General features: G+C 66.5%; 55 protein-coding genes, 1 tRNA gene and 1 pseudogene (1 of these 57 running past the window's edge). 33 read left to right on the plus strand and 24 right to left on the minus strand.

All coding sequences use genetic code 11. The annotated features are described in order from the left end of the window. Positions 1-524, minus strand: a pseudogene (locus tag ACR65J_RS17370) (HNH endonuclease signature motif containing protein); the annotation flags it as partial. Positions 525-837: 313 nt separating this feature from the next. On the opposite strand from ACR65J_RS17370, the gene ACR65J_RS17375 reads away from it, so the two are divergent. Both ACR65J_RS17375 and ACR65J_RS17380 read left to right on the plus strand, forming a co-directional pair. Beyond that, on the plus strand, positions 838-1404 hold the full coding sequence (locus ACR65J_RS17375) for a type 1 glutamine amidotransferase domain-containing protein (RefSeq protein ID WP_440171406.1): 567 nt from the start codon (positions 838-840) through the stop codon (positions 1402-1404). 130 nt (positions 1405-1534) lie between these two features. Further along, positions 1535-3037, plus strand: a complete 1503-nt coding sequence (locus tag ACR65J_RS17380) for a DHA2 family efflux MFS transporter permease subunit (protein WP_440171408.1) — start codon at positions 1535-1537, stop codon at positions 3035-3037. A 79-nt stretch (positions 3038-3116) separates the two neighbouring features. Here the strand turns inward: ACR65J_RS17380 and ACR65J_RS17385 are convergent, their stop codons facing one another. Further along, the gene (locus tag ACR65J_RS17385) at positions 3117-3953 is read right to left on the minus strand and encodes an alpha/beta fold hydrolase (protein ID WP_440171410.1); all 837 of its coding nucleotides are present in this window, start codon (positions 3951-3953) and stop codon (positions 3117-3119) included. 61 nt (positions 3954-4014) lie between these two features. Further along, positions 4015-4929 (minus strand): alpha/beta fold hydrolase, encoded by a 915-nt coding sequence (locus ACR65J_RS17390; protein ID WP_440171412.1) that lies wholly within the window; start codon positions 4927-4929, stop codon positions 4015-4017. Between the two features lie 68 nt (positions 4930-4997). Here ACR65J_RS17390 and lysS point away from each other — a divergent pair, with 68 nt between their 5' ends. From lysS to ACR65J_RS17440, 10 genes are all read left to right on the plus strand, one after another. After that, positions 4998-6536: a lysine--tRNA ligase gene (gene lysS, locus ACR65J_RS17395; protein WP_440171414.1), complete on the plus strand. Its 1539-nt coding sequence runs from the start codon at positions 4998-5000 to the stop codon at positions 6534-6536. Positions 6537-6538: 2 nt separating this feature from the next. Next, on the plus strand, positions 6539-6715 hold the full coding sequence (locus ACR65J_RS17400; RefSeq protein ID WP_307492758.1) for a hypothetical protein: 177 nt from the start codon (positions 6539-6541) through the stop codon (positions 6713-6715). A 140-nt stretch (positions 6716-6855) separates the two neighbouring features. Further along, positions 6856-7185 carry a histone-like nucleoid-structuring protein Lsr2 gene (locus ACR65J_RS17405; RefSeq protein WP_440171416.1) on the plus strand — a complete coding sequence of 110 codons (330 nt, stop codon included), beginning with the start codon at positions 6856-6858 and terminating at the stop codon, positions 7183-7185. A gap of 344 nt (positions 7186-7529) precedes the next feature. Further along, positions 7530-10022 carry an ATP-dependent Clp protease ATP-binding subunit gene (locus tag ACR65J_RS17410; protein ID WP_440171418.1) on the plus strand — a complete coding sequence of 831 codons (2493 nt, stop codon included), beginning with the start codon at positions 7530-7532 and terminating at the stop codon, positions 10020-10022. 387 nt (positions 10023-10409) lie between these two features. After that, the gene (locus tag ACR65J_RS17415) at positions 10410-12530 is read left to right on the plus strand and encodes a S9 family peptidase (RefSeq protein WP_440171420.1); all 2121 of its coding nucleotides are present in this window, start codon (positions 10410-10412) and stop codon (positions 12528-12530) included. A 159-nt stretch (positions 12531-12689) separates the two neighbouring features. Then, positions 12690-13199, plus strand: a complete 510-nt coding sequence (locus ACR65J_RS17420; protein WP_440171422.1) for an amino-acid N-acetyltransferase — start codon at positions 12690-12692, stop codon at positions 13197-13199. Positions 13200-13449: 250 nt separating this feature from the next. Then, positions 13450-14451, plus strand: a complete 1002-nt coding sequence (gene dhaK, locus ACR65J_RS17425; RefSeq protein ID WP_440171424.1) for a dihydroxyacetone kinase subunit DhaK — start codon at positions 13450-13452, stop codon at positions 14449-14451. 2 nt (positions 14452-14453) lie between these two features. Beyond that, on the plus strand, positions 14454-15086 hold the full coding sequence (dhaL, locus tag ACR65J_RS17430; protein WP_440171426.1) for a dihydroxyacetone kinase subunit DhaL: 633 nt from the start codon (positions 14454-14456) through the stop codon (positions 15084-15086). Beyond that, positions 15083-15835: a PTS sugar transporter subunit IIA domain-containing protein gene (locus ACR65J_RS17435; protein ID WP_440171428.1), complete on the plus strand. Its 753-nt coding sequence runs from the start codon at positions 15083-15085 to the stop codon at positions 15833-15835. Before dhaL ends, ACR65J_RS17435 begins: the two co-directional genes overlap by 4 nt. Before the next feature lie 35 nt (positions 15836-15870). Continuing rightward, positions 15871-16044 (plus strand): hypothetical protein, encoded by a 174-nt coding sequence (locus ACR65J_RS17440; protein ID WP_440171429.1) that lies wholly within the window; start codon positions 15871-15873, stop codon positions 16042-16044. On the opposite strand, the gene ACR65J_RS17445 is transcribed toward ACR65J_RS17440, so the two are convergent. The 3 genes from ACR65J_RS17445 to ACR65J_RS17455 are packed head-to-tail and all read right to left on the minus strand — an operon-like array spanning position 16041 to position 17987. Then, a complete protein-coding gene (locus tag ACR65J_RS17445; RefSeq protein ID WP_440171431.1) occupies positions 16041-16547 on the minus strand; it encodes a hypothetical protein in 507 nt (168 codons plus the stop codon). The genes ACR65J_RS17440 and ACR65J_RS17445 overlap by 4 nt on opposite strands. Before the next feature lie 28 nt (positions 16548-16575). Continuing rightward, positions 16576-17007, minus strand: a complete 432-nt coding sequence (locus tag ACR65J_RS17450; protein WP_440171433.1) for a DUF3592 domain-containing protein — start codon at positions 17005-17007, stop codon at positions 16576-16578. A gap of 59 nt (positions 17008-17066) precedes the next feature. Continuing rightward, the gene (locus ACR65J_RS17455; RefSeq protein WP_440171592.1) at positions 17067-17987 is read right to left on the minus strand and encodes an iron-sulfur binding domain-containing protein; all 921 of its coding nucleotides are present in this window, start codon (positions 17985-17987) and stop codon (positions 17067-17069) included. A gap of 173 nt (positions 17988-18160) precedes the next feature. Here ACR65J_RS17455 and ACR65J_RS17460 point away from each other — a divergent pair, with 173 nt between their 5' ends. Further along, positions 18161-18868: a hypothetical protein gene (locus tag ACR65J_RS17460; RefSeq protein ID WP_440171434.1), complete on the plus strand. Its 708-nt coding sequence runs from the start codon at positions 18161-18163 to the stop codon at positions 18866-18868. Between the two features lie 90 nt (positions 18869-18958). Here the strand turns inward: ACR65J_RS17460 and disA are convergent, their stop codons facing one another. Both disA and ACR65J_RS17470 read right to left on the minus strand, forming a co-directional pair. Continuing rightward, on the minus strand, positions 18959-20035 hold the full coding sequence (disA, locus tag ACR65J_RS17465) for a DNA integrity scanning diadenylate cyclase DisA (RefSeq protein WP_440171435.1): 1077 nt from the start codon (positions 20033-20035) through the stop codon (positions 18959-18961). Positions 20036-20249: 214 nt separating this feature from the next. Further along, positions 20250-20783: a 2'-5' RNA ligase family protein gene (locus ACR65J_RS17470; RefSeq protein ID WP_440171436.1), complete on the minus strand. Its 534-nt coding sequence runs from the start codon at positions 20781-20783 to the stop codon at positions 20250-20252. Positions 20784-21315: 532 nt separating this feature from the next. On the opposite strand from ACR65J_RS17470, the gene ACR65J_RS17475 reads away from it, so the two are divergent. Continuing rightward, entirely contained in the window at positions 21316-22929 is a 1614-nt protein-coding gene (locus tag ACR65J_RS17475; RefSeq protein ID WP_440171438.1) for a peptide chain release factor 3, read from the plus strand. Between the two features lie 8 nt (positions 22930-22937). Continuing rightward, positions 22938-24167, plus strand: coding sequence for a beta-ketoacyl-[acyl-carrier-protein] synthase family protein (locus ACR65J_RS17480; protein ID WP_440171440.1), 1230 nt, complete (start codon positions 22938-22940; stop codon positions 24165-24167). 103 nt (positions 24168-24270) lie between these two features. On the opposite strand, the gene ACR65J_RS17485 is transcribed toward ACR65J_RS17480, so the two are convergent. The 5 genes from ACR65J_RS17485 to ACR65J_RS17505 all read right to left on the minus strand — a co-directional run bounded on the left by ACR65J_RS17485 (position 24271) and on the right by ACR65J_RS17505 (position 30625). Then, a complete protein-coding gene (locus ACR65J_RS17485) occupies positions 24271-25623 on the minus strand; it encodes an MFS transporter (protein WP_440171442.1) in 1353 nt (450 codons plus the stop codon). Positions 25624-25718: 95 nt separating this feature from the next. Continuing rightward, positions 25719-27047, minus strand: a complete 1329-nt coding sequence (locus tag ACR65J_RS17490) for an enolase C-terminal domain-like protein (protein ID WP_440171444.1) — start codon at positions 27045-27047, stop codon at positions 25719-25721. Then, positions 27044-28657 carry an aldehyde dehydrogenase (NADP(+)) gene (locus ACR65J_RS17495; RefSeq protein WP_440171446.1) on the minus strand — a complete coding sequence of 538 codons (1614 nt, stop codon included), beginning with the start codon at positions 28655-28657 and terminating at the stop codon, positions 27044-27046. Before ACR65J_RS17495 ends, ACR65J_RS17490 begins: the two co-directional genes overlap by 4 nt. A gap of 27 nt (positions 28658-28684) precedes the next feature. Further along, positions 28685-29599: a 5-dehydro-4-deoxyglucarate dehydratase gene (gene kdgD, locus ACR65J_RS17500; RefSeq protein WP_440171448.1), complete on the minus strand. Its 915-nt coding sequence runs from the start codon at positions 29597-29599 to the stop codon at positions 28685-28687. A 141-nt stretch (positions 29600-29740) separates the two neighbouring features. Next, positions 29741-30625 carry a LysR family transcriptional regulator gene (locus ACR65J_RS17505; protein WP_440171594.1) on the minus strand — a complete coding sequence of 295 codons (885 nt, stop codon included), beginning with the start codon at positions 30623-30625 and terminating at the stop codon, positions 29741-29743. A 149-nt stretch (positions 30626-30774) separates the two neighbouring features. Between ACR65J_RS17505 and ACR65J_RS17510 the strand changes: the two genes are divergently transcribed. From ACR65J_RS17510 to ACR65J_RS17525, 4 genes are read left to right on the plus strand one after another with little or no spacing between them, the layout of a single operon-like run. Next, positions 30775-31785, plus strand: coding sequence for a Bug family tripartite tricarboxylate transporter substrate binding protein (locus ACR65J_RS17510; protein ID WP_440171449.1), 1011 nt, complete (start codon positions 30775-30777; stop codon positions 31783-31785). A 5-nt stretch (positions 31786-31790) separates the two neighbouring features. Then, positions 31791-32366, plus strand: a complete 576-nt coding sequence (locus tag ACR65J_RS17515) for a tripartite tricarboxylate transporter TctB family protein (protein WP_440171451.1) — start codon at positions 31791-31793, stop codon at positions 32364-32366. 9 nt (positions 32367-32375) lie between these two features. Further along, positions 32376-33923 (plus strand): tripartite tricarboxylate transporter permease, encoded by a 1548-nt coding sequence (locus tag ACR65J_RS17520; protein ID WP_440171453.1) that lies wholly within the window; start codon positions 32376-32378, stop codon positions 33921-33923. Continuing rightward, positions 33920-34324: a universal stress protein gene (locus tag ACR65J_RS17525; RefSeq protein WP_440171455.1), complete on the plus strand. Its 405-nt coding sequence runs from the start codon at positions 33920-33922 to the stop codon at positions 34322-34324. Before ACR65J_RS17520 ends, ACR65J_RS17525 begins: the two co-directional genes overlap by 4 nt. 118 nt (positions 34325-34442) lie before the next feature. Here the strand turns inward: ACR65J_RS17525 and ACR65J_RS17530 are convergent, their stop codons facing one another. Next, positions 34443-34931, minus strand: coding sequence for an NUDIX hydrolase (locus ACR65J_RS17530; protein WP_440171457.1), 489 nt, complete (start codon positions 34929-34931; stop codon positions 34443-34445). Positions 34932-35050: 119 nt separating this feature from the next. On the opposite strand from ACR65J_RS17530, the gene ACR65J_RS17535 reads away from it, so the two are divergent. Continuing rightward, complete coding sequence (locus ACR65J_RS17535; RefSeq protein WP_440171459.1) at positions 35051-35290, plus strand: hypothetical protein; 240 nt, start codon at positions 35051-35053, stop codon at positions 35288-35290. A 109-nt stretch (positions 35291-35399) separates the two neighbouring features. Here the strand turns inward: ACR65J_RS17535 and radA are convergent, their stop codons facing one another. Beyond that, the gene (gene radA / locus ACR65J_RS17540; RefSeq protein WP_440171461.1) at positions 35400-36773 is read right to left on the minus strand and encodes a DNA repair protein RadA; all 1374 of its coding nucleotides are present in this window, start codon (positions 36771-36773) and stop codon (positions 35400-35402) included. Between the two features lie 49 nt (positions 36774-36822). Beyond that, on the minus strand, positions 36823-37950 hold the full coding sequence (locus ACR65J_RS17545; RefSeq protein WP_440171463.1) for an FUSC family protein: 1128 nt from the start codon (positions 37948-37950) through the stop codon (positions 36823-36825). 251 nt (positions 37951-38201) lie between these two features. Here ACR65J_RS17545 and pstS point away from each other — a divergent pair, with 251 nt between their 5' ends. From pstS to ACR65J_RS17570, 5 genes are all read left to right on the plus strand, one after another. Continuing rightward, positions 38202-39323, plus strand: coding sequence for a phosphate ABC transporter substrate-binding protein PstS (gene pstS, locus ACR65J_RS17550; RefSeq protein ID WP_440171465.1), 1122 nt, complete (start codon positions 38202-38204; stop codon positions 39321-39323). A gap of 103 nt (positions 39324-39426) precedes the next feature. Then, on the plus strand, positions 39427-40359 hold the full coding sequence (gene pstC / locus ACR65J_RS17555) for a phosphate ABC transporter permease subunit PstC (RefSeq protein ID WP_440171467.1): 933 nt from the start codon (positions 39427-39429) through the stop codon (positions 40357-40359). Then, entirely contained in the window at positions 40360-41472 is a 1113-nt protein-coding gene (gene pstA, locus ACR65J_RS17560) for a phosphate ABC transporter permease PstA (RefSeq protein ID WP_440171469.1), read from the plus strand. It abuts the gene before it with no gap. Positions 41473-41548: 76 nt separating this feature from the next. Further along, the gene (pstB, locus tag ACR65J_RS17565; RefSeq protein ID WP_018763202.1) at positions 41549-42328 is read left to right on the plus strand and encodes a phosphate ABC transporter ATP-binding protein PstB; all 780 of its coding nucleotides are present in this window, start codon (positions 41549-41551) and stop codon (positions 42326-42328) included. A gap of 85 nt (positions 42329-42413) precedes the next feature. Beyond that, positions 42414-42842: a hypothetical protein gene (locus ACR65J_RS17570; RefSeq protein ID WP_440171471.1), complete on the plus strand. Its 429-nt coding sequence runs from the start codon at positions 42414-42416 to the stop codon at positions 42840-42842. A 30-nt stretch (positions 42843-42872) separates the two neighbouring features. On the opposite strand, the gene ACR65J_RS17575 is transcribed toward ACR65J_RS17570, so the two are convergent. From ACR65J_RS17575 to ACR65J_RS17590, 4 genes are all read right to left on the minus strand, one after another. Next, on the minus strand, positions 42873-43280 hold the full coding sequence (locus tag ACR65J_RS17575) for a hypothetical protein (RefSeq protein ID WP_440171473.1): 408 nt from the start codon (positions 43278-43280) through the stop codon (positions 42873-42875). A gap of 168 nt (positions 43281-43448) precedes the next feature. Continuing rightward, complete coding sequence (locus tag ACR65J_RS17580; protein ID WP_440171475.1) at positions 43449-44459, minus strand: inorganic phosphate transporter; 1011 nt, start codon at positions 44457-44459, stop codon at positions 43449-43451. Position 44460: 1 nt separating this feature from the next. After that, positions 44461-45078 (minus strand): DUF47 domain-containing protein, encoded by a 618-nt coding sequence (locus ACR65J_RS17585; RefSeq protein WP_159634237.1) that lies wholly within the window; start codon positions 45076-45078, stop codon positions 44461-44463. A gap of 314 nt (positions 45079-45392) precedes the next feature. Beyond that, complete coding sequence (locus tag ACR65J_RS17590; protein WP_440171476.1) at positions 45393-46052, minus strand: hypothetical protein; 660 nt, start codon at positions 46050-46052, stop codon at positions 45393-45395. A gap of 211 nt (positions 46053-46263) precedes the next feature. On the opposite strand from ACR65J_RS17590, the gene ACR65J_RS17595 reads away from it, so the two are divergent. Continuing rightward, positions 46264-46336 (plus strand) — tRNA-Lys (locus ACR65J_RS17595). Positions 46337-46434: 98 nt separating this feature from the next. Here the strand turns inward: ACR65J_RS17595 and ACR65J_RS17600 are convergent. Next, complete coding sequence (locus ACR65J_RS17600) at positions 46435-47052, minus strand: M23 family metallopeptidase (protein WP_440171478.1); 618 nt, start codon at positions 47050-47052, stop codon at positions 46435-46437. A gap of 3 nt (positions 47053-47055) precedes the next feature. Next, positions 47056-47184: a hypothetical protein gene (locus tag ACR65J_RS17605; RefSeq protein ID WP_440171480.1), complete on the minus strand. Its 129-nt coding sequence runs from the start codon at positions 47182-47184 to the stop codon at positions 47056-47058. A 135-nt stretch (positions 47185-47319) separates the two neighbouring features. Here ACR65J_RS17605 and ACR65J_RS17610 point away from each other — a divergent pair, with 135 nt between their 5' ends. The 5 genes from ACR65J_RS17610 (at position 47320) to ACR65J_RS17630 (ending at position 51672) form a co-directional block, all read left to right on the plus strand. After that, positions 47320-48339, plus strand: coding sequence for a LacI family DNA-binding transcriptional regulator (locus ACR65J_RS17610; RefSeq protein ID WP_440171482.1), 1020 nt, complete (start codon positions 47320-47322; stop codon positions 48337-48339). A 153-nt stretch (positions 48340-48492) separates the two neighbouring features. Then, positions 48493-49329 carry a DUF4397 domain-containing protein gene (locus ACR65J_RS17615; protein ID WP_440171484.1) on the plus strand — a complete coding sequence of 279 codons (837 nt, stop codon included), beginning with the start codon at positions 48493-48495 and terminating at the stop codon, positions 49327-49329. Between the two features lie 113 nt (positions 49330-49442). Further along, complete coding sequence (locus tag ACR65J_RS17620; RefSeq protein ID WP_440171486.1) at positions 49443-50186, plus strand: class F sortase; 744 nt, start codon at positions 49443-49445, stop codon at positions 50184-50186. A gap of 45 nt (positions 50187-50231) precedes the next feature. After that, a complete protein-coding gene (locus ACR65J_RS17625; RefSeq protein WP_440171596.1) occupies positions 50232-50846 on the plus strand; it encodes an RNA polymerase sigma factor in 615 nt (204 codons plus the stop codon). Then, positions 50833-51672, plus strand: coding sequence for an anti-sigma factor (locus ACR65J_RS17630; RefSeq protein WP_440171487.1), 840 nt, complete (start codon positions 50833-50835; stop codon positions 51670-51672). Before ACR65J_RS17625 ends, ACR65J_RS17630 begins: the two co-directional genes overlap by 14 nt. 4 nt (positions 51673-51676) lie before the next feature. Here ACR65J_RS17630 and ACR65J_RS17635 read toward each other — a convergent pair whose 3' ends face one another. After that, positions 51677-52144 (minus strand): hypothetical protein, encoded by a 468-nt coding sequence (locus ACR65J_RS17635; RefSeq protein WP_440171489.1) that lies wholly within the window; start codon positions 52142-52144, stop codon positions 51677-51679. Positions 52145-52227: 83 nt separating this feature from the next. Further along, entirely contained in the window at positions 52228-53178 is a 951-nt protein-coding gene (locus tag ACR65J_RS17640; protein ID WP_440171491.1) for an ANTAR domain-containing response regulator, read from the minus strand. Between the two features lie 305 nt (positions 53179-53483). On the opposite strand from ACR65J_RS17640, the gene arfA reads away from it, so the two are divergent. Further along, a complete protein-coding gene (arfA, locus tag ACR65J_RS17645; RefSeq protein ID WP_440171493.1) occupies positions 53484-55010 on the plus strand; it encodes an arabinosylfuranosidase ArfA in 1527 nt (508 codons plus the stop codon). 55 nt (positions 55011-55065) lie between these two features. Continuing rightward, positions 55066-55244 carry the start of an HhH-GPD-type base excision DNA repair protein gene (locus tag ACR65J_RS17650; RefSeq protein ID WP_440171495.1) on the plus strand. Its footprint extends 409 nt past the window's final position, so only the first 179 of its 588 coding nucleotides appear in the window; its start codon is at positions 55066-55068; the stop codon falls past the right edge of the window.

Below are 55244 nucleotides of genomic sequence, written 5' to 3' on the forward strand. Positions count from 1 at the left end.
GCGTCGGGGTCGAAGAAGTGCGCCACCAACCCGGCGGCACCGGCGGCACCGGCGGCATCGAGGCCTTCGGTTTCGTCTGCGATGATCTTCGCGTGCTGCCAGGACACCGCGCCCGCGGACAGGGCCTCAAACACGGGCGGCAGGGAGCAGATCCGGCGGGACTGGTCCACCAACGCGCCTGCTGCGGCGGAACTGATGGTCAGGATCCCCGCGATCTCCTCGACAACGGACACTCCGGCGTAGGTGCGGTCCTGGACCGAGACGCCCGGCGGGGTCATGGCCTTCTGGAACTCAACGGCATCGGCGGCGTCCTGGGCTTTGACCGCGGCAAGCTGCGCCTCCAGTCCGGACACGACCTCCAGCCGTTCCAGCCGGATCTCGTACCGCCGCTGCAACACATCCATGTCGGTGTGAACAGCGGCACCGTAGACCAGGCCGGCATCTTCCAGGAGCAGCGAATTGAGGGCAGCAACAGAGGCACGAACACCCTCTAACGCTGCTACCGTCCCGCTGCTGTTTCCCATACCGACATCATCCAACGACCCACTGACATTCAAACCGGAGCCATTGGCCGCCAAGGCCAACCGCAACCAACGGTGACCCAAACTCAAAAAGGCGCGTGCCGCCGTCGTACGCCTTCCCGCTGCGCAAATTCCTTCCCGCGGCGCCGAAAACGGCGCGCACGGGCTGGCCCCCGAATACAGCGCCACCAAAAACAGATAGTCAGCTTGCTTATTACTTTGCTCTTTCCTAGGCTGGAATGCGTCAGGCAATCAACTCTCGAGCGGGACCCCGCGCGCCTGAACGCCGCGTGGCCCCCTCCAGCGAGGAGGAACAATGTCAGAGCACAGCATCGCAGGCAAGAAGGTGGCATTCCTGCTGACTGACGGCGTGGAACAGGTAGAGCTCACCAGTCCCTGGCAGGCAGTGAAGGACGCCGGCGGCGAGCCCACCTTGGTGGCGCCGAAGAACGGCAAGCTGCAGGGATACAACGGCACGGAGAAGGGCGACACCTTCGACGTCGACCTCACCGTCGCTGAAGCAAACGCCTCCGACTTCGACGCGCTGGTACTTCCGGGTGGTGTGGTGAACGCTGACCACCTCCGCGTCGACAAGGACGCCCAGGCCTTCACCCGCAGCTTCTTCGAGCAGCACAAGCCGGTAGCGTCCATCTGCCATGGACCGTGGCTGCTCATCGAGGCCGGAGTCATCCGGGGCAGGAACGTCACGTCCTACTTCACGCTCGAAACCGACCTGAAGAACGCGGGCGCCAACTGGACGGACCAGGAAGTGGTGGTTGACCAGGGCCTGGTGACCAGCCGGAACCCTGATGACCTCCCGGCGTTCAACAGCAAGCTCGTGGAGGAAATCTCCGAAGGCCAGCATGCAGGGCAGACCGCCTAAAGCAAACCCCCAATGTTCCCTCAGGGGTAAAAAGAACCCATGCGGAGGAATTACTCCAACGGGTAGAGTGTTGCAATCTGCAGCGGCGCCGACCGCGCACCACTCTTAAACCACCCCTGAGGGAACACCCATGTCTACCGAAGTCTCTCCCAACGCCAGCGGACAGCCCGCTCCTGACCAAGGAATCGGCGAAGGAATCCGCCGAGGAACCCTGCCCGCCGCACCGGAGAAGATGTCCAGGGAGTCCGTAACCATCATCAGCACGCTGCTGGTGGCGACGTTTGTGGTGATCCTCAACGAGACCATCATGAATGTCGCATTGCAGCGGCTGATGGTGGACCTCCGGGTGGACGCACCCACCGTCCAGTGGCTGTCCACTGGATTCATGCTCACCATGGCCGTGGTCATCCCCACCACTGGATTCATCCTCCAGCGCCTCTCCACGAGGGCCGTTTTCATGCTTGCCATGGGCCTGTTCGCAGGTGGAACAACGCTTGCCGCGGTGGCCCCCGGGTTCGAGGTCCTGCTCCTGGCGCGCATCGTCCAGGCCGGCGGCACCGCGATTATGCTGCCGCTGCTGATGACCACCATCCTCACCCTGGTGCCGCTGGCCAAGCGCGGCGCCGTCATGGGAAACGTGAGTATTGCCATCTCGGTGGCGCCCGCCATGGGTCCCACCGTCTCCGGGCTGATCCTTGAGCATTTCACCTGGCGCTTCATGTTCGTCTTCGTCCTGCCCGTGGCCCTCGCCGCGCTGGCCATCGGCGCCAAGTACCTCACCAACGTGGGCGAGGTGGAGAAGGGCAAGCTCGACTTCCTGTCAGTGGTCCTTACCGTCCCCGCCTTCGGCGGCCTGGTGTACGGGCTGAGCCAGGTCGGCGGCGGGCACGGGGGCGAGTCAGGTCCCAACGCCGGCGCCATCGGAGCCCTGGTCGTCGGCGTCGCCGCCCTGGCGGTATTCGTCCTGCGTCAGGTCCGGCTGCAGAAGGCCGCCGCGCCGCTGCTGGATCTTCGGGCCTTCAACTTCCGGATGTTCACCGTCTCGGTCCTGCTGATGGTGGTGGCCATGATGGCGCTGTTCGGCGGGGTCATCCTGCTGCCGCTCTACCTGCAGGAAGTCCGTGGCCTTGGGTCGCTTGAGACCGGCCTTGCACTGCTCCCCGGCGGCCTGGCCATGGGCCTGCTGGGTCCTGTCATCGGCCGCGCCTTCGACAAAGTGGGCCCGTTCCCGCTCACCGTCACCGGTTCCATCCTGATGGTCGTGGCCCTTTGGCAATTTTCAATGCTCGACGCCGGCACTGCGGTTTGGTGGATCATCACCCTGCACGTGGGGCTGAGTTTCGGCCTGGCATTGCTGTTCACCCCCGCCTTTACCACCGGGCTGAACCCCCTGCCGCCGCACCTCTACTCCCATGGCTCGGCGATCATGAGCACCACGCAACAGGTGGCCGGCGCGGCCGGCACCGCACTGCTGGTCTCCATTTTCGCGGTGGTGAGCGCGGCGTCGGGACTCGTCGCCGGGATGAGCGCCGCCTTCATGACGGCAACCGTCATAGCCCTTGCCGCCGTCGTGCTTTCCGCGATGATGCGCAAGACCGAAGGTGCCGGCTCAGGACACGGCCCGGCCCACTGACCCCTGGCACCAGCCCAACTGACTCGCAGCAGTTGTCGTTTTGACGGCTCAAAACGACAACTACTGCCAGCTACATGGGTCAGCCGGCGAAGAAGTCGCTGAGTTCCTTGATCAGCTTGTCCGGGGCCTTGATGGCGCCGTCGTGGCCGAACCCGGGCAGGATGGTGTAGCTGGAGCCGGAGAGCACGTCGTGGATTTGCCCGCAGGCGATGCCGAAGTAGGCCGGGCTCTTTTCGCCGACCACGATCAGCGTCTCCAGCGGGAGTGCCTGGAACGGCTCGGCCGGCATGTCCGCGGCAATAATGGCCTTGATCTCGCGGACGCCGGTGCGCATCAGCTCGCGCTGTTGCTTTCCTTCGGTGGTGCCGGCCGTCAGCTTGTTGGCCAGCGTCAGCATGGAGAGCGGCATGCGGGAGGAGAAGGAGCCACCGGCTTCCAGGCCGCGCTGGATGACGGCGAGGGCGCGGTCATGGTCGCCGGCGGCGATGGCCCGCTCGTACTCCACGATCCAGTTGGCGGTGACGCTGCCATTCACGGAGACTGCGGGGTCGTAGACGGCCAGCCGCTCCACCGGCAGGGTCCGCGCGGCGTGCAGGGCAACCGCTCCGCCGAAGCTGTGGCCAAAGACGTCCGTGCTGGAGGTGTGCTTCATGACCGTGTCCAGGTCCCGGATGTCCACATCCAGCGTGTAATCCTCCGGCTGGGGCGACGACGAGCCGCGGCCGCGCCGGTTGAAGGTGTGCACGGGGCGGCCCAGGGCGGCGCTGAGCTTCTGGGCAAATTTGGTGTAGTCCGCGGCCGTCACCATCGAAGGCGGAACCACCACCACGCCCGAACCAGCTGAAGCCAGTTCCGCACCGGTGGAGAAGAGCTCCACAGTGCCGCCGTCGGGGGTCCTGATGTTCTCTCGCGTCATGTTCCGAGCCTAGCCGAGCAACTGGTTGCAGGCATCCCGGAACCTGTCTGGGGCCAGCCGGTCAGCCGCGGCGAACGGGGATAGCGTCAGGAGTGTCCGGGCGGGGCTTCCCGTCCGGACCTTCGTCCTTGAAGTACGCCGAGATGTCCGTCACCAGTTCCTTCACGGCCGCTGGAACGGAGCCGTGGAAGCACTTGGGGGAGAGCTGGTAGGTGCTGCGCGGCACTGCGGCGTGGAGGCGCTCCGCCGTCACCTTGTAATAGCGGGGGCTCTTCCCGCCAGCCATGAAGAGCGTACCGGCAGGCAGCACGCTGAAGTCCCGGGCGTGGTCCTTCTCGTCGTACGCCGCCCTCAGCTCTCCCACGCCGCTGGGCATGACCTGCCGGAACATCCTGTTGACCTTGGTCCGGGACAACACCGCCATCAAGCCGGCCAGGACCGGTTCCGGGATCCTGGCCATGGCCGAGCCCGGGCTGGTGGCCTTCTTCATGTGCGCCAGCGCGTGGCCCACCCTGCCGTTGTTCACGGCGTCCTCGAATCCGTCCAGCCATGCGGTGTCGATGCTGCCGTCAATGTTCACCGCCGCGTCGTACACGGCGAGCCTGTCAGGGACGAACCCGGTCCCGGTGAACTCCTGCACAGTGTTGAGGGCCACCGAACCGCCCAGGCTGTGGCCCAGGATATTCCGGGCGCCGGTGGCTTTGAGTACCGTCCGGACATCTTCGATCTCCGTGGCCATGGAGTAGTCCGCGGGCTGTTCAGAGGATTTGCCCCGGCCCCTGCGGTCGTAAACGTCCACCGCCCAGCCGTCGCCGAGGCCCTTCGCCAGCGCAATGGAGAACGGCCGGTAGATCAGGGCCGTGAGGAACGCGCCACCGATCAGCAGCACCCGCTTGTCGCCGGGCGCATCCTCGGCGCCATAGCTGTACAAAGCCAGCCTGCCGCCGTCGTGCGTTGGAAGTACCCGTTCTTTCACCCGCCCATCCTAGGGCGCAAGCCTGCGGGGAAGCTGAAAGTCCGGGCAGCCAATGCCCGGTAAACTTGATGATTGTGACTTCCCAAAACACCCCCGCGCCCAAGAATGCCCAAGAGCCCGTCGACGCCAGCGAGCAGATGCGGATCCGCATGGAAAAGCGCGCCAAACTTCTTGAGCGCGGCACGGAGGCGTACCCCGTGGGTGTGGAGCGCACGCACTCCCTCGCTGAAATCCGGGAAAAGTACGCCCATCTCGAGGCGGATGAAACCACCGGCGACATCGTGGGCGTCACCGGCCGCGTGGTCTTTGTCCGCAACACCGGAAAGCTCTGCTTCGCCACCCTGCAGGAAGGCGGCACCGACGGCAAGGGAACGCGCCTGCAGGCCATGCTGAGCCTGGCCAACGTGGGCGAGGAAGCGCTCGCCGACTGGAAGGCCCTGGTTGACCTGGGCGACCACGTCTTCATCAAGGGCGAGGTCATCTCCTCCCGCCGCGGCGAACTGTCCATCATGGCCGAGTCCTGGTCCATGGCCTCCAAGGCGCTGCGCCCGCTGCCCGTCCTGCACGCGGAACTGAACGAGGAAACCCGCGTCCGCCAGCGCTACGTTGACCTGATGGTCCGGGACGAGGCCCGCGAGATGGTCTACACCCGCGCCGCCATCACCCGCTCCATCCGCGAAACGCTGTTCCGGCACCGCTACGTGGAAGTGGAAACGCCCATCCTGAACCTGGTCCACGGCGGCGCCCTGGCGCGTCCGTTCGAGACCCACATGAACGCCTTCGACCAGAAGATGACCCTCCGCATCGCCACCGAGCTGTACCTCAAGCGCGCCGTGGTGGGCGGAATCGACCGCGTCTACGACATGGGCCGCGTGTTCCGCAACGAAGGCGTGGACTCCACCCACAGCCCCGAATTCACCACCCTTGAGTGCTACGAGGCCTGGGCGGACCAGTTCGTCATGGCCGAGCGGATCAAGGAAATCATCCTCGACGCCGCGGACGCCGTGGGTGCCGGACGCGTCCTGCAGACCGAGGCGGGGGAGATCAACCTCGACGGCGAGTGGACCTGGCTGGCCGTCTACCCCGGACTGTCCGACGCCGTTGGGCAGGAAATCACGCCGGACACGTCCGCTGAGGTGCTTAGGGAGCTTGCAGCCAAGCATGACGTCAAGGTGGACCCCAAGTGGGACGCCGAGAAGCTGGCAGTGGAGCTCTTCGGTGAAATCGTGGAGCCCACCCTCCTGAACCCCACCTTCGTCTACGACTACCCGCCCTCCGCGCAGCCGCTGGCCCGCCCGCACCGCGAGGACGGCCGCCTCATCGAAGCCTGGGACCTCATCATCGGCGGCATGGAGCGCGGCACCGCCTTCTCCGAACTGATCGACCCCGTCATCCAGCGCGAACGGCTCACCGAACAGTCCCTGCACGCCGCTGCCGGCGACGTCGAGGCCATGCAGCTTGACGAGGACTTCCTGCGCGCCCTCGAATACGGCGCTCCTCCCATGGGCGGCATCGGCCTGGGCATCGACCGGCTGGTGATGCTCTTCACCGGAGCCGGCATCCGCGAAACCATCCTGTTCCCACTGCTGAAGCCCGAAGGGCACTGACCATGGAATACGTAGCAGTCATTCTTCCCTCCCTCGTGGTGGGCCTGCTTTTCTGGTTCGCCATGAAAGCAATCTTCAACGCGGACAAGGCAGAGCGGCAGGCGGAAGCCCGCGCCCAGGCCGAAGCGGATTCCCTCCCGGTGCAGCCCACGGAGCAACCGGGTTCGGAATCCAAATAGATAAACCCCCCTGCTTTCCGGTTTTATCCCCAAGGAACCATTAGGCGCTTTGACGCGTTGCCAAGATAAGAGTCATACTTTTTTATGGGAAACATCCTGCTTTTCTGAAAACCGAACTTTCCAGCAAGAGGAAGACCTAAATGGCACAGAAAGTAAACATCATCCTCGTTGATGATCTGGATGGGGGATCCGCAGACGAGAATGTTAAGTTTGGCCTCGACGGGGTCAACTATGAGATTGACCTGTCGGCAGCCAATGCCGCTGAACTCCGGTCTTCATTGGAGAGGTTCACCACTGCCGCGCGCAAGGCATCCGGAGGCCGCGTACAGCGGACCAAGACGCCAACCGGGGGCCGCAGCCACGATTCAGCGCAAATCCGGCAATGGGCTCGGGATAACGGGTACACCGTTAACAGCCGCGGCCGAATTCAGGCCGAAATCCAGGAAGCCTACCAAAAGGCAAATTCCTAGGACTGCCTTTGGCTCCACCGAAACCCCGCTCCCGCCGCAAGGCGGGGCGGGGTTTTTCAATTCGCGGATATTGCTGCTATGGGGCGACGGGAGCTGTTGTCCATTTGACTCATTTGGGACGCTGCCGTGGCCTCTTGGCGCCCGGCAGTATTCGACGGGTTGCGGTGCCTTTGCCGGTGCCCGGGGCGGCTGCCGGTTCGCCTTGCTGGTCCCGTGTGCCGCGCTGCAACTGCCCGCGGCGGTTATTCCCGCAAGGGGCACGGTTTCCCCTGTGGCGAACACGCTCCACAACTCAGGGGCGGCCACGTAGCATCAAAGTACGTCGTAGCTAGGAGTGTGGCGAAATGTTTGAGCGATTTACGGACCGTGCCCGTCGCGTAGTTGTGCTTGCCCAAGAAGAGGCACGCATGCTGAACCACAATTACATCGGTACCGAACACATCCTCTTGGGTCTGATCCATGAGGGTGAGGGCGTTGCCGCCAAAGCTCTTGAGTCCTTGAGCATTTCGCTCGACGGCGTTCGCGAGCAGGTGCAGGAGATCATCGGGCAGGGCCAGCAGGCTCCCTCCGGTCACATCCCCTTCACCCCCCGTGCCAAGAAGGTACTGGAGCTCTCGCTGCGCGAAGCCCTCCAGCTGGGCCACAACTACATCGGCACGGAGCACATCCTGCTCGGGCTGATCCGCGAAGGTGAAGGTGTCGCTGCCCAGGTTCTGGTCAAGCTCGGCGCCGACCTCAACCGGGTCCGCCAGCAGGTCATCCAGCTCCTCTCCGGGTACCAGGGCAAGGAAACCACCGGCGCGGGCGTCGGCGGCGGGCAGCCCGAGGGCGCACCTGCCGGTTCCGTTGTCCTGGACCAGTTCGGCCGCAACCTGACCCAGGCTGCGCGCGAGAACAAGCTGGACCCGGTCATCGGCCGCGAGCAGGAAATGGAACGCGTCATGCAGGTCCTTTCCCGCCGCACCAAGAACAACCCGGTCCTCATCGGCGAGCCCGGCGTCGGCAAGACCGCCGTCGTCGAAGGCCTGGCCCAGGCGATCGTGCGGGGCGATGTCCCGGAAACCATCCGCGACAAGCAGCTGTACACCCTGGACCTCGGTTCCCTGGTGGCAGGCTCCCGCTACCGCGGTGACTTCGAGGAGCGCCTGAAGAAGGTCCTCAAGGAGATCCGCACCCGCGGCGACATCATCCTGTTCATCGACGAGATCCACACCTTGGTAGGTGCGGGTGCCGCCGAAGGCGCCATCGACGCAGCCTCGATCCTGAAGCCCATGCTGGCCCGCGGCGAGCTGCAGACCATCGGCGCCACCACCCTGGATGAGTACCGCAAGCACATCGAGAAGGACGCCGCCCTTGAGCGCCGCTTCCAGCCGATCCAGGTCAAGGAACCCTCCGTGGCGCACGCCATCGAAATCCTCAAGGGCCTGCGGGACCGGTACGAGGCACACCACCGCGTTACCATCACCGACGGCGCCCTGGCCTCCGCTGCCAGCCTGGCCGAACGCTACATCTCGGACCGCTTCCTGCCGGACAAGGCGATCGACCTGATCGACGAAGCCGGCGCCCGGCTGCGCATCCGCCGCATGACCGCTCCGCCGGAGCTCAAGGCCATGGACGAGCGCATCGCAAAGCTGAAGATGGAGAAGGAATCCGCCATCGACGCGCAGGACTTCGAAGGCGCCGCAGCGCTCCGCGACAAGGAGCAGAAGATGATCTCCGAGCGGTCGGAGAAGGAGCGGCACTGGAAGTCCGGTGGCATGGACGACATTTCCGAGGTGGATGAGGATCTCATCGCCGAGGTGCTGGCCAACTCCACCGGCATCCCCGTCTTCAAGCTGACCGAGGAAGAGTCCTCGCGCCTGCTCAAGATGGAAGACGAACTGCACAAGCGCGTGGTGGGCCAGAACGAGGCCATCAAGGCACTGTCGCAGGCCATCCGCCGCACCCGTGCCGGGCTCAAGGACCCCAAGCGTCCCGGTGGCTCGTTCATCTTCGCCGGCCCCACCGGCGTCGGCAAGACCGAACTCGCCAAGGCACTCGCGGAGTTCCTGTTCGGTGAAGAGGACGCCCTCATCACGCTGGACATGTCCGAGTACTCCGAGAAGCACACCGTTTCGCGGCTCTTCGGTGCCCCTCCGGGCTACGTGGGCTACGAAGAAGGTGGCCAGCTGACCGAGAAGGTCCGGCGCCGTCCGTTCTCCGTGGTCCTGTTCGACGAAGTGGAGAAGGCCCACGCGGACCTCTTCAACTCGCTGCTGCAGATCCTGGAAGACGGCCGCCTGACCGACTCCCAGGGCCGCGTGGTGGACTTCAAGAACACCGTGATCATCATGACCACCAACCTGGGTACCCGGGACATCTCCAAGAGCGTTGCCACCGGCTTCCAGTCCGGCACCGACACGCAGACCGGCTACAACCGCATGCGTGCCCGCGTCACGGAGGAACTCAAGCAGCACTTCCGCCCCGAGTTCCTGAACCGTGTTGACGACGTCGTGGTATTCCCGCAGCTCACCCAGGACGAGATCATCGAGATCGTGGACCTGTTCGTGACCCGCCTGGAGAAGCGCCTCAAGGACAAGGACATGGGCATCGAGCTGACCAAGGCCGCCAAGGTGCTCCTGGCAACCCGCGGCTACGATCCCGCCATGGGTGCCCGGCCGCTGCGCCGCACCATCCAGCGCGAGATCGAGGACCAGCTGTCCGAGAAGATCCTGTTCGGCGAGATCCACACCGGCGACATCGTCGTGGTGGATGTCGAAGGCGAAGGCGACGACGCGAAGTTCACCTTCGCCGGCAACGCCAAGCCCCGCATCCCGGAGATCGCCCCGAGCGTCTAAGCTCCACACCAGAAAGCCCTGCCACTCCGCAAAGGAGCGGCGGGGCTTTTTGCGTTCATCCACCTGCCCGCTTCTTCCGTGGTTGGGTCCGCTCCGGCACCAGCGCCATTTGCCGCTTGCTGCTCCTTCGTCGCTTTGACGCAAGCTACACAAATGACCCCGGCCCCTCCGCTTCACGCGAAGGCGCACCTCACGCGGGTGGCGGCGGTCAGGCATTTGTGTAGGCGCCGTCAAAGCGAGGAACGAGCAGGCGCCGGCAAATGGCTCGGCCGACGGCGCCAACCCGGCCCCGCACCCTCGACCCACGAAGCGACGGATGTGCCGTCGTCGTTCCGCCGGTAGTGAAGTGGTTGTGATGGGCGACACACCTCGGGTTGAATCAGGAGCATGGCTAACGAGAATCCGGCGATCCCGGACGAGCAACCAAGGACCCCTTTCCACGACCTCGACCACTACCTGTCCATCCCGCGGGTAAGCGGCCTGGCCCTCAGCCCGGACGGTGCCAGGCTGGTCACCACCGTCGCCACCCTGAACGGCAAGGGCACCGAGTTTGCCACCGCGTTGTGGGAGTTGGACCCGGCCGGGCAGAAACACGCCCGGCGCATCACCCGCAGCGCCAAGGGCGAGGCCGGGGCTGCTTTCGCCGCCAACGGCGACGTCTATTTCACCTCCGCGCGTCCCGACCCCGACAGCCCCGATGAAGAGCCGGTCAATGCGCTGTGGCTGCTGCCGGCCGACGGCGGGGAAGCCCGCGTTGTCCTGAGCCGGGCCGGAGGCATCAGCAGGGTGATGACGGCGAGGGGCGCCGATGCAGCATTCGTCACGGCGGAGGTCCTGGCAGGGTCCGCCGACGAGGAGGACGACGCGGAACGGCGCAAGTCCCGCAAGGACAGGAAGGTCTCCGCCATCCTGCACAGCGAATACCCGGTCCGCTACTGGGACGCCGACCTGGGCCCCGGCCAGCCGCGGATCTTCGCCGTGGAAGCCGGGGCGGACAAGGGGCCCGGCAAGCCCACAACCGTTGACGCCACTGTTCCCCTGGCACTGCGCAACCTGACGCCCGACGCCGGCCCGCGGCTCAGGGAGGCGGAGACAGTGGTCAGCCCGGACGGGAAGACCCTCTACAGCGGCTACACCAAACCCCTTGCCAAGGCGGACAGCCGCTCCATCCTGGTGGCGGTGGATGTGGCGTCCGGCAGCCTCAAGGTGCTGCTGGACCAGGAGGGAATGAGCTACTTCCCGGGTCCCGTCAGCCCGGATGGCCGCACGCTTGTGGTGGTCAGCGAGAGCGACTCCACCCCGCAACAGGCTCCAGAGATCAGGATGCACCTCCTGGACGTCTCCGGCGAGGCTGCCGGGGACACCGGACTGCAGCCCCTGGCCCACGACTGGGACCGCTGGCCCAAACCCGCGGCGTGGCTTCCGGACGGCTCCGGCATCCTGGTCACAGCGGACGACGACGGTGCATCGCCGGTTTTCCGGGTCAGCGTTCCGGCGGCTGCCGCTGAACTGGGCGTTACCCGGGTGACGCAGGACGCGGCGGCCTACACCGACGTCGTGATCTCGCCGGAGGGACGGTACGCCTATGCCCTGCGCAGCTCCTATGAATTCCCGGCGGAAGCCGTGCGGATCGACGTGGCCACGGGTGAAACCACCCGCCTGCCTGCGCCCGCCGAACGTCCGTCCTGCCCGGGCCGGCTGGAGCGGATCGCCGCCACGGCTCCGGATGGCTCCCGGGTGCCTGCCTACCTGGCCCTCCCCGACGGCGCCTCCGCGGACAAACCAGCGCCGCTGCTCCTCTGGATCCACGGCGGCCCCCTGGGGTCCTGGAATGCCTGGACCTGGCGCTGGAACCCGTGGCTCCTGACGGCAAAGGGCTACGCGGTGCTGCTGCCCGACCCGGCGCTGTCCACGGGTTACGGCCAGGCCTACATCCAGCGCGGCTGGGGCTCCTGGGGCAAGGCGCCGTTTACCGACCTCATGGCCATCACGGACGCGGCAGTGGAACGGCCCGACATCGATGGGACCCGGACCGCTGCGATGGGTGGCTCCTTCGGCGGGTACATGGCCAACTGGGTCGCGGGCAACACGGACCGGTTCAAGGCGGTGGTCACCCACGCCAGCCTTTGGGCGCTGGATCAGTTCGGACCCACCACGGATGCCTCGCAGTATTGGCTCAAGGAAATGACCGAAGAGATGGCGCTGGAGAATTCACCGCACCTGCATGCGGAGAAGATCAGTTCGCCCATGCTCGTGATCCATGGCGACAAGGACTACAGGGTGCCCATCGGCGAGGGCCTGCGGCTTTGGTACGAGCTGCTGTCCAAATCGCGGCTGGCGGCGGACCAGGACGGGCAAACCCCGCACAGGTTCCTGTACTTCCCCGACGAAAACCACTGGGTCCTCCAGCCGCAGCATGCAAAGGTCTGGTACCAGGTGGTGGAGTGGTTCCTGGCAAAGAACGTCCTGGGCCAGGACACCGAGTTGCCGACAGAACTGGGCCTGTAATTTCCCGCCAACAGGCGCAAGGCGTCGATCGCCGGGGAAGATTGCGAGGCGAAGGGGGCTGGGGCATTTACGTAGCGTGCGTCTAAGCGAGGGACGAGCGAGCACGCGGTAAATGCCGCAGTCCCCGAGCCGGAAGCCTTCGCCTCGTAGGATGGCTTTGTGACCGACTCCTTCCACATCCGCCCAGCCCGCACCAGCGACGTCCCCGCCATCAAGAAGCTGGTGGCGCCCCTGGCCGAGGAGCGCATCCTCATGGCGAAGGAGACGGTGGCGTACTACGAGAGCCTCCAGGAGTTCCGCATTGCCGAGTCCAGCGACGGCGAAATGATCGGCTGCGGTGCCCTGCACGTCATGTGGGAAGACCTCGCCGAAATCCGCACCCTCGCAGCCTCGGGGCAATGGCGCGGCAAGGGCGTGGGCCATGTCCTGGTGGAAAGTCTGCTGGAGGAGGCCCGGGCGCTCGGCGTGTCCCGGGTCTTCTGCCTTACCTTCGAGGTGGACTTCTTCAAGCGCCACGGCTTCGAGGTCATGGCGGACCAGTCGGCAGTGGATCCGGATGTGTATTCGGAGCTTCTGCGCTCGCACGACGAAGGTGTGGCCGAATTCCTGGACCTCGCGCGCGTCAAGCCGAACACCCTTGGGAACACCCGCATGATCCGCACCCTTTAGGGGCTCAGTCCGGAAGGGGATGGCACGCCCCTGTTGGCTTTATTCGAATTGATGGATAAACTTCTTGAGGCCGGGATGTGGGGGGCCTCAGGAAAGGGACAGTCATTGGGGGCTGTCCCTTTGCTGCGTCCGGGATCAGACGCAGTGGGAAGCGGCCGGAAAACCCGGGCCCCAGGAACCTACCGCCAGCTGCGATCCCGGTAGTAGGGTCGGAAACACATCCTTCAGGAGCACAGCCAGGAGCACCGCCATGAAGAAACTCATCAACGATCCCAAATCCGTTGTCCAGGAAGCTGTCCAGGGTTTTGGCCTGGCCCACGCCGGCCTGGTCACCGTCAGCGAAGACCCTATCTACGTCACGCGCAAGGACGCGCCGGTGGCCGGCAAGGTGGGGCTGGTTTCAGGCGGCGGCAGTGGCCACGAACCGCTGCACGCCGGCTACGTGGGGCGGGGCATGCTCGACGCTGCCGTGCCCGGGGCGGTGTTCACCTCACCTACGCCGGACCAGATCCTTCCCGCCACCCTCGCAGTCAACTCAGGTGCCGGCGTCGTGCATATCGTTAAGAACTACACCGGCGACGTCCTGAACTTCGAGACCGCCGCCGAGTTGGCCGAGGCGGAGGGCGTGAGCGTCCGCACCGTGCTGGTCAACGACGACGTTGCCGTGGAGGACTCGCTGTACACCGCCGGCCGCCGGGGGGTGGGCGGCACAGTGCTCGTGGAGAAAATCGCCGGCGCCGCTGCCGAGCGCGGAGATGACCTCGATACCGTGGCCGCCATCGGCGAACGGGTCAACGCCAATGTCAGGACCATGGGCGTTGCGCTTTCGGCCTGCACGGTGCCGCACGCAGGCACGCCAAGTTTCGACCTTGCCGAGGACGAGATCGAGATCGGCATCGGCATCCACGGCGAACCCGGCAGGCACCGGATCCCCATGGAAAACGCGGACAACATCACCAACCGCCTGCTGGAACCCGTCCTCGCCGATCTGAAGGTCGCGTCCGGTGACAAAGTGCTGCTGTTCGTCAACGGCATGGGCGGCACCCCGCTAAGCGAGCTCTACATCGTGTACCGGCGGGCGGTGCAGGTGCTGGCCGACGCAGGCGCCACGGTGGAACGCTCGCTGGTGGGCAACTACATCACCGCGCTGGAGATGCAGGGCTGTTCCATCTCGGTCCTCCGGCTCGATGACGAGCTCACGGAACTGTGGGACGCCCCCGTGCACACCCCCGCCCTGCGCTGGGGCGTGTAGCCGTGGTGCTGGATGCCAACTGGGCCGTCAAGTGGCTGACCCTGTGCGCGCAGGCCATGGCTGAACACCGCGTTGAACTCATCGAACTTGACCGCGCCATCGGCGACTCGGACCACGGCGAGAACATGGACCGCGGCTTCCAGGCGGTCCTTGCCAAGCTCGGCGAATCCACGCCCGAAACACCGGGGGCGGCGCTGAAGATGACCGCCATGACCCTGATGTCCAAGGTGGGCGGCGCTGCCGGCCCCCTTTACGGAACAGCGTTCCTTCGCGCCGCCACCGCGCTGGGTGATTCCGCCGAGATCGATCCCACCGCCTGGGCCAACGCCCTGGAGGCGGCCCGGGACGGCATCGTGGCGCGGGGCAAAGCGGAGTCCGGGGACAAGACCATGGTGGATGCATGGACGCCGGCAGTTGATGCTGCCCGGGCGGCAGCCGACGGCAGCGGCACGGACGTCCTCAGCGTCCTGGTGGCCGCCGCCGAGGCCGCCGAGGCGGGGGCTGTGTCCACCGACCCCATGGTGGCGCGGAAAGGCCGAGCCAGCTACCTTGGCGAACGCAGTGCAGGCCACCGGGACCCGGGAGCAGTGTCCAGCGCGCTGATCCTGCGCGCCGCCGTCGGGGCGGCTGCGTGACCGTCAGCATCGTTGTGGTGTCCCATAGCGAAAAAATTGCCGACGGCGCCGTGGAGCTTGCCGCCCAGATGGCACCTGACGTGATGATCCTGCCGGCAGGCGGCACCGACGACGGCAGGATCGGTACCAGCCTGGAAAAGGTGCTCGCCGCACTGGAAAAGGCGGGCGAACACGCCGGGGAACAGGCTGGCGGAGAATCTTCAGGGCAGGCCGGCGGGGATGGCACCGGGGTAACTGGCACGGTGATCCTCACGGACCTGGGATCAGCCGTGATGACCGCGGAATCGGCGCTCGAGTTCCTGGAAAGTCCGGCAGGCGTCCTGCTCGCAGACGCCCCGCTGGTGGAAGGCCTGGTGGCCGCGGCCGTCGCCGCGCAGGGGGGAGCGGACGTGCGCGCGGTCCTTAAGGCGGCCGAAGGCGTGCGGGGTCCGGCGCACGAACCGGAGCCGGGCGGGGCGGAAGCCGGACAAGAGCCTGTCAGCAGCGCCCCACCGGACTCCACTGGCGACTTCGAGTTGGTGAACCAGGCCGGCATGCATGCCCGGCCTGCTGCCAAAGTTGCAGGTGGCCTGGCCTCACTTGATGCTGAAGTCACCATCAACGGCGTGGATGGCGCGTCCATGACCGGGTTGATGACCCTGGGTGCCGGCAAGGGCACTGTGCTGCATGTGGAAGCGTGGGGCGTGGACGCGGAACGGGCGGTGGAGTACGTTGGCGGCCTGGTGGAGGCCGGCTTCGGCGAGCCCTGAGCTCCCTGGCCGTTCCTGGGAATAAGCTCGATGGCATGGAACGGCCGCTTGCAGACAACACCCAGGAGATCGAAGTGCTGGACGGCCAACTCTCCGTGGAGGAACTGCTGGCTGAACTGGGCTTCAACTGGAGCGCTGGACCGGTGGGCAGCGGCCCCGCGGCTGGAGCTTCCGAGGACGGAACCTTCACCCAGCCCGCGCTTTTCTAGCCCCGCGCCTTTTGGGACGCCGGCTGCTGGTGCAGCCCCTCGGCATCCAGGGTGAGTGATGCCGACAGGAACTTCCCGCACTGCTCACCGAACGGATACAGCGCCTGCGGGCGGAACTCCAGGGTGCGGGCAGGAAGCGCTGTGCCGTCAGGAACCGTCCCGGAAGCGGTCACCGTCATGGGTGATTCCGTCAGGGTCTCCAGCATCAGCGTCGCCACCTTGGTGCCGTCGGGAGAAGACGTAGCCGAACAGGCGCCCTCTTGCGTGCATCCTTGGTCAACGGAGGAGCTGCCGGGCCGCAGTTCGACGTCGGCCTCTTTGCAGGTGCCGTCCTGGCAGGCCCGCAGGTGGAGCGTACGCACATGCGAGGAATAGTCAGCGGTGACTGTCACTGTGACAGCGGTGGCTTGGGCAATTGCCGGGCAGGCGCTGCCGACGGGGCCGCAGGCGGAAATGAGCGTTGTGGCCACCACCAGTGCCACCACGAGTCCGGCCTTGTGCATGCCTTCAGGCTACGCGCCACCGTGACGGTCAGCCCATTGGGAAAATGCCGATGAACCAGAACGAAGCGACGGCGAAGACAGCGAAAAACGCGATCAGAAAGCCCATGGCCGTACGCGGCTCCGAGGACACCTGGAGCGATTCATTGGGGTTCACCGGGTTGTAGGCCACTTCGATCAGCGAACCCGGCACGGGCTGCTCCACGTCGGAGATTTCGGACTTGCCCATGAAGAGGGTGCCTCGCGGATCGGTGAACTGGTACGTGGGGAAGTAGCGCAGGTTCCGGCTGGAACCGCCCACGCCGCTGGTCCAGCCGGTTGCACTGCCGGTCACGGTTGCCTCCGCCTTGGGCCAGGACGCCATCTGTTGTTCCTGCCGCTTGGTCCGGCGCGACGCATGGAGCAGCGAAAATATCGCCGCGGCAACAAACAGCGCCCAGACGATGTACAGGATGGTCTTCATGGCTTCCCCCGGTTCCGGTCACCAAGAAGTATGCCATCCCGGGCCCGCCCGGCCGGTGGTCAGGCTGGGAGCCGGTAGCCGCCGTCGTGCATCTCTGCCAGCCCGTCCGCCAGCAGCCCCGCCAGCGCCCGCTCCAGCTGTTCCGGGGCGGAATCGAGCCGGTGCAGCGCGGCCAGCGGCACGCCGATTCCTTCCGGGGCAAAGCCAAGGTCAGCGGGTTCACGGTGGAACATGTCCGGCGGCACGGGCGATTCCGCCAGCCGGAGAACGGCCAGCACGGCGCCGCGGACCTGGCGGTCAGTGCCGTGCCACGCCTGTCCCTTGGGAACGTACGACGGCGGGGGCTCACCCGCCGCCAGCCACGCACAGGAGTCTTTGACCGGGCAGGCGGCGCACTTCGGCGCCCGGGCCGTGCACACCAAAGCCCCAAGCTCCATGACTGCAGCGTTCCAGCGCACGGAGGTTTCGTCGTCGTCCGGCAACAGGGCAGTGGCCAGGCGCATCTCCGCCGCGGTCAGCGCCGGGGCGGGAAGCGCGACGCCGGAAACCAGCCGGGCGTGCACCCTGCGGATGTTGGTGTCCACCACCGTTTCCCGGCGGCCGTACGCGAACGCTGCCACGGCGGCGGCGGTGTAGCTGCCCACCCCGGGAAGGGCCAGCAGCTCGGCGTAGGTGTCCGGGACCTTGCCGCCGTGGTCCTGCACGATCGCCGTTGCTGCGGCATGCAGCCGGAGGGCACGGCGGGGGTAGCCCAGCCGGCCCCACGAGCGGACGGCTTCCCCTGCCGGTTCGCCCGCGAGCCCGGCGGGGGTGGGCCAGCGCTTGAGCCACTCGTGCCAGACGGGGAGCACCCGGACCACCGGAGTTTGCTGCAGCATGATCTCGCTGACCAGTACGCCCCAAGGGGAGCAGGCGGGCTCGCGCCAGGGCAGGTCGCGGGCGATGCCGGCGAACCAGCCGTTGATGCGGTGGTGGAGCAGCTCGAGGCCGGAGGGGTCCGCCGGGGCGTGCTTTGCGGGGGAGGTTTGAGTGTCGATGCCAACACTGTAATGGATGGGTTCGGGCGGGCCGCAAACCGGGTTGTGACCAGAGCGATGCGGGCACGGCGGCGTGGTGGCAGGGCAGAAGCGGCGGCGTTCCATAGCCTAGGAGGATGGGCAGGCAAGGCGATTCACCAGCACGCGGCACGGCATCGGGTTCCAGCAGCGTCCGGAAACCGAGCGCCGCCGTGTACCGCCGCCGCCGGCTGGTTGCCGGCGGCGCGCTCCTGCTGGTGATCGTGCTGGTGGTCAGCGGTTTCGCGCTCGCCGGCGCCTTCCGGGGCGGTTCGCAGCAGGCATCCTCCACTGCAACTTCTTCCGATACTCCGTCGCCCGGCGCCGCAGCCACCCCGTCTGCCGCGGCCACCCCCTCTGCTTCCGCGTCGGCAACCCCGTCCGCCACGCCGTCGCCCAGTGCCCCGGCGACGCCCACCTGCAACCAGAACCTGGTGACCGTCTCGGCTGCCACGGACAAGCCCGCCTACGGCCCGGGGGAAAACCCGCTGCTCACGCTGAAGGTGACCAACGGCGGCACCGTCCCCTGTGAAGTCAACATTGGAACGTCGCAGATGGAGTTCCTGGTGACCAGCGGCTCCGACCGGATCTTCTCTTCGAAGGACTGCCAGGCGTCGAGCGAGGACCTGTTGAAGGTGATCGCGCCCGGTGCCAGCGAAACCGCCAACTTCCCGTGGAGCCGGAACCGCAGCGCCGATGGCTGCAAGGCCGTGGCTGCGGCCCCGGGCGGCGGCGGGGCGTACTACATCTTCACTGCAAAGCTGGGTTCCCGGGCCAGCCCCAAGGCCGTCTTCCAGCTGAACTGAGCTGCTGCTTCATCGATTGCTGTCTAACTGTCGTTTTCAGGCTCCGTAACGACAACTACGGAGCAATCGATGGGTGTTATCCCGGGGAGTCTAGAGGAAGCGGTCCAGGAGGCTTGCCTCGGCCATCCGGCTGAGGCCCTCGCGGACGGTGCGGGCGCGCTGGTCGCCGATGCCGTCAACGGTCATGAGGTCATCAATGGTGGCGGCCATCAGGAACTGCAGGCCCCCGAAATGGTCCACCAGGCGGTCTGCCACGGCCTTGGGGACTGCCTTGAGGCCGGACAGCAGCCGGTAGCCGCGGGGCTGGACCACTGCGTCGAGATTGGCTTCGCCGCCCGCAAACCCCACAATCGCGGAGATCTTGCCAAGGTCGATCAGTTCCGTGGGGCCCAGGCTGACCAGTTCATGGACGGCCTTGTCGATGTCGTCCGCGGACGCGTTGGGGCTGGCGTAGTCGCGGATGATCACGTCGCTGCCGGGGCCCCTGCCCACGGTGAGCTCGTCGAGCTGCAGGGAGAGGAGCCGTCCGTCCTCGCCCAGTTCCAGCACATACTGGGAGATTTCCTCGGAAATGCGGCGGACCATTTCCTGCCGCTGGAGGGTCACGGCGACGTCCCGCACCGTCACCATCGCCTCGATTTCCAGGGCCGACAGCGAACTGGTGACCTGGTCCAGCCGTGCACGGTACCGCTCCAGGGTGGCGAGCGCCTGGTTGGCGCGGGCGAGGACGTTTTCGGAACCCTCCAGGACATGCCGGAGACCATTGACGTAAAGGGCGATGATTTGCATGGACTGGCTCACGGAAATGACCGGCACCCCGGTCTGTTTGGCCACCCGTTCCGCCGTGCGGTGGCGCGTACCTGACTCCTGGGTTTCGATGCTTGAGTCCGGGACCAGCTGGACGGCCGCGCGCAGGATGTTGCCCGCATCCTTGTCGCAGATGATGGCGCCGTCCATCTTGGCCAGTTCCCGCAGCCGGGTGGGCGAGAACTCGATGCCGATATCGAATCCGCCGGAGCAGATGGAATCGATGGTGCGGTCGGAGCCCAGGACGATCAGTGCGCCGGTGCGCCCCCGGAGGATCCGTTCGAGGCCGTCGCGAAGTGGAGTTCCGGGTGCAACCCTGCCCAGAGTGGCCCTCAGCGATTCTTCGGGGCTCCGCGCCATAGGTTTTTCCCTTCAAAGGTGCGGACCGCCGCCCGCAGGAATGCCGGCATCTGCAGGTGGCCGGCAGGATCAAGAAAGTGCTCTGATTCCCGCAAGCTCAATGATAGGGGCAAGAAGCCCAAGTTCCGCACGGGCAAGCCCCAAAGTGCCCCATTAGGGGGTGTCCGGACAGGCCGGAAAAATACACCTCGGGCATCATGCGGGGGAGGCACTTTCACTCATTGTGGCGCCGGTCCGGGGTGGCCGCTGAGGAAGTGCCGCCCAGGGGCGTGACCTTTTTGGTGCTGCTGTCCCACAGCCGTGCTGCCGTACAGCGGCCCTCGATACGCAGGTCCAGCAGGTCCATGGCCGTCCCGAGCTGATGGCCGGGGATGCGGCGGGAGATCGTCACGTGCGGCGTCCAGGCTCCCGGCAGCGTCACCGGCAAGGCGCCCACGAGGCCTTGGTGCAGGTGCCGGTGCAGGTCCAGCAGGGGAATGGTCAACAGGACCGACCGGGCCAGCACATACTTGCCGGCGCCTGCGGGAAATATGATGGCGCCGGAAAACGCGACATCCATCGGCAGTTGCTGCCAAGGCCCTTCCTGTCCGGCCTGCAGGTCCACGCCTGCGGCAAGCGTGATGTGCGGGCTGTTGCTCGGGGAAGCATGCGCTGCCAGGCTCGGGAGGCCGGCGGCCTCGAGCCGCACCCAGTCGGCCCTGATGAGGGCGTAGGTGAGATGGTCAAAGACCAGTTCGATGCTGCGCATGAACACATCATGCCGTTACCCACGGCGCCTACCGCCAAGGGCTATGGTGCGCGCCGGGAAAGCTGGGCCGCGGCGCCGGAGTCCTCAGCACCTGCGCTCCCTGAGCATCCGTTCCAGATCCCTGCTGACTTTCGAAAGGGACGCGGCCCGGAGCGCCCTGTGCTCTGCCGCTGTCTGAATCCCACGCTTCCGGGATGTTCCGGAAGGAAAGGGCGGCGTCGGTGCCTGGGTTGGCTTGCCAAGGCCCGCTTCCGCGTTCGTGAGCACGTTCGCTGCCAAGTTGGTAGCCAGCGGATCAAAGAAAAGGTTGCCGGAGAAAGTGGCGCCATGCATCATGCGCCCAAGCTAACCGTCCGGCATTTCGCGGCTTTGAACGTTCGGTTTCGCCCGCGTTAAGCACGGCCCGTGCCGGTTTGCTGCCCTGCGATAAACTTGTATTTTGGCCGTTTGCCAATCACATTCCCCGCCCTCGAGTCGCAGCGCAGTACCCGAAAGGCCCCTGGGCAGCCACAACCGCAGCGAAGGTAACACCGTGTCCCAAGATGTCCTGACCCCCGCCCGGATCTCCGGTATCCACAAAGAGGCCGGCCGCCGCAGGACCTTTGCAGTCATCTCACACCCGGACGCCGGCAAGTCCACGCTCACCGAGGCCCTGGCCCTGCATGCCAAGGTCATTGGCACCGCCGGCGCTTCCAGCGGCAAGGCGAACCGCAAGGAAACCGTCTCCGACTGGATGCAGATGGAAAAAGACCGCGGCATCTCCATCAGCTCGGCGGCGCTTCAGTTCTCCTACCGGGACACGGTCATCAACCTCCTGGACACCCCCGGCCACGCCGACTTCTCCGAGGACACCTACCGGGTGCTCGCCGCCGTCGACTGCGCCGTAATGCTGGTGGATGCCGCCAAGGGCCTGGAAACCCAGACCATGAAGCTCTTCGAGGTCTGCAAGCAGCGCAACCTGCCCATCATCACCGTCATCAACAAGTGGGACCGGCCCGGCCTGGACGCCCTGGCGCTGATGGACGAGATCACCGAACGAACCGGTCTGCAGCCCATGCCGCTGACCTGGGCCGTGGGCATCTCGGGCGACTTCCGCGGCGTCTGGGACCTCCGCAACGACCGCTTCGCCAGGTTCCAGCGCAACAACGCGGGCGCCCAGATCGCCATCACCGAGTACTTCACCCCTGAGGAAGCCGCGGAAAGCCAGGGCAGCAACTGGTCCGACGCCGTGGACGAGGCCGGACTGGTGATCGAGTCCAACCTGGAGTTCGACGTCGACGCCTTCCATGCCGGAAAGGCCACCCCCATCCTGTTCAGCTCCGCCGCCCTGAACTTCGGCGTCAAGGAAATCCTGGACGCCCTGGTGGATTTCGCGCCGCCGGCATCCCCGCGCCCTGACGTGGACGGCACCCCACGCCCGGTCGAGTCGCCGTTCTCCGGCTTCGTGTTCAAGGTGCAGGCCGGCATGAACAAGGCCCACCGCGACCACGTGGCCTTCATCCGCGTCTGCTCAGGGGTCTTCGAGCGCGGCATGGTGGTCACCCAGACCCGGACCGGCAAGTCCTTCGCCACCAAGTACGCCCAGCAGGTGTTCGGCCGGGAACGCGAAGTCATCGACGAGGCGTATCCCGGTGACGTGGTGGGCCTGGTGAACGCCTCGTCCCTGCGCGTGGGCGACAGCCTCTTCCTCGAGGACGCCGTGGAATACCCGGCCATCCCGCTGTTTGCCCCCGAGCACTTCCAGGTGGCCCGGTCCAAGGACCCCAGCAAGTTCAAGCAGTTCCGCCGAGGCATCGAGCAGCTCGAACACGAGGGCGTCATCCAGGTGCTCCGCTCCGACGTCCGCGGCGACCAGGCGCCGGTGCTTGCCGCCGTCGGGCCCATGCAGTTCGAAGTGGTGGAGGACCGCATGGCCCACGATTTCAGCGCCCCCATGCGCCTGGAACGCCTGCCCTACTCGCTGGCGAGGATTTCGACGGCGGATGCCATGCCCGCGCTGGCCAACGTGCCGGGCGCGGAGGTGCTTTTGCGGTCCGACGGCGAGTACCTCGCCTTGTTCAACGACGTCTGGGCGCTGCGACGGATCGAAAAGAACCACCCGGACCTGACCCTCGTGCCCATCGGCACGCACAACCCGGCTAAGTAAGGCAATCCGTGAACACTCCTGCACCCCGCGCCGTCGTCACCGGTGCCGGCACCATTAACCCGCTCGGCACTACGGTCAAGGAAACCTGGGAGGCCCTGCTTGAAGGGCGCTCCGGGATCACGGCGCTGGACCAGGACTGGGCCGGGCAGCTGCCGGTCAAAATCGCCGGGCAAATCACTGCCGACCTTTCGGAGCACCTCAGTACCCGCGAAATGAAGCGGATGGACCGTTGCGGCCAGCTGGCGCTGGTGGCGGCCCGGGAGGCATGGGTCCAGGCCGGCAGCCCCGAGGTTGATCCCGAGCGGTTCGCGGTGGTTATTGGTTCCGCTTACGGCGGCCTGGGCTCCACCATTGAGCAGGACCGCACGCTGAACCAGTCAGGCCCGCGCAAGGTGTCGCCCCACACGCTCACCCGGCTGATGGTTAACGGCCCCGCCGCTTGGGTCTCCATCGACCTGGGTGCCCGCGGCGGCGCCCGGACCCCTGTCAGCGCCTGTGCCTCCGGGGCTGAGGCGATTGTCCAGGCAGCCGAGCTGATCCGCTCCGGCGCTGCCGACGTCGTGATCGCCGGCGGCGTGGACGCCTCCGTCAACGACCTGGTGATCAGCGGCTTTTCCCAGATCCGCGCGCTGTCCACGCGCCCGGGCGATCCACAGGCAGCCTCGCGCCCGTTCGACGGCGGCCGGGACGGCTTTGTGCTCGCGGAAGGCGCCGCAGTGGTGGTGCTGGAGAGCGAAGAGCATGCGCGTGCCCGCGGTGCTGCCGTCCTCGGGGCCGTGGCCGGGGGAGCGGTGACCTCCGATGCGAACGACATCGTGGCCGCAGATCCCGTGATGCAGCGCCGCGTCATGCAGAAGGCACTGGAATCGGCCGGGATGGAGCCTGCGGAGATCGGGTTCGTACACGCCCACGCCACCTCCACTCCCGTGGGCGACCGCCTGGAAGGCCAGGCGATCAGCGCCGTCTTCGGCGCGGACGTTCCCGTCACCTCCACCAAGGGCCACACCGGCCACCTGCTGGGCGGCGCCGGAGCGCTGGCCGCCGTCGTTGTCCTCGAAGCCCTGCGCACCGGCCAACTGCCCGGCACGCTGAACGTCGAGGCGCTGGACCCTGAAGTGCACCTTAACGTCGTGACGGAAACCTCCCGGGGCCTGCCTGCCGGATCCCTGCGTGCAGGGCTGGTGAATGCCTTCGGCTTCGGTGGACACAGCGTCGCCCTGGTGATCGCGGGAAGCTAGCCAAAACGCCGGAAACGCCGGAACGGTGGGATCGCCGTACCTGATCGGCGTTCCCGGACCGTTCCGGCGGTCCCGGATGCAGCGGTTTTTGATGAGGAGAGGGTCAGGCGCGGGCTGGGACTGCCGCCTCGACGTCCTGATCCTGGGATTCCACCTCCGCCGGGCCGCCCGGGCGGCGTTCCTTCAGGAAGTAGACGAGCCCGGCGGCCACCGCGGAAGCGGCGGCCAGGGCGAAGAGCCCGGGAATGACGCTGCCGGTCTGTTCCTTGATGATGCCGAATCCGAACGGCGCCACGAATCCGCCCAGGTTGCCCAGCGAGTTGATGATGGCGATGGCCGGGGCCAGGACCAGCGGGTGCAGGCCGGACTGCGGAATGGTCCAGAACAGGGGAGACGCGCTCTTGAAGCCCATCGCGGCGACGGCCAGGAACACCAGCGCCAGGACAGGCGACGCCACAGCCGCTGCGTACGTGCCGGCGGCGGCCACCAGGAGCGCAACCACCAACAGCGGCTTCCTTGACCTGGCCTTGTCCTGCCACTTCGCAGCGAAGTACATGGCGAACACGGCGCAGATCCAGGGGATGGAGGACAGGAATCCGGCTGAAAGATCGGTGGTCCCGGGGATCCGTTTGACGATGCTGGGCAGCCAGAAGGTGTTGGCGTAAATGGACAGCTGGATGGCGAAGTAGATGCCGCACAGGAGCAGGATCTGCGGGTTCAGGAGCATCTTCCAGCGGTTGACCTTCCCGGTGTCTGCCTTCGTGTGCGCTTCATCTTCTGCCCTGATGGCCCGCGACAGCGCATCCTTCTCGGCGGAATCGAGCCACTTGGCATCCTCGATCTTTGCGTCGAGCAGGAAGAACACCACGATGCCCACCAGCACCGACAGAACACCTTCGAAGCCGAAGAGCCACTGCCAGCCGTGCATCCCCAGGGCGCCGTTCAGGTTCAGCAACATGCCTGCGATGGGACCCGAGATGGCAGCTGCAACGGAAGACCCGGCGATGAAGACGGCTGTCGCCTTCCCGCGCTGGCCTGCCGGGACCCAGCGGGCAAAGTAGAAGATGACGGCCGGAAAGAAGCCGGCTTCAGCGGCGCCCAGCAGGAACCGCAGGACGTAGAACATGGTTTCGTTTTGTACGAAGGCCATGAGGAATGACACGATGCCCCAGCTGACCATGATCCTGGTCAGCCAGACCCTGGCACCGTATTTTTCCATCATCACGTTGCTGGGGAGCTCGAAAATCGCGTATGCGATGAAGAACAGGCCGGCACCGAAACCATACGCGGCGGCGCCGATGCCCACGTCGGCCTGAAGGTGGTCCTGGGCGTAGCCGATGTTGGAGCGGTTCAGCTGGTTGCAGACAAGCATGACCAGCATGATGGGGAGTACGCGCTTGAAGAACTTCCTGGTGGCGGATGCCAGGTCCAGGACGGCGTTGTCCACAGACTTCATTGAGTGTTTCCTTTGGGATGGGGCAGCCAAGGCGGGGGCCTTGGAGAAATGTACCGGACCGGCTTGTTAACGGACCGCTTGTTACCTGCGGGGTGTTACCTGACCAGGCAGGGCCGCTTGGGGTCGAAGGACCAGCCGTCGATGTAGTACTGCATGCCGACGCTGTCGTCACGCGCGTCCAGGCCGTGCTCAAGGTACAGCTGGTGGGCTCTGTCAAGGGCTGAGCGGTCCAGTTCGATGCCGAGCCCGGGCTTGGCAGGGACCTCGATGGCGCCGCCCTTGATCTGCAGCGGCTCCTTGGTGAGGCCCTGCCCGTCCTGCCAGATCCAGTGCGTGTCCAGCGCAGTGATTTCACCCGGGGCAGCCGCACCGGTGTGGGTGAACATTGCCAGTGAGATATCGAAGTGGTTGTTTGAGTGCGAGCCCCAGGTCAGGCCGAACTCGTTGCACAGCTGCGCCACGCGCACGGAGCCGTGCATGGTCCAGAAGTGCGGATCCGCCAGCGGGATGTCCACGGCGTTGCTGCGGACTGCGTGCGACATTTCGCGCCAATCCGTGGCGATCATGTTCGTTGCGGTCTTCAGGCCGGTGGCGCGGCGGAACTCGGCCATGACCTCCCGCCCCGAAAAGCGGCCTTCCGCGCCACAGGGATCCTCCGCGTACGCCACGACACCCTGCATCCGCTTGCCCAGCCGGACGGCTTCTTCCAGGAGCCAGCCGCCGTTGGGGTCCAGCGTGACGCGGGCGTCCGGGAAGCGCGTGGCGAGGGCGGTGACCACGTCCACTTCGGCGTGGCCGGACAGCACGCCGCCCTTGAGCTTGAAGTCGCTGAAGCCGTAGCGTTCCTGGGCAGCTTCGGCGAGGGCGACGACGGCCTCCGGAGTCATGGCCTCCTGGCGCCTGAGTATCTCCCAGCGGTCCGACGGCGATTCCTCCACCAGGTAGGGCAGGTCGGTGCGCTTGTGGTCGCCCACGAAGAACAGGTAGCCGAGCATCGGGACAGAGCTGCGCTGCTGCCCGTCACCCAGCAGTTCCGCCACCGGAACGCCGAGGAACTGGCCGTGCAGGTCCAGGAGGGCGGATTCGACGGCCGTTACGGCGTGGACGGTGGTGCGCAGGTCGAAGGTCTGGAGACCACGGCCACCGGCATCACGGTCGGCGAACTCCGCCGTGATCTCCCGCAGGAGCGAACGGTACCGGGCCACCGGCTTGCCTTTGATCCGGGCACCGGCTTCCTCGATGGTGGCGCGGATTTTCTCTCCGCCGGGAACTTCGCCCAGGCCTGTCCGGCCCTCGGAGTCGGTGATGATGACCACGTTGCGGGTGAAGAACGGGCCGTGCGCACCGCTGAGGTTCATCAGCATGCTGTCGTGGCCGGCGACGGGCACCACCTCGATGCCTGCAATGGTGGGCTGGGTGCTCATGCGCTGACGTCTGCTTTCTCTGCTGCGGGGACCATGTCGCCGTCGATGCGGCGGTTCAGGTGCCAGGGGTTGGAATCCTGGAGGGGCTGGGGGAGGAGTTCCTGGGGGAGGTTCTGGTACGCCACCGGCCGCAGGAAGCGGTGGATGGCGAGGGTTCCGACGGAGGTGGTTCGGGAGTCGGAGGTGGCGGGGAAGGGGCCGCCATGGACCATGGCGTGGCCGACCTCGACGCCGGTGGGCCAGCCGTTGACGATGATGCGGCCCACTTTCTCTTCGAGGACGGGGATTAGGGGTGCCGCCGTCGCGTAGTCCTGTTCGGTCAGGTGCAGGGACGCGGTGAGCTGGCCTTCGATCCGGGCGGCAGCCTGGCCCAGGTCCTCGATGGTGTTGTAGCGGATCACCAGGGAGGCGGCGCCGAAGATTTCCTCGTGCAGGACGTGGTTGGACACGAACTGGTCCACGCCGGTGCCGAAGATCGCCGGAGCGGGGGCATTCTCGGTGGCGCCCGGAGTGCCTTGGCCGAGGAGCTCGACGCCGTCCGCGGCGCTGAGTGCCTCGGTGCCGGTGTTCCAGGAGCCGGCAATGCCCGCGGTCAGCATGGTTTGTCCCGCGCAGGCTGCGACGGCGCGTCCGACGGCGGCAGCGAGTTTGTCACCGGCCTCGCCGGCGGGGGCGAACAGGAGGCCGGGGGAGGTGCAGAGTTGGCCGGAGCTTCCGGTGACGGACGTGACGTACTGCTTCGCGAGGGCGTTGATGCTTTCGGGGCCGCCGGTGAGGGCGCCTTCGAAGACGAAGACGGGGTTCAGCGAGGACATTTCGGCGTAGACGGGGATGGGTTCGGGCCGGTTGGCGGCGGTGCGCATGAGGGCGATGCCGGCCGACTGGGAGCCGGTGAACCCGACCGCCTTGATGGCGGGGTCCGCCACGAGCGCCTGGCCGATGCTGGAGCCGGGGCCGTAGATCAGGGAGAACACGCCGGGGTGCAGGCCGTGCTCCTTGACCGCTTTGGTCACAGCCTGGCCGACGAGTTCGCTGGTGCTGGGGTGGGCGTTGTGGGCCTTGAACACCACCGGGCAGCCTGCGGCGAGGGCCGACGCCGTGTCCCCGCCCGCCGTCGAAAAGGCAAGCGGAAAGTTGCTGGCGCCGAACACCGCAACCGGGCCAAGCGGGACCTGTCGCTGGCGGATGTCCGCGCGGGGCAGGGGTGCCCGGTCGGGGATGGCGGGGTCGATGCGGACACCGCGGTGGTCGCCCTGGCGGACGACTGCGGCGAAGAGGCGAAGCTGGCCTGTGGTGCGGGCGCGTTCACCCTGCAGCCGGGCTGCCGGCAAGCCGGTTTCCTGTCCGGCGCGGGTGATGAGCTCCTCGCCGATGGCCTCGATGTTGTTCGCAATGGACTCAAGGAACGCGGCGTGGGTGTCCGGGTCCAGGGTGCTGAAGGAGGCGAACGCATCCGCAGCGGCGCGGGTCGCCGTCGTGAGCTGCTCTTCGGTGACCAGCGTGTAGGCGGGCTCGAGGGCCTCGTTGGTGGCCGGGTTGAATCCGGTGGTGGTCTTGCCGTCGCCGATAACCGGCTGGCCGGCAATGAGTGAATGTCCGGTGAGGGTCATGGGGTGCTCCTGTGTCTTCGGTGACGGCTACGAAATGACGTCGATGAGGGCTTTAAGGTCTTCGAGGTCCTGCGGTGCCAGGTTCTGCAGTGGTGTGCGGACGGGGCCCGCTGACCGGCCGATGGCATCCAGGCCGCCCTTGACGATGGACACAGAGTAGCCCTTTACACGGTCGCGGATGTCCAGGTAAGGGATGACGAAGTCGTTGAGCTTCTTGTTGACTGCGGCGCGGTCGTTGTTGCGCACGTCCTGGTAGAAGTCCAGGGCGAACTGCGGGACGAAGTTGTACATGGCGCTGGAGTAGGTGCTCATGCCCAGCTGCAGCAGGGGCAGGGCGAAGGTTTCGGCGGTGGGAAGTCCGCCAAGGTAGAACAGGCGGTCGCCGAGCTTGGCGTAGACACGGGCGTCGTGCTCGAGGTCGCCCACGCCGTCCTTGAAACCGATCAGGTTTTCGTGGCGCTCTGCAAGGGTTGCCACGGTGGTGTCCTTGTAGATGGCATTGGCGCGGTTGTAGATAATGACGCCCAGCGAGGTTGAGCTGCAGACGGCGCTGACGTGCTCCACCAGTCCGTCCTGGTCTGCTTCGGTCAGGTACGGCGGCAGGAGGAGGATGCCCTCTGCGCCGGCCGCTTCGGCGGCCTTTGCGTTTTCGATGGCCTGGGCGGTGGAACCTCCTGCGGAGGCCAGGACCGGCACGCGGCTGCCCACTTCCTCGACGGCGGTGCGCACTACCCGTTCTGACTCCGCGGGGGTGAGGGAGAAGCCTTCGCCGGTGCCGCCTGCTGCGAAAAGGCCGGCCACCGGGAAGCTGGCCTGCCATGCCAGGTGCTTGCGGTAGTTCTCCTCATCGAACTGCAGGTTTGCATCGAACGAGGTGACAGGAAAGGAGAGCAGGCCTTCCTTGAGGGTGTCCGCCAGTTCGCGGGGAGTGTACTTTGCCACGGTGTGGTCCTTCGGATGTGTGCGCCGCGCGGCGGCAGGGGTGGTGGTTCCCTCCCACAGTAGAAGCGTGTCCGATGCCTGTCTAAGTGCAATTTTGTATTTATTGATACCTTTACTGCATAGTGTCGGCCGCGGGAAAGTTCACTCCATGGCGAACTCAAGATCTTTCAGGAGCCGTGACAGAGCGGGATTGGTGATCCGGCGGTTCCACAGGGCATGCAGTTCCACCTGCTCATGGTCCCCGCCCTCCAGCGGAAGGAACTGTACTCCGCGGATGCCGAGCAGGGTGGCGGAGTGCGGGACGAAGGCCAGTCCGCGCTTGGCTGCCACGAGCGACACCATGGTGAGGATCTGGCTGACGGTGTGCACTGCGTTGGTGTGCCGGATGGGGAGCATGCGGACCACCAGGTCGTAGAAGTAGCGGGCCTGCGTGGGTGAATGCATGATCAGGGGCTCGTCGCTGAAGTCGTCGGCGGTGATGACCCGGCCCAGCAGGGTGAGGCGGTGGCCCTCGGGTACGGCCAGCACCATGGATTCCCGGTAAAGCAGGTGGGAGTCGAACGTCTCCGTGTCGAACGGAGGCCTGGCAAGTCCCAGGTCCAGTTCGCCGGTCACCAGGCCTGCCAGCTGGTCTCCAGTCACCAGTTCCTGCAGTTCGATCTCGACATCCGGAATGATGTTCGAAAGTTCCTCCAGCAGCGGGCCCAGGATGCTGAAGCCGCTGGCGGCGGTGAAGCCTATGCGCAGGACGCCCGACTTCCCTGACGCAATCCGCCGCGCTGTCACGGGGGCCCTTTCCGCCAGTGCCATGAGCCGGCGGGCCTCCTCCAGGAATGTGCGGCCGGCGGAGGTCAGTTCCACCTTCCTGTTGTCCCGTTCCAGAAGTTCGGCCCCCACGATCTTCTCGAGCTTTTGGATCTGCCGGCTCAGCGGGGGCTGCGTCATGTTCAGCCGCTCGGCTGCCCGTCCGAAGTGGAGCTCCTCTGCAACGGCGATAAAGCCAGCCAGCTGGTCAAAAGTAAACATCATGCCTTCCGGGTATCAAATGATGCAGATATGGGCTTAGACAGGCATCATAGCTGCTCCCTACACTCGACAACTGTGAAGCGGGGTGACCCCCTTCACAGTTGTCCGGGCGTCCCAGCCCGCACCTGCACTTGCACCTAGGAGTTCCAATGATGCACTTCCCGTCCCGCCGCGCCGTCCTTGGAACGGCGTCGGCTTTCACCCTGCTGGCACTGACGGCCTGCGGCGGCAACGTTGCCGGCGGAACCGCGGCCGGCAATTCCTCCAAGTACCCCTCGGGGCCCGTAACAATGACGGTGGGCCAGGCAGCCGGCGGAAGCACCGACCTTATCGCCAGGGCGCTTGCAGATGGCGCAGCGAAGACGCTGGGCGCCCCAATGCCGGTGGTCAACAAGCCGGGGGCCAACGGTGCCTTGGCCACAAAGGAAGTAGCTGGAAAACCTGCCGACGGCCAGGAACTGGTCCTCCTTACGGCCTCCCTGATCACCATTACCCCCCTTGCGGTGAGCAAGGACGAGGCCGTCAACCTTGATGACCTGGATATCATCACCGGCCTTTCGCAGGACGACTACGTGCTGGTCGCCAGCCAGGGCTCGGGATTCAAGAGCTTCAAGGACGTCACCTCCGCAGGCCGGAACATTACGTTTGGCACCACCGGCGTGGGCACGGGCAGCCAGTTGGCGCAGACCGTGCTGTTCAAGCAGGCCAGCGTGCAGGGAACCGATGTGCCGTTCGACAGCGGCAAGCCGGCGCTGACCGCCGTGCTGGGCAACCAGGTTGAGCTGGCCACTGTCCAGCTCGGCGAGGCCATGGCGCAGATCCAGGCCGGAAAGGTAGCGCCCCTGCTGGTCTTCTCCGAAGAGCGGAACAGCTTCCTGCCTGACGTCCCGTCCGCCAAGGAAGCGGGCTACGACGTTCCAGTGGCGCAGTACCGTGCCGTCGCGGCCCCCAAGGGCACACCCCAGGACGTCAAGGACAAGCTCGCTGCGGCATTCAAGGACACCTTCAAAACGGATGCCTACCAGGAGTTCAACAAGAAGAACCTCCTGACGCCCAAGGAGATTTCCGGCGAGGAAGTTCGCACGCAGTGGAAGGACTACGCCGCGAAGTACAAGTCCCTGGTGGAGAAGTACGGCATCAGCCTTGGCGGGAACAAGTAACCGCCATGGAATCAACTCCAGCAGTGGCTGCCGGGCCGGGCGGAAGCTCCGGCCGGCAGCCCGCCGGGGACGGCCCGGATGAGATGCCCGAAGCCCTGACCCCCGAAGAACTGGCTGCGCAGTGGGAGGAGGAAAAGCCTCCCGCCGCAGGGCCGCTCGCCAACGCGGCCTCCTCCCTGGTGGTGCTCGGCGTCGGACTCGGTGCCCTGGCCCTGTCCGTTGCCATGGGCCTTGGCACACCGGAGAAGCCCGAACCGGGGCTGTGGCCCTTCCTGACCAGCTGCGTGATGGTGGCCCTGGCCATCTTCCAGCTGGTGTGGGGCCGCCACAACCGGGACGCGGAGAAATTCACCAGGCTCTCCTTCGCCCCGCTCACCGGCCTCGTCACGCTGGCCGCGATGGTCGCACTCATGGCCGCCATCGGCTTTGAGATCCCTTCGCTCATCCTGTGCATCATCTGGATGAAGTTCCTGGGCAATGAAACCTGGCGCTCAACCCTCCTGGTCAGTGCGATTGTCGTTGCGGCGTTCTACGGGATTTTCGTCCTTGCCCTCGGCACGTCCATTCCCCACCTCTTCTAGGAGACCACCGTGGATTTCTTCAATCCCGTGATTAACGGTTTTTCAGTCGTCCTGGAACCGATGAACCTGCTTTACTGCCTGATCGGCGTGGTGATCGGCATGCTCATCGGCGTGCTGCCCGGGCTGGGACCGGCTGCCACCATCGCCATCCTGCTCCCGCTGACCTACAGCGTGGAGCCCGTCACCGCGATCATCATGCTGGCAGGCATCTTCTATGGCGCCCAGTATGGCGGCACCATCACCTCCGTCCTGCTGCGGCTCCCCGGCGAGGCGTCGTCGGTGGTCACCGTCTTCGACGGCTACCAAATGGCCAGGCAGGGCAAGGCCGGCACAGCGCTGGGCCTGGCGGCGATCGGCTCCTTCATCGGGGGAACCGCCGCCATCATCGGACTGACCTTCCTGGCTCCGGTCGTAGCGGGGTTCGCCCTCGACTTCGGGCCCGCGGAATACTCCGCCCTTGCGATGCTGGGCATCCTGCTGGTGGCCACCATCAGCGGCGGCTCCAAGGCCAAGGCACTCATCGCGGCGAGCGTCGGACTCCTGCTCGCCACCGTGGGCAGGGACGTCTTCACCGGCGAAAGCCGCTTCACTTTCGGCAACCTCCAGCTCGCTGACGGCATCGACTTCGTGCCCATCGCGATGGGCCTCTTCGGCCTGGGCGAGATCCTCTACAACCTCGAGGAACGGCACCGCGCTGCCAAGGCGCCGTCGAAGGTCTCCAACGTCTGGCCCTCCAAGACGGACCTCAAGCACGCGTCCGGTGCCATCACCCGCGGCTCCGTGCTGGGCTTCTTCCTGGGTATCCTGCCCGGCGGCGGCGCCACCATCGCATCCATGGCCTCCTACGCCATGGAAAAGAAGCGCGCCAAGCATCCGGAACGCTTCGGCAAGGGAGCCCCCGAAGGCGTGGCAGGTCCGGAAACGGCCAACAACGCGGCAGCAACGTCGTCGTTCATTCCGCTGTTGACGCTGGGCATTCCCGCCAACGCCACCATGGCCCTGATGTTCGGTGCGCTGCTGATCCAGGGTGTCACCCCGGGCCCGCAGCTGGTGGAGCAAAACCCGGACCTGTTCTGGGGCGTGGTCAACTCCATGTACATCGGCAACATCCTGCTGCTGATCATGAGCCTGCCGCTGGTGGGCATCTTCGTCCGCATCCTCCGCGTCCGGGCAGCCATCCTCGCACCTATCACCGCCTTGATTACGCTGCTGGGCGCCTACACCATCAACAACAGCATGTTCGACGTAGCCCTCGTGGTGTTCTTCGGCGTGCTGGGCTATCTCATGAAGAAGTTCGGCTTCGAACCGGGTCCGCTGGTCCTCGCATTCGTCCTGGGTGAACTGCTGGAGAGCTCGCTGCGGCGCTCGCTGCTGGTCTTCGGCGGCGACCCCACTGGATTCTTTACCCGCCCCATCTCGGCAACCCTGCTGGTGGTCTTTGTCCTGGTGGCCGTGCTGCCCGGCGTCCGCAGCATGGTCGCCAAGCGTAAGGGCACGACGGCGGCAGCCGCCACAGCCGGGAACGTCACCAACCAGAACATCAAGGAGAAGGTATGAGCATCATCGTCGGGTTCGTTCCCACCCCGGCCGGGGAGGCGGCCCTCGCTGCAGGCATCGCTGAAGCGCAGCTCCGGCAGAAGGATCTGTACATCGTGAACTCCGCCCGCCAGGGTGCACTGGTGGACAAATCCGTGGCACCGGAAGATGTGCTGGCGCAGGCAGCGAAGAAGGCCGCAGACGCGGGCGTCACCGCCACTGTCATCCAGCCGCCCTACGAACATGACCTCGCCGACGAGTTCCTGGACGTGGCCCGGGAGGTGGATGCCTCACTGATCGTGATCGGCCTCCGGCACCGCACCCAGGTGGGCAAGTTCATCCTTGGCAGCCACGCCCAGCAGATCCTCATGCAGGCGGACCGGCCGGTGCTGGCGGTCAAAGCTGACGGCGCACGCTCTTAGCCGGCGGCGCTGCCTACTCAATGCAGACCGTCCCCCCACAAGGCAGGAGGGGCTTAAAGGCAGACCGGGCCGGGAACCTCGCGGGGTTGCCGGCCCGGTCCGCGTTTAATCGGACGATCTATGTGGTTGCCAGATTTTCAACCAGTGCATCGAGGATGGGCAGTTGGCCCTTCACGAGTTTGAGCCTGGCCTGCTGCTCCGGGAACCAGCGGGCGTCGTCAATCTCCGGGTAGTGCTGGATCCTGCCGGAACCCTTGGGCCATTCCAGTGGAAAAGTGTTGCTGTTGATGACCTCCGGGGTGAACTCAGCCTGCGCTGCGTAGGCGGTGATGAGCTTTCCCGAGGATTGCCGGAACTCGCCAAGGAGCCTGTATTCGGCCTCCGGGGCGGCAGTCCCCATCTCCTCTGCGAACTCGCGCAGTGCTGCGGCCAGCGGGTCCTCGCCGTCTGCATACTCGCCCTTGGGAATGGACCAGGCGTGCGTGTCCTTGCGCGCCCAAAAGGGGCCGCCCATGTGGGCTATCCATACCTGCAGCCCATCCCGGGTACCAGCAGGGGTGGCCGGCTCCTGCCGGTACAGCAGGATGCCTGCGCTGCGAATGGGCATTGAATCTCCGGATCGTTGGGAAGTGCAGTTGCCGTCCGCCGTTAACGTGGAGTTCACGGCGCTGCTCTAGGTTATTCCTTCAGGCACTCTGCCAGGCATTCCGCTCGAAAGGAGCACTCATGGCCAACATTGCTGAGGTTTTGGGACGGCTCACCCCGGATGAAGTGGATGAACTCCGCAGCCTTGGTCCGCAGGGCCACCTGCCGCGGCATCTGGTGGACGCACTGGACCGGGCAGCCGGCGGATCGGGGTCCGGCAAGGGGTACTACGTGGCCAACGGCAACGTGAGCGCCACCGGCGGCCCGCTGCTGGTGCTGCGCAGTGACGTTTCCAGTTGGTTGGCCGGCGCCCCCTCCTGAACGCCGCGCCTGCCCTGACCCCGTTGGGACACTCAGGGCAGGCAAGGCGGGGGCCGTCAGGCTGCGGGCAGGTTCCTGCCAGGAAACCCGGCCCCCGTGGAAGGGCCTGCTAGCCAATCAAAAGGCTGAGTGCCTCTGTAAGGTGCTCCACTTCACGCACCGAGAATCCTGCCGGCACAGGCCCCGGTCCGGCGTGGCTGGCCGGAACCACCGCGTGGGTGAACCCCAGCCGGTGGGCCTCCTGAATGCGCTGGTTGATCCCCGGCACGGGCCGGACCTCGCCGGCCAGGCCCACCTCGCCGAAGGCAATAAGCCGGATGGGCAGAGGCTTGCGGGCTTTGGCCGACGCCACGGCAAGGGCCACGGCAAGGTCCGTGGCCGGTTCACTGAGTTTCACCCCGCCCACGGTGGCAACGTAGGAATCATCCTTGTGCAGCATGGTCCCTGCGCGCTGCTGGAGCACGGCCAACAGCATGGACACGCGTGAACTGTCCAGGCCGCTGGTGGCCCGGCGGGGCTGTGAGTTGGGGCTTTCGGCGAGCAGCGACTGCACTTCCGCCAGCAGGGGACGCCGCCCTTCCATGGTGACGGTGATGCAGGTCCCGGACACTGGATCCTTGGTGCGGCTGACAAACAGCCCGCTGGGATCGGCCAGGCCCTCGATGCCGTTCTCGTTGAGGTCGAAGCAGCCCACGTCGTCGGTGGGCCCGTACCGGTTCTTCACGGCACGGAGCAGGCGCAGCCTCGAATGCCGCTCGCCTTCGAACTGGCAGACCACGTCCACCAGGTGTTCCAGCAGCCGGGGTCCGGCGATGGAACCGTCCTTGGTGACGTGCCCCACCAACAGGGTGGTCATGTTCCGCCGCTTGGCGGCCGCAATGATGGAGGCAGCCACCTCGCGGACCTGGGACACGCCCCCGGCGCTGCCGTCAACATCGGCGCTGCTGAGGGTCTGCACCGAGTCCACGATCAGCAGCCGCGGTTCGATCTTCTCCACCTGGCCCAGGGCCTGGCCAAGGTCCGTCTCCGCGGACAGGTACAGGGATTCGGCCACGGCGTCGATCCGCTCGGCACGCAGCTTCACCTGGGCGGCCGACTCCTCGCCGGTCACGTACAGGACGTCCTGGGCAGTGCGGGCGAACTTGGCAGCGACGTCCAGCAGCAGGGTGGACTTGCCGACGCCGGGTTCGCCGGCCAGCAGGATGACGGCGCCCGGAACCAGGCCGCCGCCCAGCACCCGGTCCAGTTCGTCCACGCCGGTGGGCAGGAAAGCCGCCGTGGTGGCATCGACGTCGGCAATCCGGCGCGCAGGCTCCGCAACTGTTGTGGCCGCCGTCGTCCGCGCCACGGCCGTGCCTGTTTCCTCAACCGTGCCCCACGCCTGGCACTCGCCGCAGCGCCCCACCCACTTGACCGTGGTCCAGCCGCATTCGGCGCATTTGTATGCGGGCGCCTTGGACGCCCGGGAAGTCTTTGTTGCCATGCGTTCAACCCTAGTGGCGGCCACCGACACGCCACCCACCTGTCCGCAGCTACAGCGCGGGCAGCACGTCCCTGGCCTCGGCCGCGTCCATTCCGGTGGCTTCCAGCAGGTCCACCATCAGCGGCCGGAACAGCATGACGACTGTTTCGCCCTCCAGCCGGGTCACCTCCAGCAGCTTGGGATGCAGGCGCAGGGCGATCTCGCTCAGGTCCCGCCGGGCAGTGCGCAGGTGGGCGCGGCGGACGCCTTCGTGCGTTTCCGCAAGGCCCAGTGAGAGCTCGTCGATGGCGGCGGCGGTCTCCTGCAGCACCCCCGCGATGCTGTCCGTTGCCTCGTCAGAGAGCGCCGTGTGGTTGATGGCGCTGGTCAACCGCCGCGCGAACACGCGGCTGTTCCTCAGGGCAAGGTCGATGAAATCCAGGGACTGCTTCAGCCGGTCCAGTTCATCGCGGTGCCGGCGGTAGGCGGGAGCCAGGGTGGCCACCTCGCCGGACGCGCGGAGGGACTGACGCATGGCATCAACGAGGGGCTGGCAGTTCCGGCCGCGGATCAGGGCGTGCCAGGCCTGCGTGGAGTCACTGTTGACCAGGGCGCCGCCACATTCCCGCAGTACCTCCGCCAGTTCATGCAGCAGCTTCTGCACATCCCGGCGCGGCTCCTGGCGGGGGTCCTTTGGCACGAGGATGGTCACCAGCAGGGCGAACATGCCGCCCACCACGGCATCGATACTCCGGGTGAACGGGCCGCCGGACGGTGCCGGGAGCAGCACCACCAGCAGTGACTGCAGGGCCAGCTGGGTGGTGAAGATGTTTCCGCTGTCCAGGAACCGGGCCAGCAGGATGGAAAAGAGGAGCACGACGGCGGCCACCCAGATGTCGCCGCCAAGCCAATGCAGGAGCAGATCACCGACCACTATGCCCAGGGTGCAGCCCAGGCCCACTTCCATCACCCGCCGCAGCCGGGGCTCCCGGGAAAACCCCAGGGCTATCAGGGACGAAGTGGCGGCGAAGAGCGGCCCGGTGTGGCCAAGGATGTACTCCGCGAAGGCGTACGCGCCCACGGCGCAGACGGTCATCTGGATGGCAGGAACAAACGAGTTGCGGCTGCGGATCAGCCCGGTCCGGACCCGGCTCCGCAGGAACCGCTTAGTTGCTGAGAGTCCTGCTGGGATGGCCATGGGTCCAATACTATTCAGTGCCGATCCACTGCCCTGCGCCGGTGCACTACGACCGCGCATGTGATCCGCGCAATGGTGACCCGGCATTTGTCAGCCAATATGCCGCCGTCGTTAATCCTCCGTTCACTTTGGACAGCCCATCCCGTTACCTGCGGCCCTTAACTTTCTTGAAGGTACAAAACGTACGCATCGCGCAGCAGGGTTCTCCGTCCCTGTCCCGCACCTGAATAACCCTGGAAGGGGTACATCTAGTGAAGGCACTCCGCTTCGGCCGCCACGCGGCTATCGCTGTTATCGCAGCCGGCGCACTCGCGCTTACCGCCTGCGGTTCAGACAACGCCACGAACACCGCGCCCGCAGGCTCCCAGTCCGCCTCCGGCCCCAAGGTGACCGGTACGCTCACCGGCATCGGTTCCTCCGCCCAGGGCGCAGCCATGGACGCCTGGAAGACCAACTTCGCCTCCGCCAACTCCGGCGCGAGCGTGCAGTACTCCCCGGACGGCTCCGGTGCAGGCCGCAAGGCAATCCTGGACGGCTCGGCCCAGTTCGCAGGCTCGGACGCCTACCTGAAGGATGACGAGTACGCCTCCTCCAAGTCCGTGTGCGGACCCGACGGCGCCATCAACGTCCCCGTCTACATCTCCCCGATCGCCGTGGCCTTCAACGTTCCCGGCGTTACTGACCTGAAGCTGGATGCCACCACCGTGGCCAAGATCTTCCGCGGCCAGATCGCCAAGTGGAACGATCCCGCCATCGCTGCCCTCAACGAAGGTGTCTCGCTGCCGGACCTCAAGGTCACCCCGGTGAACCGTTCCGACGACTCGGGCACCACGCAGAACTTCACCGATTACCTGGCCGCCGCGGCACCCGAGGTCTGGACCGACAAGGCCGCCGGTGTGTGGCCCGCCAGCCTCCAGGGCGAAAACGCCAAGGGCACCTCCGGTGTGGTCAAGACCGTCACGGACACCCCCGGTGCCGTGACCTACGCTGACGACTCGGCCGTCAGCGGCAAGCTGGGCGTTGCCCAGATCAAGGTGGGCGATTCCTTCACCAAGATCTCCGCCGACGCTGCTGCCAAGGCCGTTGACGCGGGCAAGCCGGTCGAAGGCCGCGCCGCCAACGACCTCTCCATCAAGCTGGACCGCAAGACCACCATCGCGGGCGCCTACCCGATCGTGCTGGTGTCCTTCCACGTCCTGTGCACCACCTACGACAAGCAGGAGACCGTTGACCTGGTCAAGGCCTTCGAGCACTACGTAGTTTCCGACGAAGGCCAGAAGGCCGCAGCAGAGTCGGCCAAGTCCGCTCCGCTGTCCTCGGACCTGGCAGCCAAGGCCGCCAAGGCCATCGACTCGATCAAGGTCAAGTCCTAGCCAACGCTGCATAACCGGGTTCCCCGCCTGCCGGACGGCAGTGCGGGGAACTTGGCTTTGCAACCCGCTTCCTTAATCCAGTTACGAACCGAAGGGCCGTCGAATGACCGCCACCTCCCTGACCAGTACCCAGGGCGCCGGGCGCGCCGGGGACAAAGTCTTCTCCGGCGCCACGCTGGCAGCCGGGTGCCTGATCCTCGCCGTCCTCTTCGGCGTCGCACTCTTCCTGGTAGTCCAGGCAATCCCCGCGCTGACCGCGCCCGCGGACAAGATCCAGGGCGGGCAGGGCTTCTTCGCCTACATCTGGCCCATCGTGATCGGCACCCTGATCGCCGCCGCCATCGCACTGGTTATCGCTACCCCCATCGCCATCGGCGTGGCGCTGTTCATCTCCCACTTCGCACCCCGCCGCCTCGCCTCCGGGCTCGGCTACGTGGTGGACCTGCTCGCCGCCATCCCCTCCGTGGTCTACGGCGCCTGGGGCGCGGCTTTCCTTGCCAAGGAGATCTCCCCGGCCTACGGCTGGCTCGCGGCAAACATGGGCTGGATCCCCATCTTCCAGGGCCCGGCCTCCACCACCGGCAAGACCATCCTCACCGCGGGCATCGTCCTCGCCGTCATGGTCCTGCCCATCATCACCTCCCTGTCCCGCGAGATCTTCCTGCAGACCCCCAAGCTGCATGAGGAAGCTGCGCTGGCGCTAGGTGCAACCCGCTGGGAAATGATCAGGATGGCCGTGCTGCCCTTCGCCCGCCCGGGCATCATCAGCGCCATCATGCTGGGCCTGGGCCGTGCACTCGGTGAGACCATGGCCGTTGCCCTGGTGCTCTCCTCCGGTGCGCTGACCGCCAGCCTGATCCAATCCGGAAACCAGACCATCGCTGCTGAGATCGCCCTGAACTTCCCCGAAGCCAGCGGCCTCAAGGTCAGCACCCTGATCGCCGCCGGCCTGGTGCTGTTCGTCATCACCCTTGGCGTGAACATGATCGCGCGCTGGGTCATCACCCGGCACAAAGAATTCTCGGGAGCCAACTAAATGACCTCCACGCTTACCCCGGTCCGCAGCAAGCGGTCTGCCCTCACCAAGGGCCAGCTGCCCAAGTATGCACCCTATGTGGTGCTCGTCGGAGCCCTGATCGTCGGGGCCGCCATCCTCGCCCTGATCGGCTTCAACCCGTTCGGCTGGGGCCTGGTCTCCGCGATCCTGTTCGCCGTTGGCCTGGTTTCCTGGAGCGCCGCCGTGGAAGGCTCCCGCAAGGCCAAGGACAAGCTGGCCACCTGCCTGGTGGTCGGCTCGTTCCTGGTGGCGCTGCTGCCCCTCGTTTCGGTGATCTGGACCGTGCTGGTCAACGGCATCCCCGGGCTCCTCGACCCCGGATTCCTCACCACCTCCATGAACGGCGTCACCGGGGCCTTCGACAACAAGGCCGTGGAAAGCGGCGGTCCCGTGGTGGGCGGCATCTACCACGCCCTCCTGGGCACCGTGCAGATCACCCTGCTGGCCACCGTCATCTCTGTTCCCGTGGGCCTGCTCACGGCCATCTACCTGGTGGAGTACGGCCACGACGGCCGCCTGGCCAAGGCCATCACGTTCTTCGTGGACGTCATGACCGGCATCCCGTCCATCGTCGCCGGCCTGTTCGCCGCCGCGTTCTTCTTCGCGGTGGTGGGCCCGGGCACCAAGACCGGTGCGGTGGCCGCCGTCGCGCTTTCCGTGCTGATGATCCCCGTGGTGGTCCGCTCCAGCGAGGAAATGCTCAAGATCGTCCCCAACGAGCTCCGCGAGGCCGCCTACGCCCTGGGCGTCCGCAAGTGGCGGACCATCCTCAAGGTGGTTATCCCGACGGCGATCTCGGGCATCGCGTCCGGCGTCACCCTGGCGATTGCCCGGGTCATCGGTGAGACGGCGCCCATCCTGGTCACCGCCGGGTTCGCCACCAATATCAACTCGAACGTGTTCGGCGGGTGGATGGCCTCGCTTCCAACGTTCATCTACACCCAGATCCTCAACCCCACCTCGCCGTCCAACCCGGACCCGTCCTCCCAGCGGGCCTGGGGTGCCGCCCTGGTGCTGATCATCCTGGTGATGGTCTTGAACCTGGTGGCGCGCCTGATCGCACGGATCTTCGCCCCCAAAACCGGCCGGTAACCAGACCTGCCGCATCTTCCGCCATACCGCGGCGGATCCTAGACTTCAACCCATACCCAGTAAGTGAAGGAACACCATGTCTAAGCGCATCGACGTCAAGGACCTGAACGTGTACTACGGCGATTTCCTCGCCGTTGAGGACGTCAGCATCAACATCGAGGCCAAGTCCGTCACCGCGTTCATCGGTCCCTCCGGCTGCGGAAAGTCCACCTTCCTCCGCACTCTGAACCGCATGCACGAGGTCATCCCCGGCGCACGCGTCGAGGGTGAGGTTCTGCTGGACGGCGACAACCTCTACGGACCCGGCGTGGACCCTGTCACCGTGCGCTCGCAGATCGGCATGGTCTTCCAGCGCCCCAACCCGTTCCCCACCATGTCCATCCGGGACAACGTGCTGGCCGGCGTGAAGCTGAACAACAAGAAGATCTCCAAGGGCGAGGCGGACGTCCTCGTGGAACGCTCGCTCAAGGGCGCAAACCTCTGGAACGAGGTCAAGGACCGGCTGGAGAAGCCCGGCTCCGGCCTCTCCGGCGGCCAGCAGCAGCGTCTCTGCATTGCCCGCGCCATCGCCGTGGAGCCGCAGGTGATCCTCATGGACGAGCCGTGCTCTGCCCTCGACCCCATCTCCACCCTGGCCATCGAGGACCTCATCAACGAGCTCAAGGACCAGTACACCGTGGTGATCGTGACCCACAACATGCAGCAGGCCGCGCGCGTGTCCGACAAGACCGCGTTCTTCAACATCGCGGGCACCGGCAAGCCGGGCAAGTTGATCGAGTACGGCGATACCCACACCATCTTCAGCAATCCCGTGCAAAAGGCGACGGAAGACTACGTCTCCGGACGCTTCGGGTAAGCCTGGTCCCGTTGGCGATCTACTGGCGGGTACGCTTATCGAGATACTTTTGGAACTAGTAGTAAGCCCGCTTAAGGAGTTTTGCATGACGCAGACGGCCAGTGAACCCCTGGGCTCCCAGCTTACTGTTTCCGTTCCCGGCGTGGACCCGGTGCCGGACGCCGTGGAACCGGCCCAGGCTTTCGCCGCTGCGGCGGGTCTGGCTGGACCCTTGGCAGCCGGTCCGCTGGCGCCGGAGCTCGAACCGCACCTCGCCCTGGTGGCAGCAGGTGTGGAGGATGCCGTCGAGGAAGAGGATGTCCTGGCGGAGGTGTGGCGAACCAGTTCGCGGCTCGAAAGCATGCAGTGGGAACTGGACACAGCCCAGGAATCCCTGCGGCAGGCAGTCCGCAAAGCCTCCGCGGCCGGAGTGGCAGACGGTGAACTGTGCGCGGCGGCCAACCTGACCCCGGACGAGCTCACCGCCGTCCTCCTGGCCGCTGCCGTCGTCAGCCCTGTGGCCCTGGAGCTTTAGCAAATCCTCGAGGCGCGGCGGGCGCAGTGCCTATTCCGGGACCTCCAGCTGGAACCCGCAATGGCAGCGCAGGACCCGGGTCGGCAGGGATACGGCGTTGAGCCCGCTGCCTGACCTGCTGCTGCGGTAGCAGAGCCGCTCAACCTCGAACTCCGCTTCCTCCATGGGAAAGCCGCAGTGAATGTAGTCGTCCCCGAAGAGGACTACCTTGGCCATCCAGCGGACCTGGTTCAGCGCGGCCGCCACGTCGGTGGCGTAGGCAGTGTGTTCCTGGAACCGGTTGCAGTCGTTGCAGGTGTAGGAGATTGTGACCAGGTCCCCGCCGGCGGCGCCAATGGCGGTGATCGCGTGGATGGTCAGCTGGTGCTCGGTTCCGCAGGCCTCGCACTGGGGCTGCCGGGGCTGGGGAAGGGGGCGCCGGGAATAGGAGGAAGACATGACGCCTGCTCTTTTCCGCGTTGTGCATCCGAGCCGCCGGGTGGCTGCAGCGGCGCCTGGTCCGCAGCCCTGCACGCGGCGCGGACGCCGGTCCCCGGCGTCGTTGACCGGGGGCGTACTTCCGAATTTACGTCACGCAGGATGGCCTGTATAGGGCAGCTGCCCCGCCTAGGCGGAAATGGGGGAGAGGGCCAGCGCAAGCACGAAGCCCAGGGCGCAGGTGGCCAGTGGCGTCAGGCCCCAGAGCCACAGGATCCGGATGACCAGCTTCCGGTTGGTCACCGAGAAGTGCTGGTTTTCCCCCGCTCCCAGGGCCCCGGCCGTGACGGTGTGGGTGGTGGAGAGCGGCCAGTGCAGCCCGATGGCGCCCACAAAGAGCATCAGCGCGCTGAAGGTCTGGGCCACGGAACCACGCAGGGGATCGATCCTGGTGATTTTGTAGCCGATGGTGTGCGAGATCCGCCACCCCCCAAAGAGCGTCCCGGCAGTCATCATCACCGCGGAGAGCGCCGCCACCCAGGTGGGGATCCCGCCGTCGGAATAGCCTGCCGCCAGCAAGGCCAGCAGCAGCACCGCGCTCACGCGCTGCCCGTCCTGCAGGCCGTGCCCAAAGGCCACCGCGCCGGCCGCTACGGCCTGGCCCCGGCGGAAGCGCTGGTTGACAACGTTGGGCTGGGTGTAGCGGGCCACCCACGTGGCTGGATAGACCAGGAGGAAGGAGCCGCTGTAGGCCACGAGCGGGGAGAGCACCAGCGGCAGGACCACCTGGAACAGGAGCGACTGGTCCACGCCCACCACTCCCGGGCCGCCAATGGCCAGGCTGGCGAGGCCTGCGCCGGCAAGCCCGCCCACCAGGGCATGGGTGGAGGAAGCCGGGATGCCGCGCCACCACATCAGGACGCCCCAGGCGCAGGCGCTGGCGAGGCCTGCCACCAGGATGGCCAGGCCGTGGGGGCCGGACGGAAGGCTGATCCAGGTCCGGCTGACGGCGACGGCGAGCACGGCGCTGAGGAGCGCGCCGACAAAGTTGAAGAACGCGGCAAGGAGCACGCCCACGCTGGGGGTGAGGGCCCGGTTCCGGACTGCAAGGGCCACCGAGGTGGATGCGTCACGGAAGCCGTTCAGGAAGGCAAACGCCGCGGCCAGCAGGACCACGGCGCCGAAAATGACTCCCGCCACGTCAGGATTCCTTGACGATGATGCTGCCTACCTGGGTGGCCACCCGCCGCATATCCTTGGTGACCTCCACCAGCTGGTTGGCGATGTCCCGGTTGCGGGAGTACTGGGCCCACTTCATGTCCGCGATCATGTCCGCCACCCAGACGCGGTGGGTCCGCTCGGCCCGCTTGGCGAGGCGCAGGATTTCGATCCAGTAATCCTCGAGGTCGTCCAGGTCATTGAGCCTGCGCATGGCGTCAACGGTCAGCTCGGCCTGCCTGCTGATGATCTCCAACTGGTCGGCCGCGCGCTTGGGCAGGCGGTCCAGCCGGTAGAGGGCCACCAGCTCCGCCGCGGCGTCCATCTTCTCCATGGCCTCGTTGAGGTACCGGGACAGGGCGTACATGTCCTCGCGGGGGAGCGGATTCACGAAGCTCGTGCGCATGTGGGTCAGGAGCGCGAAATGCAGTTCGGCGGACTTGGCTTCGATGTTGTGCATGTCCTCAACGAGCTTGCCGTGCTCGTCCGCGGGTACGCCAAGGATCTCGGCCAGCGTGGCGGTGGCCAGCACGATCTGTTGTGCCATCTGTGAGAGCAGGTTCAGCCCTGCGGGCTCCTGTGGAAAAAGGCGCAGCTTCACGTGTTTACCGGTCTCCAGGACGTATCAAGGCGGGGGTTGCTGCCGTGTGACTTGACGCGGGCGCGCAACTGACGCTTACTCTACCGGCCCGTAACTGCACCCTCTGAATTGGCCACCTGGACGAGGGCAGAAAAATGGTGCCGAACCGGATACGCCTCTCGGCGGTAGGCCGCTCTAGGCGGCTAATTGTTGAAGCCCGGGGGTTTCGCGGCTCGGCACCGGTTTCAGTCTTCTACTTCGCCCGGCCCAAGTCAATCTTGACAGCGGGGCCTCGGTTCGTCCCGGAAATCAGGCCCTGCGGCGTAAAGGAGGGCTCAGTCCAGTTCGCCCAGGCGCCACGCGTTGGCCGCGTGTTCCAGGTCCTCGGCGGTCTTCACCAGCTGATGGGAGTTGCGGGTCAGCTTGCTGGCGTGTGCTTCGTTGGCATGCTCGGCGCCGTCGGCGAGGGTGGCCTGGCCGAGCGCAACCACGCGGCAGAAGGCAGCTGAACGTTCCAGCGCGACGTCGAAGTCGCCGTCGAAGGCGCCGGAAAGAATGGCATCTGCCATGGTGCGCATTTCGTCAGCGCCCGGCGGTTCAGCTGCGCCGGCCACCACGTTGGACACCTGGGCAGTGTCCCTGCCCGCGCGGAAGTAGACGGAGATGCGCTCGGGGTCCTGGACGGTGGCGGCGCGGAGTGCGTAGAGCCGCCACAGGGCGCCGGGAAGGGATCGGGCGGGGCTCTCCGCCCACATCTCGGCGATGGCATCCAGGCCCTGTTCGTCGGCAAGCTTCACCAGGCGTTCGGTGATCACGGGATCGTCGCTGTCGCGGCCATGGCGGACCAGGGCCTGGGCGGCGAGGTGGGCGGCCTCTGACACGCGGGCGGGATCGGCGCCGCCGGCAAAGGGCTCGAAGTCCATCGGAGCGAAGGGCTTGGGCTTGTGGTGCCGGTTGCTGCCGCCGTACGGACTGGTTCCTGCTTGCTCGCTCATGCCCCCCACGCTACTCCTGTGCCGCCGCGGAAATCGAGCATCCGCGGGGCTTGTCGGCTGCCGGCCGCAAGGGGCGGAAGGATGGCGTAAAAACGTACGACGGCGGTGCCCGGGACGTGTGCGAAGTGGCCGGAACCATGGGTTAGAGTATTAACGTCCAGAAATGGATTGGGCCGAACGGGCAGGCACAGCGTGTTTGACCGGCCGGCAGGGGCCTTTAGCTCAGTTGGTAGAGCATCGGACTTTTAATCCGTGGGTCGTGGGTTCGAGCCCCACAGGGCCCACCCAGCAAGACCACGAGGGTCCGCCGCTAACGCAGGCGGGCCCCAGTCTTTTAAGCATCCCGGTCAGCAGGTCCCCGGGGCAGACTCAACATTCCAGGTCAGGCAGCTACCACGGTCCCGTTTCGCGGCAATCCGTCCGGGAACGAAATGGGAATTGCGGAAGCCTGTCCCGGATCCGCCGAGTCCATGGCCTGCACGTGCACATGCGGTTCTGTGCTGTTGCCCGAATTCCCGCACCGCCCCAGCGGCTCCCCGCACTCAACCACCTGGCCGGGCTGGACGCAGACGCTCCCTCGCTTCAGGTGGCACAGGGCGATGAACACCCCGCCCAGCTCGATGATCACGTGGTTGCCCGCCAGGGCCGGCCATCCCTCCCGCACCCGCCGGGCCTGGGCCGTTGCATAGCCGATCGATGGGAAGCCGCGGTAAGCGGGGTGGTCCGGCTCCCCATCATGGGCGGCCCGCACCAGCCCGGCCACCGGCGCCGTCACCGTCCTGCCGAACCCGACGAAGTGGTCCGGCGGCTCGGGCCGGAACAGCGAGGCGACGGTGATTGGTGCAGAGTGCCGGTTCCCGTCCACCGGCGTGAAGTCGATGGCGAGATCCGTGGCAAAGAGCCGCGTCCCGTGGCTGGGGACCCGGTCCGCCGGTGAGTTCTGCACCAGCCAGGTGCCCGTGAAGGGATAGGCCAGGTCAACCGGGCCTGCCGGATTCACGGTTCAGCCGGCGGGGTCGTACTCGAAGACGCGCAGCTCCTGCGCGCAGCGGCAGGCCACCGCGGTCTGCCGGTAGGTCCCCCCACTTACGGTTCCGTCGCCGCAGGGAAACGACATCAGGTACTTGGCCATTCCGCCGGCTCCTTCAGCACACTCGGGGGATCACCCTCATCCTTCCCACCGGACCCCCGGTGCGCAAGGATCCAGCCACGATCCGCCGCCTGCCAGGTACGCCGGCGCGGGGACTGCAACAGGCACAATAGGCACATGGCAAAAACCAGCAAGGGCCGGATGCCGCGCCTGGAAGACGTGGCCAAGGTGGCCGGAGTCTCCCACCAGACCGTCTCCCGCGTGGTGAACAACCACCCGAACGTCAGCAAGGCCACCCGGGAAAAGGTGGAGGCGGCCATTGCCGAACTGGGGTACCGGCGCAACACCGCGGCCCGGAGCCTGGTGACGCGGCGCTCGCAGACCATCGGCGTGCTGGCCAGCGAGCTCTCCCAGTACGGCCCGGCCAACACCCTGGTGGGGGTTGAACATGCCGCCCGCAACGCCGGCTACTTTGTCAGCATCGCCGCCCTGCGGGAGGTCAGCAGGGACGCCATCTCGGACGCGGTGGGCCACTTCATGGACCAGGCCGTGGACGGGATCGCCGTATTGGTGCCGCATTCAGAAACCCTGGCCGTGCTGGAGCAGATGAACCTTCCGGTGCCCGTGGTGGCTGTCGGCTCCACCGGCAGCGCCTCGGTGAGCGGCGCCATGGTGGACCAGCGCGCGGGTGCCAGGCTCGCCGTCGAACATCTCATCAAGGAAGGGCACCGGCGGATCGGGCACATTGCAGGGCCACCGGACTGGACTGACGGCGCCGAGCGTGCCGAAGGCTGGCGGGCGGCGCTCCGCGAGGCAGGGCTGGACGAATCCCTCCTGGTGGAAGGGGACTGGAGCGCCGGGAGCGGCTACGCGATCGGCTGCGGGCTGGCATCAGGACTCACGGCCACGGCCATCTTCGTGGGCAACGACCAGATGGCCCTGGGCCTCCTGCGCGCGTTCACCGAGGCGGGCGTCAGGGTGCCCGACGACGTGTCCGTGGTGGGCTTCGATGACCAGCCGGAAGCGGGGTACTTCACGCCCCCGCTGACCACCGTCCGCCAGGACTTCGAGGAACTGGGGCGCCGCTGCATGGACATCATGCTTGAGGAAATCGAGTCGGGTGCCGCGGTGAGCTCCACCGTGGTCCCGCCGGAACTGGTCCTCCGCGCCAGCACCGCCGCCCCGGTGTCCGCCTAGAAGCCTCGGCAGCCGCCTGGAAAGGGCGGGATGGACGCCGGCAAAAGAAAACCAAAAAAATCTCCATGAATCTGCATCCAACTCCGGGCCTGCGCCGGTAGTAGGGGTGTCAGCAAAAATGCCCGGGGAGCCGGGCCGTTCAAGGAGATGGACATGCGCAACACAATCTTCACCGCAGGTGCCGGTGCGGCGGCCATTGCAGCCGCAATCGCTCTGGCCGGCCCCGCCAACGCAGCAGAAGGAGACGCCCAGCTCTCGGTGCTGCACGGGGTCCCCGGACTGACCGTGGACGTCTGGGTCAACGGCGACCGTACGCTGGATGACTTCACGCCGGGAACCCTAGCCGGGCCCCTGGCCCTTCCGGCGGGCACCTACGAGATCGCCATCACGGCAGCCGACGCCGCCGACGCATCCGCCCCCGCCATTGGTCCTGTCAGCGTCAACCTGGCAGCCAACGGTAACTACACCGCGGCCGCCCACCTCGGCGCAGACGGCAAGCCCACGGCCAGCCTGTTCACCAATGACGTCTCCCCGATCCCGGCCGGCAAGGGCAAACTGACCGTCCGGCACGCCGCCGCCGCACCCGCCGTCGATGTCCTGGCCGGCGGTACCGCCGTCGTCACCAACCTGGCCAACCCGGCCGAACAGACCCTGACCCTCGATCCCGGCACGGTCCCGGCCGCAGTTGCCGCCGCCGGGACCACCACCCCCGTGATCGGGCCCGCAGACGTCACGGTGGCCGAAGGGACGCACACCATCGTCTACGCCTGGGGCAGCCTGGCGGACCAGAACCTCAAGCTCGCCGTCCAGACCATCGAAGGCCTGCACACGTCTCCAGCCTCGGTACCCGGCGCCCTTGAAGGCTCCGCAAATGCCGATGGGACGGGTTCCCCGGTTGCCACCGCCGGGTTTGGCCTGGCAGCCCTGGCCTTGCTGGCCGGGGCGGTGGGTGTAGGCCGCGCCGTCCGCGCCCGGCGGGCGGAACTCTAACCGGCTCCGCTGAAGGCCCAGCCAAGCGCAGGGGCCCGGCCGCATATCCGCGGACGGGCCCCTGCGCCGGCCCATTTGTCCGCAATAGATGTCTCCAGGGAAGGGCGGCAGCCATGACAACACGCACGACGCCGGCAGGCGGGTACCGCCGTCGGCCTGCCTCAAGGGGTGCGGCAGCAGCGCTGGTGGCTGGGGTGCTGGTTCTCTCCGGCTGCGGTTCGGCCGCCCCGTCCACATCCGGGGCATCGTCCCCAGCGGCTGCAACCAGTTCCACGGCTTCGTCGGACGCCCGGCCGCCGCAGGCATCCGCCCCCAGCGGAGCTCCCCCTTCCAGCCCTGCCATTTCCAGCCCTGGCATTGCCCAGCCGGGGGACATCCCGCTCCGGCCGGCCACCCTGTCGGCGAATCCTGCCGCGCCGGCACCCATTTCGCTCACTGTGGCCGGCACGGCCATCGACATGCCGGTGGTGCCCGGGGGCGTGTCCGCCGGGGGAGCGATGGAGATTCCGGACGTGTTCGACCGTGCCGCCTGGTACAGGTTCGGCCCGGCGCCGGGCGCGGCCGAAGGTACCGCCGTCATCGCCGGACACATCGACACCACCTCGGACCGCGCGCCGTTGTCCGCCCTGAAGTCGCTCGCGACCGGAACCATCATCCGGGTGGGAAGGGAAGGCGCCTCCGCACTCACCTACCGGGTTGCGGGCGTGGAGCTGATGGCGAAGGACAAGTTCGACGGCGCATCCCTGTTCAGGCGGTCAGGGCCCCATGAACTCAAGCTGGTTACCTGCGGCGGCAAATGGCTGGACGAGCGGATGGACTACAGCGACAATGTGATTGTCACCGCAGTCCCTGCCTGAACCGGTCCCCGCATGAACCAGTTCCTGCACGGTGGGTGGCCAGCCATGTATCTCGTCGCCGAAGCCGGGAGGGAGCCGCCCGTGACGCTCCCCGGCCGCGCGTCCCCCGGATGGGATGACGGGCTCACCGCCTCTTTCCTGTCCGGCGATGAGCATGCGCTGGCGGCGGCCTACCGCGAGTTCGCGCCCCTGGTGCATACCTTGGCCCTCCGGTCCCTGGCGGACCGCGCTGCGGCGGACGATGTGACCCAGGAGGTGTTCATCCGGGTGTGGCGCTCGCGGAGCACCTTCAACCCGCAGATAGCCCGGCTCCCGGCCTGGATCGTCGGCATCACCCGCAATGCCATCGCGGATGCCCAGCAGTCGTCCGCCCGCGAAGCCCGCAAGGCCTACGCCGCCGCGGGCGCCGGCATGGCCGCGGATGCAGGGGCGGGAACGGAGGCCGCGGAAACGCTGGCGGACCGGCTGCTCCTGGACGGTGAACTGGAAAGGCTGGGAGAGCCCCAGGGGTCCATCATGAAGCTTGCCTTCTACGAGGACCTGACGCACGAACAGATCTCCCGGAAACTGGACCTGCCCCTTGGTACCGTCAAGAGCCACATCCGCCGCAGCCTGACCCACCTGAGAAGCAGATTGGAGGTAGACCATGCCGCATCTTGATCCGGAACAGTTGAGCCTCCTGGCGCTGTACGACGACTGGGATGACCCGGGCGCCCGGGAGCACCTCCTGGCCTGCCCCCAGTGTGCCGCCGACTATGCAGCCCTGCGCCGCACGGTGGAAGCGGTGAAGACAACGCCGGACACCAGCCGCCTGTCCGTCCCCGGGCCCCAGGTCTGGGCGGGAATCCATCGCGAACTTGGCCTGGGTGAGTCCCTCCGGGAGGACCCGCTGGCGGCGGAAGCGCCTGAAGAGGGCGGGACCAAGGAAGCCGGGACGAAGGAAGCCGGGGCAGCTCCTGGCGCCATGCCCGCATCCGGGGACGTGCCGCCGTCGAACGTTGTCCCGCTCTCTGACAGAACAAGTGGCGTCAAAACCAAGGGTGCCCGGACCCGGGGTGCGTGGTGGCAGCGGCCCGGCACGTGGCTGGCGACGGCGGCAGCTGCTGTCCTGGTGGTTTTTGGCGCCAACTGGGCCTTCAACCGCCCGCCCCAGCCCCAGGAGCTCGCGGCGACCCAGCTGACGCCGTTGGCACAGCATTCCGCGGCAGGCTCCGCCAAGGTGGTGGAGGCTGCTGACGGCTCCCGCAGCCTGCAGGTGAGCCTGGACAAGGATGAAGCCAAGGGCTATCAGGAAGTGTGGCTGATTGCGCCGGACCTCTCCAAACTGGTCAGCCTGGGCGTCATGAACTCAACGTCGGGAACGTTCCAGGTTCCCGCCGGCCTTGACCTTTCCCAGTACCCGGTAGTGGATGTGTCGGACGAGCCGGTAGACGGTAATCCCGCCCATTCCAGCGTGAGTATTGCCAGGGGCACCCTTACAACCTGATCGGTCAGGGCCTGATCAGTGCCCGGGCCCACCCGGCGAGCCTGCCCCACTGGGCCACGGTGGCGGCGGCCAGCAGCGCCGCGGCCGCATGCAGGTACAGCATCAGGTGGAGCGAGTGCGCGGCGGGAGCACCGGCCGACGGCGGCGCGTCTGCAGTGGGCGGGGTTCCGTGGCCGTGGCCCGGCAACGGAACGGCGCTGGCGGTGGAGAAGGCGGTGAAGGCAAGATGCAGCAGCTGCTGCGCGACGGCAGCCGCCACCAGGACCGCCCAGCCGGGAACCTGCGCCGGCGCCACCCGATCCAGGAGCACCGCACCAAGCCCCAGCAGCACCGCCAGTGCGGCAATGATGATGACCGCCGGCGCCTGGCCGCCGCCGCCCACATGGGCGGCCAGGCCAAGAGCGGTGCCCAGCGGTCCGGCCAGCCAGGTGAGGGTACCCGCGCGGGCGACCGCCGGATGCGTGCCTTCCATGCCTCCGCCCCTCCCGCGTTCCTTGGTCCTTGTTGTTCCCTACCCACCCCGGGGCCGGTGAACCATCATGAACCGGAAGCCGGTCAGCGGCCGAAGTGTGCGTGCGGCGCACCTTCCGGAAGGCGTTCCAGGATGTCTTCGGCCACCTTGCGCACCTTGATGTTCCGGTGGCTTGACGCCTTGGCGAGGATGGCAAACGCCTCCTGGTAGGAGCACCTGTTTTGCGCCATGATCACGCCGCAGGCCACATTGATGGAGGTGCGGCTGTCGAGTGCCGAGCGGAGATCGGTGGCCAGCGAGCGGGCAGTGTGCAGGTTGATGGCCATTTGGAGGCTCTTGGCTGCCAGCACTGCGAAGGTGCGTGCTTCCGCGATAACCTGCAGCGGGAAAGCCTTCGAGTCCTCAGCGAAGAAGGCAAGGGCGGCCCTTGACTGGCCTAGTTCGCTGCTGCCAGGGATCCCATCGTCGGCGGGAACGCCCGTGTCCAGGCGGAGCCTTACGGCAAGGGCGCTGCCAAAGCCGGCCGACTGGAGTTGGCTGGAATAGCGCCGCCAGCGGAAGTCCCCGTTCCTCTGGAGAACGGCCACGGGGTGGCCGCCGGACATCACATCGGTCACGGGGCCCTCGGCCGTTTCACGTTCCCAGTCCAGCAGGCGGGCCACCTCGTCAGTGGTGCCCGTGATGGCCGGAGCGCGTTTGGGCTGATGCAGCATCAGCCCGCACCCGACGTCGATCCCGGCCGTCCTGACGACGTGTGCGGCCGAAGCGGCAACCAGCAGGTCCAGGGAGTCGGCCAAAGTTGGGGCACCGTTGACCAGGTCCAGGAGGAGTGAGGTGTTCCGGGACGCGGCCTGTTCGTGGCTGCCCGCCACGGTCAGCGGTGCGTGGCCCCTCCGGGAGAGCGGAGGGGCTAGAGGGCCGGCGACGGCTGGGGGAGAGCCCTTGGTCTCGAAGGACTCCTCGTCGCCGGCCCCGCCTATTACCCGTGTCCGATGGACCGGGAAACCTGGGCCGATTTGTGGTGAATGATGCATTGCCAGTCTCACACCCCCCTAGTGAGCCAAAACCGAGAGCTTGAAGGTCTTGCCTCTGTGAAAAAACTAATTGCCCTCCAGCCCCGGGTGAATGCGTAGCTGGTACCTGTCTTTTCGATTAGGTAGTACTTGGATGCCCCCGGTCCGGGGCCTTTCCCTGCATTGCGGCAGGTCCAGCCCGCGGCCTGGTTCTCCCGCATGCACCGGACGCCCGGGGCCGAATACGCGGCAAAACACTTGACTCAGGAAGCGGCACCCCAAAGAATGCTTCTATAACGTTGTAGAAACTATCCGAGGATGCCTCCGTGACACAGCCAGAACCCGCCGCAGCAAAAATCACCCTCGACCCGTCCTTCATCGTGGGGCCCGTCCGCCGTCGTACGTTTGGCGCCTTCGTTGAGCACCTTGGCCGGTGCGTCTATACCGGCATCTTTGAGCCGGACCACCCGGACGCCGACGAGGACGGCTTCCGCAAGGATGTCCTGGAGCTGACCCGGGAGCTGGGCGTCTCCACCGTCCGCTACCCGGGCGGCAACTTCGTCTCCGGCTACCGCTGGGAGGACGGCGTGGGCCCGGTAGAGCAGCGCCCCGTCCGGCTGGACCTGGCCTGGCACTCCACCGACCCCAACACCGTGGGCGTGGACGAGTTCGCCAAGTGGTCGGCCAAGGCCGGCGTGGAACCCATGATGGCCGTGAACCTGGGCACCCGCGGCGTGCAGGAGGCACTTGACCTCGTGGAGTACTGCAATATCGACGGCGGGACGGACCTTTCAGAGCAGCGCCGCACCAATGGCGCGGAAAAGGGCTACGGCATCAGGATGTGGTGCCTGGGCAACGAGATGGACGGCCCCTGGCAGATCGGGCACAAAAACGCGCTGGAGTACGGCCGGCTGGCAGCGGACACTGCCCGCGGCATGCGCATGATCGACCCCGGCCTGGAACTCGTGGCCTGCGGCAGCTCCGGACCCAGCATGCCCACCTTTGGGGAGTGGGAGCGTGTGGTCCTGACCGAAACCTACGAACTCGTTGACCTGATCTCGGCGCACCAGTACTTCGAGGACTTCGGCGACCTGCAGGAACACCTGGCTGCCGGGCACAAGATGGAAGCGTTCATCCGCGACATCGTGAGCCACATCGACCACGTGAAGTCAGTCAAGAAGTCCAGCAGGCAGGTGAACATCTCCTTCGACGAGTGGAACGTCTGGCACATGAGCCGTGACGAATCCAAAGTGCCCGCCGGCAAGGACTGGCCGGTGGCGCCGGTGCTGCTGGAGGACACCTACACGGTGGCCGACGCCGTGGTGGTGGGTGACCTCCTGGTCACGCTGCTCCGGAACACGGACCGTGTCCACTCGGCCAGCCTGGCGCAGCTGGTGAACGTCATCGCACCCATCATGACCGAACCCGGAGGCCGGTCCTGGAAGCAGACCACCTTCCACCCCTTCGCACTGACCTCCCGGTACGCCTCCGGTACGGTGCTGCAGCTCGCCACCGAATCGCCGCTGGTCAGCGGCGGCACGACGGCCGGCTTCGCCGCGCTGTCCGCCGTCGCCACCTATGACGCGGACAAGGGCCAGGCGGTGGTGTTCGCCGTCAACCGCTCGGCTGACCAGGCGCTCACGCTGGACGCCGCCGTGGCCGGCCTCGGCAGGGTGCGGGTGGTGGAAGCTTTGACCTATGCGAACAAGGATCCTTACTGGCAGGCCACCGCCGACGATTCCACCTCCGTCCTGCCCTCGGAAAACGGCACGGCAAAGGTGGAGGCTGGCCGGCTCACCGCCGAACTTCCGGCTGTGTCCTGGTCCATGATCCGGCTGGCCGTGGAGTCCTGACCGGCTCAAACACCTGAGGGTGTGCTTATGACGACGGCGGGCCGCAGGTGGGAGGATGGACGGCATGGAACTGCACATCACGGGCGATCCCGCCGCGGACAAGTTGTTGAGTGAGGACGACTTCGCCCTCCTGACCGGCATGCTGCTGGACCAGCAGGTGACGATGGAATCCGCCTTCGCCGGGCCCGAAAAGATCCGGGCCCGGATCGGGTCGCTGGAGCCCGAGGCCATTGC

The organism is Arthrobacter sp. SAFR-044, from assembly GCF_059414985.1.

What these genes read in the sequence shown, in the direction of transcription:
- ACR65J_RS17590 (WP_440171476.1), bottom strand. Translation starts at nt 46,052, where the DNA reads ATGAGCGAGCAAGCAGGAACCAGTCCGTACGGCGGCAGCAACCGGCAC.
- ACR65J_RS17400 (WP_307492758.1), top strand. Translation starts at nt 6,539, where the DNA reads ATGGAATACGTAGCAGTCATTCTTCCCTCCCTCGTGGTGGGCCTGCTT.
- pstC (WP_440171467.1), top strand. Translation starts at nt 39,427, where the DNA reads ATGACCGCCACCTCCCTGACCAGTACCCAGGGCGCCGGGCGCGCCGGG.
- pstA (WP_440171469.1), top strand. Translation starts at nt 40,360, where the DNA reads ATGACCTCCACGCTTACCCCGGTCCGCAGCAAGCGGTCTGCCCTCACC.
- ACR65J_RS17530 (WP_440171457.1), bottom strand. Translation starts at nt 34,931, where the DNA reads ATGCCCATTCGCAGCGCAGGCATCCTGCTGTACCGGCAGGAGCCGGCC.
- ACR65J_RS17610 (WP_440171482.1), top strand. Translation starts at nt 47,320, where the DNA reads ATGGCAAAAACCAGCAAGGGCCGGATGCCGCGCCTGGAAGACGTGGCC.
- dhaK (WP_440171424.1), top strand. Translation starts at nt 13,450, where the DNA reads ATGAAGAAACTCATCAACGATCCCAAATCCGTTGTCCAGGAAGCTGTC.
- ACR65J_RS17525 (WP_440171455.1), top strand. Translation starts at nt 33,920, where the DNA reads ATGAGCATCATCGTCGGGTTCGTTCCCACCCCGGCCGGGGAGGCGGCC.
- ACR65J_RS17515 (WP_440171451.1), top strand. Translation starts at nt 31,791, where the DNA reads ATGGAATCAACTCCAGCAGTGGCTGCCGGGCCGGGCGGAAGCTCCGGC.
- ACR65J_RS17445 (WP_440171431.1), bottom strand. Translation starts at nt 16,547, where the DNA reads ATGCACAAGGCCGGACTCGTGGTGGCACTGGTGGTGGCCACAACGCTC.
- ACR65J_RS17625 (WP_440171596.1), top strand. Translation starts at nt 50,232, where the DNA reads ATGTATCTCGTCGCCGAAGCCGGGAGGGAGCCGCCCGTGACGCTCCCC.
- ACR65J_RS17505 (WP_440171594.1), bottom strand. Translation starts at nt 30,625, where the DNA reads ATGTTTACTTTTGACCAGCTGGCTGGCTTTATCGCCGTTGCAGAGGAG.
- ACR65J_RS17490 (WP_440171444.1), bottom strand. Translation starts at nt 27,047, where the DNA reads ATGAGCACCCAGCCCACCATTGCAGGCATCGAGGTGGTGCCCGTCGCC.
- ACR65J_RS17635 (WP_440171489.1), bottom strand. Translation starts at nt 52,144, where the DNA reads ATGGAAGGCACGCATCCGGCGGTCGCCCGCGCGGGTACCCTCACCTGG.
- ACR65J_RS17640 (WP_440171491.1), bottom strand. Translation starts at nt 53,178, where the DNA reads ATGCATCATTCACCACAAATCGGCCCAGGTTTCCCGGTCCATCGGACA.
- ACR65J_RS17545 (WP_440171463.1), bottom strand. Translation starts at nt 37,950, where the DNA reads ATGGCCATCCCAGCAGGACTCTCAGCAACTAAGCGGTTCCTGCGGAGC.
- ACR65J_RS17385 (WP_440171410.1), bottom strand. Translation starts at nt 3,953, where the DNA reads ATGACGCGAGAGAACATCAGGACCCCCGACGGCGGCACTGTGGAGCTC.
- ACR65J_RS17495 (WP_440171446.1), bottom strand. Translation starts at nt 28,657, where the DNA reads ATGACCCTCACCGGACATTCACTCATTGCCGGCCAGCCGGTTATCGGC.
- lysS (WP_440171414.1), top strand. Translation starts at nt 4,998, where the DNA reads ATGATTGTGACTTCCCAAAACACCCCCGCGCCCAAGAATGCCCAAGAG.
- ACR65J_RS17615 (WP_440171484.1), top strand. Translation starts at nt 48,493, where the DNA reads ATGCGCAACACAATCTTCACCGCAGGTGCCGGTGCGGCGGCCATTGCA.
- ACR65J_RS17620 (WP_440171486.1), top strand. Translation starts at nt 49,443, where the DNA reads ATGACAACACGCACGACGCCGGCAGGCGGGTACCGCCGTCGGCCTGCC.
- ACR65J_RS17405 (WP_440171416.1), top strand. Translation starts at nt 6,856, where the DNA reads ATGGCACAGAAAGTAAACATCATCCTCGTTGATGATCTGGATGGGGGA.
- ACR65J_RS17375 (WP_440171406.1), top strand. Translation starts at nt 838, where the DNA reads ATGTCAGAGCACAGCATCGCAGGCAAGAAGGTGGCATTCCTGCTGACT.
- ACR65J_RS17575 (WP_440171473.1), bottom strand. Translation starts at nt 43,280, where the DNA reads ATGTCTTCCTCCTATTCCCGGCGCCCCCTTCCCCAGCCCCGGCAGCCC.
- ACR65J_RS17470 (WP_440171436.1), bottom strand. Translation starts at nt 20,783, where the DNA reads ATGCGCAGCATCGAACTGGTCTTTGACCATCTCACCTACGCCCTCATC.
- ACR65J_RS17450 (WP_440171433.1), bottom strand. Translation starts at nt 17,007, where the DNA reads ATGAAGACCATCCTGTACATCGTCTGGGCGCTGTTTGTTGCCGCGGCG.
- ACR65J_RS17605 (WP_440171480.1), bottom strand. Translation starts at nt 47,184, where the DNA reads ATGGCCAAGTACCTGATGTCGTTTCCCTGCGGCGACGGAACCGTAAGT.
- disA (WP_440171435.1), bottom strand. Translation starts at nt 20,035, where the DNA reads ATGGCGCGGAGCCCCGAAGAATCGCTGAGGGCCACTCTGGGCAGGGTT.
- ACR65J_RS17570 (WP_440171471.1), top strand. Translation starts at nt 42,414, where the DNA reads ATGACGCAGACGGCCAGTGAACCCCTGGGCTCCCAGCTTACTGTTTCC.
- radA (WP_440171461.1), bottom strand. Translation starts at nt 36,773, where the DNA reads ATGGCAACAAAGACTTCCCGGGCGTCCAAGGCGCCCGCATACAAATGC.
- ACR65J_RS17535 (WP_440171459.1), top strand. Translation starts at nt 35,051, where the DNA reads ATGGCCAACATTGCTGAGGTTTTGGGACGGCTCACCCCGGATGAAGTG.
- ACR65J_RS17410 (WP_440171418.1), top strand. Translation starts at nt 7,530, where the DNA reads ATGTTTGAGCGATTTACGGACCGTGCCCGTCGCGTAGTTGTGCTTGCC.
- ACR65J_RS17485 (WP_440171442.1), bottom strand. Translation starts at nt 25,623, where the DNA reads ATGAAGTCTGTGGACAACGCCGTCCTGGACCTGGCATCCGCCACCAGG.
- ACR65J_RS17440 (WP_440171429.1), top strand. Translation starts at nt 15,871, where the DNA reads ATGGAACGGCCGCTTGCAGACAACACCCAGGAGATCGAAGTGCTGGAC.
- pstB (WP_018763202.1), top strand. Translation starts at nt 41,549, where the DNA reads ATGTCTAAGCGCATCGACGTCAAGGACCTGAACGTGTACTACGGCGAT.
- ACR65J_RS17510 (WP_440171449.1), top strand. Translation starts at nt 30,775, where the DNA reads ATGATGCACTTCCCGTCCCGCCGCGCCGTCCTTGGAACGGCGTCGGCT.
- ACR65J_RS17460 (WP_440171434.1), top strand. Translation starts at nt 18,161, where the DNA reads ATGGGCAGGCAAGGCGATTCACCAGCACGCGGCACGGCATCGGGTTCC.
- ACR65J_RS17630 (WP_440171487.1), top strand. Translation starts at nt 50,833, where the DNA reads ATGCCGCATCTTGATCCGGAACAGTTGAGCCTCCTGGCGCTGTACGAC.
- ACR65J_RS17380 (WP_440171408.1), top strand. Translation starts at nt 1,535, where the DNA reads ATGTCTACCGAAGTCTCTCCCAACGCCAGCGGACAGCCCGCTCCTGAC.
- ACR65J_RS17415 (WP_440171420.1), top strand. Translation starts at nt 10,410, where the DNA reads ATGGCTAACGAGAATCCGGCGATCCCGGACGAGCAACCAAGGACCCCT.